General features: G+C 44.3%; 50 protein-coding genes and 2 tRNA genes (1 of these 52 running past the window's edge). 17 read left to right on the top strand and 35 right to left on the bottom strand.

The genetic code is table 11. The features are described from left to right. The 6 genes from parC to nudF all read right to left on the bottom strand — a co-directional run. Nucleotides 1-289, bottom strand: partial view of a DNA topoisomerase IV subunit A gene (gene parC, locus Q8W40_RS16615; protein WP_305398799.1) — the beginning only. It extends 1,994 nt beyond the left edge of the window; only the first 289 of its 2,283 coding nucleotides appear in the window; the start codon lies at nt 287-289; the stop codon falls past the left edge of the window. 3 nt (nt 290-292) lie between these two features. Beyond that, nucleotides 293-2,173: a DNA topoisomerase IV subunit B gene (gene parE, locus Q8W40_RS16610; RefSeq protein WP_126607490.1), complete on the bottom strand. Its 1,881-nt coding sequence runs from the start codon at nt 2,171-2,173 to the stop codon at nt 293-295. A gap of 258 nt (nt 2,174-2,431) precedes the next feature. Further along, the gene (gene yqiA, locus Q8W40_RS16605; protein WP_305398797.1) at nt 2,432-3,022 is read right to left on the bottom strand and encodes an esterase YqiA; all 591 of its coding nucleotides are present in this window, start codon (nt 3,020-3,022) and stop codon (nt 2,432-2,434) included. A 1-nt stretch (nt 3,023) separates the two neighbouring features. Continuing rightward, entirely contained in the window at nt 3,024-3,839 is an 816-nt protein-coding gene (cpdA, locus tag Q8W40_RS16600) for a 3',5'-cyclic-AMP phosphodiesterase (protein WP_305398795.1), read from the bottom strand. 65 nt (nt 3,840-3,904) lie between these two features. Further along, nucleotides 3,905-4,330: a DUF1249 family protein gene (locus Q8W40_RS16595; protein ID WP_101112449.1), complete on the bottom strand. Its 426-nt coding sequence runs from the start codon at nt 4,328-4,330 to the stop codon at nt 3,905-3,907. 3 nt (nt 4,331-4,333) lie between these two features. Beyond that, nucleotides 4,334-4,960 carry an ADP-ribose diphosphatase gene (nudF, locus tag Q8W40_RS16590; protein WP_305398793.1) on the bottom strand — a complete coding sequence of 209 codons (627 nt, stop codon included), beginning with the start codon at nt 4,958-4,960 and terminating at the stop codon, nt 4,334-4,336. A gap of 224 nt (nt 4,961-5,184) precedes the next feature. Between nudF and tolC the strand changes: the two genes are divergently transcribed. Continuing rightward, nucleotides 5,185-6,489 (top strand): outer membrane channel protein TolC, encoded by a 1,305-nt coding sequence (tolC, locus tag Q8W40_RS16585; RefSeq protein WP_305398791.1) that lies wholly within the window; start codon nt 5,185-5,187, stop codon nt 6,487-6,489. Between the two features lie 84 nt (nt 6,490-6,573). Here the strand turns inward: tolC and hldE are convergent, their stop codons facing one another. The 4 genes from hldE to Q8W40_RS16565 all read right to left on the bottom strand — a co-directional run bounded on the left by hldE (nt 6,574) and on the right by Q8W40_RS16565 (nt 14,567). Further along, complete coding sequence (gene hldE / locus Q8W40_RS16580; RefSeq protein ID WP_305398790.1) at nt 6,574-8,004, bottom strand: bifunctional D-glycero-beta-D-manno-heptose-7-phosphate kinase/D-glycero-beta-D-manno-heptose 1-phosphate adenylyltransferase HldE; 1,431 nt, start codon at nt 8,002-8,004, stop codon at nt 6,574-6,576. Nucleotides 8,005-8,136: 132 nt separating this feature from the next. Further along, complete coding sequence (gene glnE / locus Q8W40_RS16575) at nt 8,137-10,986, bottom strand: bifunctional [glutamate--ammonia ligase]-adenylyl-L-tyrosine phosphorylase/[glutamate--ammonia-ligase] adenylyltransferase (protein WP_305398789.1); 2,850 nt, start codon at nt 10,984-10,986, stop codon at nt 8,137-8,139. 112 nt (nt 10,987-11,098) lie between these two features. Continuing rightward, entirely contained in the window at nt 11,099-12,703 is a 1,605-nt protein-coding gene (locus tag Q8W40_RS16570; RefSeq protein WP_305398788.1) for a methyl-accepting chemotaxis protein, read from the bottom strand. A gap of 349 nt (nt 12,704-13,052) precedes the next feature. Next, entirely contained in the window at nt 13,053-14,567 is a 1,515-nt protein-coding gene (locus Q8W40_RS16565) for a CYTH and CHAD domain-containing protein (protein ID WP_305398786.1), read from the bottom strand. 203 nt (nt 14,568-14,770) lie between these two features. Here Q8W40_RS16565 and Q8W40_RS16560 point away from each other — a divergent pair, with 203 nt between their 5' ends. From Q8W40_RS16560 to Q8W40_RS16550, 3 genes are all read left to right on the top strand, one after another. Continuing rightward, on the top strand, nt 14,771-15,451 hold the full coding sequence (locus tag Q8W40_RS16560; RefSeq protein WP_101112456.1) for a TIGR00153 family protein: 681 nt from the start codon (nt 14,771-14,773) through the stop codon (nt 15,449-15,451). 122 nt (nt 15,452-15,573) lie between these two features. After that, nucleotides 15,574-16,833 (top strand): inorganic phosphate transporter, encoded by a 1,260-nt coding sequence (locus Q8W40_RS16555; protein WP_305398784.1) that lies wholly within the window; start codon nt 15,574-15,576, stop codon nt 16,831-16,833. Nucleotides 16,834-16,998: 165 nt separating this feature from the next. Continuing rightward, nucleotides 16,999-17,610 carry a TIGR04211 family SH3 domain-containing protein gene (locus Q8W40_RS16550; protein ID WP_305398782.1) on the top strand — a complete coding sequence of 204 codons (612 nt, stop codon included), beginning with the start codon at nt 16,999-17,001 and terminating at the stop codon, nt 17,608-17,610. An 81-nt stretch (nt 17,611-17,691) separates the two neighbouring features. Here Q8W40_RS16550 and Q8W40_RS16545 read toward each other — a convergent pair whose 3' ends face one another. Further along, nucleotides 17,692-18,402 carry a general secretion pathway protein GspB gene (locus Q8W40_RS16545; protein ID WP_305398781.1) on the bottom strand — a complete coding sequence of 237 codons (711 nt, stop codon included), beginning with the start codon at nt 18,400-18,402 and terminating at the stop codon, nt 17,692-17,694. 63 nt (nt 18,403-18,465) lie between these two features. Then, entirely contained in the window at nt 18,466-20,073 is a 1,608-nt protein-coding gene (locus Q8W40_RS16540; RefSeq protein ID WP_305398779.1) for an ExeA family protein, read from the bottom strand. An 84-nt stretch (nt 20,074-20,157) separates the two neighbouring features. Between Q8W40_RS16540 and Q8W40_RS16535 the strand changes: the two genes are divergently transcribed. Beyond that, nucleotides 20,158-21,369, top strand: a complete 1,212-nt coding sequence (locus Q8W40_RS16535) for a multifunctional CCA addition/repair protein (RefSeq protein WP_305398777.1) — start codon at nt 20,158-20,160, stop codon at nt 21,367-21,369. A 90-nt stretch (nt 21,370-21,459) separates the two neighbouring features. On the opposite strand, the gene hpt is transcribed toward Q8W40_RS16535, so the two are convergent. Then, on the bottom strand, nt 21,460-21,993 hold the full coding sequence (gene hpt / locus Q8W40_RS16530) for a hypoxanthine phosphoribosyltransferase (RefSeq protein ID WP_305398775.1): 534 nt from the start codon (nt 21,991-21,993) through the stop codon (nt 21,460-21,462). A gap of 254 nt (nt 21,994-22,247) precedes the next feature. On the opposite strand from hpt, the gene Q8W40_RS16525 reads away from it, so the two are divergent. Then, nucleotides 22,248-22,859, top strand: coding sequence for a TetR/AcrR family transcriptional regulator (locus Q8W40_RS16525; protein WP_305398773.1), 612 nt, complete (start codon nt 22,248-22,250; stop codon nt 22,857-22,859). Nucleotides 22,860-23,013: 154 nt separating this feature from the next. On the opposite strand, the gene lpdA is transcribed toward Q8W40_RS16525, so the two are convergent. From lpdA to ampD, 5 genes are all read right to left on the bottom strand, one after another. After that, the gene (gene lpdA / locus Q8W40_RS16520) at nt 23,014-24,444 is read right to left on the bottom strand and encodes a dihydrolipoyl dehydrogenase (protein WP_101112464.1); all 1,431 of its coding nucleotides are present in this window, start codon (nt 24,442-24,444) and stop codon (nt 23,014-23,016) included. 247 nt (nt 24,445-24,691) lie between these two features. After that, complete coding sequence (gene aceF / locus Q8W40_RS16515; RefSeq protein WP_305398771.1) at nt 24,692-26,281, bottom strand: pyruvate dehydrogenase complex dihydrolipoyllysine-residue acetyltransferase; 1,590 nt, start codon at nt 26,279-26,281, stop codon at nt 24,692-24,694. A 31-nt stretch (nt 26,282-26,312) separates the two neighbouring features. Beyond that, on the bottom strand, nt 26,313-28,976 hold the full coding sequence (aceE, locus tag Q8W40_RS16510) for a pyruvate dehydrogenase (acetyl-transferring), homodimeric type (protein WP_305398769.1): 2,664 nt from the start codon (nt 28,974-28,976) through the stop codon (nt 26,313-26,315). Between the two features lie 54 nt (nt 28,977-29,030). Next, on the bottom strand, nt 29,031-29,798 hold the full coding sequence (gene pdhR, locus Q8W40_RS16505) for a pyruvate dehydrogenase complex transcriptional repressor PdhR (RefSeq protein ID WP_101112467.1): 768 nt from the start codon (nt 29,796-29,798) through the stop codon (nt 29,031-29,033). A 576-nt stretch (nt 29,799-30,374) separates the two neighbouring features. Then, nucleotides 30,375-30,932: a 1,6-anhydro-N-acetylmuramyl-L-alanine amidase AmpD gene (gene ampD / locus Q8W40_RS16500; RefSeq protein ID WP_305398767.1), complete on the bottom strand. Its 558-nt coding sequence runs from the start codon at nt 30,930-30,932 to the stop codon at nt 30,375-30,377. Nucleotides 30,933-31,139: 207 nt separating this feature from the next. Between ampD and nadC the strand changes: the two genes are divergently transcribed. From nadC to yacG, 8 genes are all read left to right on the top strand, one after another. Continuing rightward, on the top strand, nt 31,140-32,027 hold the full coding sequence (nadC, locus tag Q8W40_RS16495) for a carboxylating nicotinate-nucleotide diphosphorylase (protein ID WP_305398766.1): 888 nt from the start codon (nt 31,140-31,142) through the stop codon (nt 32,025-32,027). A gap of 294 nt (nt 32,028-32,321) precedes the next feature. Further along, a complete protein-coding gene (locus Q8W40_RS16490) occupies nt 32,322-32,744 on the top strand; it encodes a pilin (protein WP_305398765.1) in 423 nt (140 codons plus the stop codon). A 3-nt stretch (nt 32,745-32,747) separates the two neighbouring features. Beyond that, nucleotides 32,748-34,436 (top strand): type IV-A pilus assembly ATPase PilB, encoded by a 1,689-nt coding sequence (gene pilB, locus Q8W40_RS16485; RefSeq protein ID WP_305398764.1) that lies wholly within the window; start codon nt 32,748-32,750, stop codon nt 34,434-34,436. A 9-nt stretch (nt 34,437-34,445) separates the two neighbouring features. After that, on the top strand, nt 34,446-35,678 hold the full coding sequence (locus tag Q8W40_RS16480; protein WP_305398763.1) for a type II secretion system F family protein: 1,233 nt from the start codon (nt 34,446-34,448) through the stop codon (nt 35,676-35,678). Nucleotides 35,679-35,719: 41 nt separating this feature from the next. Continuing rightward, nucleotides 35,720-36,589 (top strand): prepilin peptidase, encoded by an 870-nt coding sequence (locus Q8W40_RS16475; RefSeq protein WP_305398762.1) that lies wholly within the window; start codon nt 35,720-35,722, stop codon nt 36,587-36,589. 51 nt (nt 36,590-36,640) lie between these two features. After that, nucleotides 36,641-37,240, top strand: a complete 600-nt coding sequence (gene coaE / locus Q8W40_RS16470) for a dephospho-CoA kinase (protein WP_305398760.1) — start codon at nt 36,641-36,643, stop codon at nt 37,238-37,240. A gap of 37 nt (nt 37,241-37,277) precedes the next feature. Continuing rightward, complete coding sequence (zapD, locus tag Q8W40_RS16465) at nt 37,278-38,018, top strand: cell division protein ZapD (RefSeq protein WP_305398758.1); 741 nt, start codon at nt 37,278-37,280, stop codon at nt 38,016-38,018. A 69-nt stretch (nt 38,019-38,087) separates the two neighbouring features. Beyond that, the gene (gene yacG, locus Q8W40_RS16460; RefSeq protein ID WP_305398756.1) at nt 38,088-38,282 is read left to right on the top strand and encodes a DNA gyrase inhibitor YacG; all 195 of its coding nucleotides are present in this window, start codon (nt 38,088-38,090) and stop codon (nt 38,280-38,282) included. A 92-nt stretch (nt 38,283-38,374) separates the two neighbouring features. Here yacG and mutT read toward each other — a convergent pair whose 3' ends face one another. From mutT to ffh, 6 genes are all read right to left on the bottom strand, one after another. After that, nucleotides 38,375-38,788, bottom strand: a complete 414-nt coding sequence (gene mutT, locus Q8W40_RS16455) for an 8-oxo-dGTP diphosphatase MutT (protein ID WP_305398754.1) — start codon at nt 38,786-38,788, stop codon at nt 38,375-38,377. 157 nt (nt 38,789-38,945) lie between these two features. Beyond that, nucleotides 38,946-39,299 (bottom strand): 50S ribosomal protein L19, encoded by a 354-nt coding sequence (gene rplS, locus Q8W40_RS16450; protein ID WP_101112478.1) that lies wholly within the window; start codon nt 39,297-39,299, stop codon nt 38,946-38,948. 41 nt (nt 39,300-39,340) lie between these two features. Next, nucleotides 39,341-40,084: a tRNA (guanosine(37)-N1)-methyltransferase TrmD gene (gene trmD, locus Q8W40_RS16445; RefSeq protein ID WP_305398752.1), complete on the bottom strand. Its 744-nt coding sequence runs from the start codon at nt 40,082-40,084 to the stop codon at nt 39,341-39,343. 26 nt (nt 40,085-40,110) lie between these two features. After that, nucleotides 40,111-40,665, bottom strand: a complete 555-nt coding sequence (gene rimM / locus Q8W40_RS16440; RefSeq protein WP_305398751.1) for a ribosome maturation factor RimM — start codon at nt 40,663-40,665, stop codon at nt 40,111-40,113. Between the two features lie 25 nt (nt 40,666-40,690). Beyond that, nucleotides 40,691-40,939, bottom strand: coding sequence for a 30S ribosomal protein S16 (gene rpsP / locus Q8W40_RS16435; protein WP_101112481.1), 249 nt, complete (start codon nt 40,937-40,939; stop codon nt 40,691-40,693). Between the two features lie 280 nt (nt 40,940-41,219). Continuing rightward, a complete protein-coding gene (ffh, locus tag Q8W40_RS16430; protein WP_101112482.1) occupies nt 41,220-42,605 on the bottom strand; it encodes a signal recognition particle protein in 1,386 nt (461 codons plus the stop codon). Between the two features lie 168 nt (nt 42,606-42,773). Here ffh and Q8W40_RS16425 point away from each other — a divergent pair, with 168 nt between their 5' ends. From Q8W40_RS16425 to Q8W40_RS16415, 3 genes are all read left to right on the top strand, one after another. Continuing rightward, nucleotides 42,774-43,568 carry a cytochrome C assembly family protein gene (locus tag Q8W40_RS16425; RefSeq protein WP_305398748.1) on the top strand — a complete coding sequence of 265 codons (795 nt, stop codon included), beginning with the start codon at nt 42,774-42,776 and terminating at the stop codon, nt 43,566-43,568. A gap of 99 nt (nt 43,569-43,667) precedes the next feature. Then, the gene (locus Q8W40_RS16420; protein WP_305398746.1) at nt 43,668-44,933 is read left to right on the top strand and encodes an HlyC/CorC family transporter; all 1,266 of its coding nucleotides are present in this window, start codon (nt 43,668-43,670) and stop codon (nt 44,931-44,933) included. Between the two features lie 214 nt (nt 44,934-45,147). Beyond that, nucleotides 45,148-46,383 carry a YbiU family protein gene (locus Q8W40_RS16415; RefSeq protein ID WP_305398745.1) on the top strand — a complete coding sequence of 412 codons (1,236 nt, stop codon included), beginning with the start codon at nt 45,148-45,150 and terminating at the stop codon, nt 46,381-46,383. An 89-nt stretch (nt 46,384-46,472) separates the two neighbouring features. Here Q8W40_RS16415 and luxS read toward each other — a convergent pair whose 3' ends face one another. The 11 genes from luxS to Q8W40_RS16360 form a co-directional block, all read right to left on the bottom strand. Then, complete coding sequence (gene luxS / locus Q8W40_RS16410; RefSeq protein ID WP_101112486.1) at nt 46,473-46,991, bottom strand: S-ribosylhomocysteine lyase; 519 nt, start codon at nt 46,989-46,991, stop codon at nt 46,473-46,475. 24 nt (nt 46,992-47,015) lie between these two features. Beyond that, on the bottom strand, nt 47,016-47,621 hold the full coding sequence (locus tag Q8W40_RS16405; protein WP_101112487.1) for a transglycosylase SLT domain-containing protein: 606 nt from the start codon (nt 47,619-47,621) through the stop codon (nt 47,016-47,018). 5 nt (nt 47,622-47,626) lie between these two features. Continuing rightward, on the bottom strand, nt 47,627-49,195 hold the full coding sequence (gshA, locus tag Q8W40_RS16400) for a glutamate--cysteine ligase (protein WP_305398743.1): 1,569 nt from the start codon (nt 49,193-49,195) through the stop codon (nt 47,627-47,629). A gap of 198 nt (nt 49,196-49,393) precedes the next feature. Continuing rightward, nucleotides 49,394-52,246 (bottom strand): M16 family metallopeptidase, encoded by a 2,853-nt coding sequence (locus Q8W40_RS16395; protein ID WP_305398742.1) that lies wholly within the window; start codon nt 52,244-52,246, stop codon nt 49,394-49,396. Between the two features lie 10 nt (nt 52,247-52,256). Continuing rightward, nucleotides 52,257-52,694 (bottom strand): YqaA family protein, encoded by a 438-nt coding sequence (locus Q8W40_RS16390; protein ID WP_305398741.1) that lies wholly within the window; start codon nt 52,692-52,694, stop codon nt 52,257-52,259. Then, complete coding sequence (locus Q8W40_RS16385; protein ID WP_305398740.1) at nt 52,688-53,641, bottom strand: NADP-dependent oxidoreductase; 954 nt, start codon at nt 53,639-53,641, stop codon at nt 52,688-52,690. Before Q8W40_RS16385 ends, Q8W40_RS16390 begins: the two co-directional genes overlap by 7 nt. Nucleotides 53,642-53,752: 111 nt before the next feature. Further along, nucleotides 53,753-54,883: a sodium ion-translocating decarboxylase subunit beta gene (locus Q8W40_RS16380; RefSeq protein ID WP_101112492.1), complete on the bottom strand. Its 1,131-nt coding sequence runs from the start codon at nt 54,881-54,883 to the stop codon at nt 53,753-53,755. A gap of 9 nt (nt 54,884-54,892) precedes the next feature. Beyond that, complete coding sequence (gene oadA, locus Q8W40_RS16375) at nt 54,893-56,689, bottom strand: sodium-extruding oxaloacetate decarboxylase subunit alpha (protein WP_305398738.1); 1,797 nt, start codon at nt 56,687-56,689, stop codon at nt 54,893-54,895. Nucleotides 56,690-56,721: 32 nt separating this feature from the next. Beyond that, entirely contained in the window at nt 56,722-56,979 is a 258-nt protein-coding gene (locus tag Q8W40_RS16370) for an oxaloacetate decarboxylase subunit gamma (protein WP_104401342.1), read from the bottom strand. A 378-nt stretch (nt 56,980-57,357) separates the two neighbouring features. Next, nucleotides 57,358-57,434, bottom strand: a tRNA-Arg gene (locus Q8W40_RS16365). A 51-nt stretch (nt 57,435-57,485) separates the two neighbouring features. Next, nucleotides 57,486-57,562 (bottom strand) — tRNA-Arg (locus tag Q8W40_RS16360). Nucleotides 57,563-57,671 lie beyond the last annotated feature (109 nt).

Genomic DNA, 57,671 nt, shown 5'->3' with positions numbered 1-57,671 from the left:
GCTGTGCCATCAATACCATAGCTTCATAACATGCAGAATCGCCGTGAGGGTGATACTTACCCAACACGTCACCCACAGTACGAGCCGATTTTTTGTATTTAGATGCTGCGGATAAACCGAGCTCCGACATAGCATAAATAATACGTCGCTGAACCGGTTTTAAGCCATCGCCTATGTAAGGCAGGGCACGATCCATGATGACGTACATTGAGTAATTCAGATACGCGTCTTCAGTAAACCTGCGCATTGGCAGCTGTTCAACGCCATCATATGTTATTTCTGTCGACATCTATTAAACCTCAGCCAAATCACCGTTGCTTTGTAACCAAGTACGGCGGTCATCCGCACGTTTCTTGCCAAGCAACATATCCATCATTTCCATGGTTGCATCGCTGTCATCTATGGTTAATTGAACCAAGCGACGCGTATTGGGATCCATGGTTGTTTCACGCAGCTGGAGTGGGTTCATTTCACCCAAACCTTTAAATCGCTGAACGTTGATTTTGGCTTTCTTCTTAGAAAGGCGCTCCAATACCCCTTCTTTTTCGTCATCGTCTAAGGCGTAGAAAACTTCTTTACCACAGTCGATTCGATACAAAGGAGGCATTGCAACGTAAATATGACCAGCTTCTACTAACGCACGGAAGTGGCGAGTAAACAGGGCACATAAAAGCGTTGCGATATGAAGACCATCAGAGTCCGCATCCGCAAGAATACAAATTTTACCGTAACGCAGACCGTCTAGGTTGTCGTTATCCGGATCAATACCTAAAGCAACTGAAATGTCGTGTACTTCTTGAGAAGCCAATACCTGATCTGCAGACACTTCCCATGTATTCAGTATTTTACCGCGAAGTGGCATCACAGCTTGAAACTCGCGATCTCGAGCTTGTTTCGCACTACCACCTGCAGAATCCCCTTCCACGAAGAAGATTTCAGTACGGCTTAAATCTTGAACGGAACAATCGGTTAACTTACCTGGGAGCGCTGGACCTGACGCAATTTTCTTACGTACGACTTTTTTGCTCGCTCGCATACGGCGGTGCGCATTAGCAATACACACTTCCGCTAGTTGCTCGGCCAATTGCGGCTTTTCATTTAACCACAGGCTAAAGGCATCTTTCACGACACCTGAGACAAATGCCGCGGTTTGACGAGAAGATAGGCGCTCTTTGGTTTGACCAGCAAATTGAGGGTCTTGCATTTTAATCGACAGAACATAAGAACAGCGGTCAAATACGTCATCCCCCGTCAGTTTGATACCGCGTGGTAATAAGTTTCGGAACTCACAGAATTCACGCATGGCATCCAAAAGACCTTGGCGAAGGCCATTAACGTGAGTACCACCCTGCTTGGTGGGAACCAAGTTCACGTAGCTCTCTGTGATCATTTCGCCGCCTTCAGGCTGCCAAATCACGGCCCATGTCGCCATTTCCGTTTCAGCAGAAAAGTCGCCGATATAAGGCTCTTCTGGAAGAACGGTATAGCCTTTCACACCTTCGGCAAGGTAGTCTTTTAGACCATCTTCATAGAACCATTTATGTTCTTCGTTATTTACCTTATCGCTAAATGTGATTTCTAGCCCAGGGCATAACACCGCTTTCGCACGCAGGTTATTGATCAACCTAATAACAGAGAATTTGGCGCTATCAAAATACTTGGCGTCAGGCCAGAAGTGAACGGAGGTTCCTGTATTGCGATGTCCACAAGTACCCGTCACAGTTAAATCACTGACTGTCGTGCCGCCCTCGAATGCAATTTCATGCACCTGACCATCACGTTTGACTGTTACTTCAACACGTTTGGATAGGGCGTTAACGACGGAAATACCTACGCCGTGTAATCCACCAGAAAATTTATAGTTGTCGTTGGAAAACTTACCGCCAGCATGGAGCTTGGTCATTATAAGTTCCACACCCGAAATGCCTTTCTCAGGGTGAATGTCGACGGGCATACCTCGACCATCATCGATCACTTCTAGTGATTGGTCGCTATGCAGAATGACTTTTATCTTCTTTGCATGCCCAGCAAGTGCTTCGTCGACTGAGTTATCGATAACCTCTTGTGCAAGATGGTTTGGACGCTCAGTTTCGGTATACATACCTGGACGGTGTCGTACTGGGTCGAGACCTTCAAGAACAGACAGGTCTTTCGCATTATATTGTTCAGTCATAATACGGATTAATACTCAAATGATTAGAATGCAATCAGCACTTTGATGCGTGATTGTTAAGTTTTTTGGTGACATTGTGGAAAGTTGCGCCTAGTTGTAGAAAAAGACATCAAAAGCACAATGATAAAACTATGATGGAACATACTCTGGAACAGACAAGGGGATGTCAAGAGACCAAGGTAAGTAAACCTCAAAATTATGACCCCATCCCAACTTGGGTTATCTGCCCCTCCGTGTTTGAATTTTTAGACTACTGCGTTAAATTCTTAAGAACTCAATAATTTGTTGAGGATATCTTTCAAAGCCAACAAAACTGTGGTCTCCACCTTTCTCGACCGTGTGTTTTGCGTCTTTATATCGTGTCACAGCTTGCCGATAATCCAATACTTCGTCACCTTCTTGTTGAAGTAACCAGAAATCTTGTGGATGTTTAATTGTGTCTACATCGAGAGCCTTAAGCTCAGCCATATGCTTTTCTTCTAGCACATATTCTTCTTGAGTATAGGGGTTAACTTGCTTCCCTAAGTAATCTGCAAGCAATTCATAAGGTTTCACTGCTGGGTTCACCAGAACCGCTCTAAAACCAAAATGCGCATTTAGCCAAGTCGATAAATATCCGCCTAGAGAACTGCCAATCAACCCTATTTGATAATCTGTCTGATATTTTTTTACCGTTTCTAGTAGAAACTCGGCGGCGAGTTGTGGATAGCAAGGAAGCTGTGGTGCGATAACTTTGATGTCTGGTCGGTTTTCACTGCACCACTCTAGTATTACATTCGCTTTGTGCGACTGAGGGGAACTGTTAAACCCATGTATATACAGCAACAATGAGGGCTTATTTTCACTCAAATTAGTAGCCTCCAGCAGAAAAATCGGGGAGAAACTCACCATCGGACAGCCGTCCGACTTCCAGTTTTAGTTCCCCCTCTCGAGTAAGAGTGAGCATACGCCAACCTGGTGATTCATTATCTAACGCAAAATCATCGGAGTTTGGTTTAAATTGCACACAGGTTGAAGGTGTCGCCACTACTCTTACTCCCTGATACATAACATCAAAGTCTTGGTGAACATGTCCACAAAGTACAGCTTCTACATTTTGGTGATGACTCAACACTGACCAAAAGTCATCGGCATCTTTTAAAGTGTGCTGATCAAGCCAGTGGCTGCCTACCAATACTGGATGGTGATGCAGAAGAACAACGGTACGGTGCTCAGGAAACTCAGTCAGTTTAGATTCAAGTAAATCTAGCTGTTCTTGACTCAGTCGCCCATGAGGAACCCCCTCAACTTGGCTATCCAGTAAAATGATCTGCCACTTGTTATTAAGCACCACATGCGAAGTTGTCTTAATTTGCGTAGACGGAAAAATACTGTGCATACCCGGTTTGAAATCGTGATTGCCGGGTAACCAAAAACATGGCTTCTTTAACGGAGCAATGCCTTCTCCAAATTTCTGATAAGAAGCTGCTGTATGATCTTGCGAAATATCACCTGTTGCCAGAATGGCTTCGAATTCCAGCTTCCGAGAAATAACCGTATTTACAACAGCATGAAAACTATCTTGGGTGTTAACACTCAACAAGCACCCGTCTTCAGGTTCAAACAAATGAGTGTCAGTAATCTGCAATAGTCTGATATCGCGATTTGAATCTAAGGACAATTTCAAAATAAAACCTGGCTAAATCTCTCTACACTATTTTTGGTAACGTTGGCTTTTGGTAACGTTGGTGCTTAATAAATGGGGCTACGGCTAATACCGTTCTTAAGACAGAATGTAAGCCACTCACCTAAAAATTGGTTAAGTTGAAACTTTTCATCCTTTTGCACCATTTTTGTATTGGGGTAATCATAACGAGCAAAGACACGAGAAATCTGCTCGCTTGCACACACTTCTGCAACACGAGCATCGTGATAAAGTCTTACTGTCATCTTTGGAAGTGGAAAAACGGGTTGTTCATCACACTGACACACATCAATGAGCGTGGTGTATTTGGTCACTTCACTCACTTCCAACTGATAAGCCATTGACGCTACCTGATAGGAGCGCACATCGCCGACATTGGGCTGCCCTGGCAGTAATGCATTCAATTTGGCGTAATTGGTCTCGTAGACTCTCATGAGAGCTGCAAGATCAACATGATATGGCTTATTCAACATTCTTTACTTCCATCGAGATTTTAGTTCTTCATGATGCAATTCCAACCATTGCAGTGCAATTATTGAGGCACCATTCTCAATAATTCCGTCCCTAACAAGCTGATAAGCTTCTTGGCGACTCATCACATGCACTTTTATGTCCTCATCTTCATAGTCTAAGCCATGAATGCCCTTAGCGCTTGATGCCGCTACCTGACCAATGAAAACATCCAACTTTTCAGAACAACCTCCTGAAGAGGGGTAATAACTCGTTATGGTTTCGATTTCCCCAATTTCAACTCCGGCCTCTTCAACGGCTTCGCGGCGGACAACTTCCTCAGAAGATTCATCAGTGTCGATTACGCCAGCCACAATTTCGAGTTGCCATGGGCTATTATGTTCAAGCGCCCCAACTCGAATTTGCTCAATCAAAACAACTTTGTCTTCGATAGGGTCATAGGGCAGCATCGCGGCGGCATGACCTCTTTCAAACATTTCGCGTTCAACGGGGTTACTCCAACCACCAGCAAACAATTTGTGCTGGAATGTGTATTTCACCATCGAGAAAAAGCCTCGATAAAGCGATTTTCTTGAGATGATTTTTACATCTTGTGGAGTAAACTGTTGATGTTTGTTGTCTGATTGCTGCATTGCGTGTCTCCGGAGATGAGAATTCTAATCATTGTATCCTGATATCTCCAATGATTGCGCTCAACTTTTTTGATAATGATTGCAAAAATATTTAAATGAATAATTTATTTGCTGTGCATCTCAGCGATAAATTGCTAAAAATGCAAAGATAGGCATAAAAATCAAGCGAGTTGCGTTACACTCGCATGGCTTCAATTTTTATATTACAAGGCAGGAAAGGCAAAATGAAAAAGCTGCTTCCACTATTGATTACCGCTGCACTGGGCAGTAATGCAGCCTGGGCAGATAACCTAGCTGAAATTTACGATTTAGCAAAACAAAACGATCCTCAATTACTGAGCGCCGCCGCACAACGCGAAGCAGCATTTGAAGCCGTGAATAGCTCTCGCAGTACTTTGCTTCCTCAAATTGATCTAACGGCAGGTTACAACATTCAACAAAGTAGTAAAAGTGATCGCGAAGGCAATACACTGACAGCTGGTGTAGGCTTAAAGCAAGAACTGTATAACCGTAACAGTTGGATAAACCTAGATAAAGCGGAAAAGTCTGCTCGACAAGTTGATTCGGCCTATGCCGCAGAGCAACAAGGTCTGATATTGCGTGTTGCAACTGCGTATTTCGAGGTATTGCGAGCTCAAGACAGCCTCGACTTTGTACGCGCCGAAAAAGCAGCGGTTGCTCGCCAGTTGGAGCAAACTAAACAGCGATTTGAAGTCGGTTTATCTGCAATAACAGATGTACACGATGCACAAGCACAATACGACAGTGTACTGGCGTCTGAAGTATTGCAGGAAAATGCATTAGCGAATAGCTATGAAGCTTTACGTGAAATTACAGGTGAAGAACACCAGAAGCTAGCCACTCTCGATACTCGGCGCTTTGCTGCTAGCCGACCTGAATCTACAACAGAATCTTTGATAGAGAAAGCACAGCAAGAAAACCTGTCATTGTTAGCAACACGTATCAAACGTGATATTGCCAAAAACGATATTTCCCTTGCAGAGTCAGGGCACCTTCCAACTCTCACCCTTAACAGTGGTTACAAATATACGGACAACTCCAATACCTTGAATGGTGCGGGTGATAGCAGTTTCAATGATTTTAATATTGGAGTAAATCTGTCTGTCCCACTTTACACTGGTGGTAACACCACATCGCTGGTTAAACAAGCGGAAGCAAACTATGTTGAAGCGAGCCAGAGGCTAGAGCAGACATATCGCACGGTCGTAAAAGATGTGCGCGCCCACTACAACAACATCAATGCTAATATCGGTGCTATTCGTGCGTACAACCAATCTGTGGTTTCTGCGCAGTCTGCGCTTGAAGCAACCGAAGCTGGATTTGATGTGGGTACTCGTACCATAGTCGATGTGTTGGATTCTACTCGCCGTTTGTACGATGCAAACCGTAACCTGTCTGATGCTCGTTATAACTATATTTTGAGTGTACTGCAGTTACGTCAAGCCGTGGGCACATTGAATGAGCAAGATGTTTTGGACATTAACACTGGGCTTAAACCTGTAAGTTAACCAATACCAAACGTTGAAAGGCTAATAAAAAACGACGCTTTTGCGTCGTTTTTTTGATTGTACATGAACAAAAGTAGTCAGTGCTTAACCACGCCCACCTTTGATTGCTTCAATAATCTCAGTAGTCGAGCATCCATCTTCGAAGTTCAACACTCGCACTTCACCGCCAGCATCAATGACTTCTTTACCACCAGCAATCTCTTCTGGTTTGTAGTCTCCACCCTTTACCAACAAACTCGGAAGAACTTCAGAAATCAGACGCTGTGGCGTTTCTTCACTGAATGGCACAACCCAATCTACAGCACCCAAACCGGCCAATACAGCCATTCGGCGATCTGTTGAGTTAACGGGTCTACCCGGTCCTTTCAACGCTTTCACAGAGGCATCTGTATTTACAGCAACAATTAGCCTGTCGCCGAGCTCTGCGGCATGATTAAGATAGGACACGTGACCAGCATGCAAAATGTCGAAGCAGCCGTTGGTCATTACCACTTTTTCGCCTTTCGCGCGCGCTTGTTTAACCGCTGTAATCAGCTCATGCTCACCAATTACACCGTAGTCGGTGTCTTGGCTGCCATGTACCGCCTCTGCTAATTCGATGGTTGATAGTGTGGAAGTACCAAGCTTTCCAACAACAACCCCTGCGGCAGCATTAGCTAACGCACAAGCTTCATCTATCGCTTTACCTGCAGCGACAGAGGCGGCAAGCACAGAAATAACCGTGTCGCCTGCACCTGTGACATCAAACACTTCTTTCGCTTGAGTTGGAAGATGGAAAGGTTCCTGACCTTTACGGAGCAAAGTCATGCCATGCTCACTTCGAGTCACCAGCAGCGCCTCGAAATCAAATTCTTCTATCAGAGCCAGCCCTTTTTCTACAAGCTCTTCTTCATTTTTAACTTTGCCAGCAACTAACTCAAATTCTGTCATGTTAGGCGTCAGTAATGTTGCCCCACGATAGCGTTCAAAATCAGCCCCTTTCGGGTCGATAAAGACAGGTACATTGGCTGAACGTGCTTTCTGGATGAACTGCTGAACGTGTTCTAACGCCCCTTTTGCATAATCAGATAGAATGACCGATTTCACGCTTGGTAACGCTTTTTCCATTCGATCCAGTACGTACTGCGCGTCAGTATTTTCAAAACTGTCTTCAAAATCTAATCGGATAAGCTGCTGACCACGGCTCATCACTCGAAGCTTGGTAATTGTTGGGAAATCTGGAAGTGAAACGAAGTCGCACTTCACTTTTAGAGACGTTAATTGTTCACTCAGCACCTGAGCAGGTTCATCTTGTCCCGTTAAACCAACTAGATGGGCATGGCCACCAAGACTAGCAATATTCATTGCCACGTTTGCCGCACCGCCCGGACGCTCCTCGTTGTCTTCAACTTTAACAACAGGTACTGGTGCTTCTGGTGAGATGCGACCTGTTGGTCCGTACCAGTAACGATCAAGCATTACATCGCCAACAATCAGCACTCCAGATTGAGTGTAGTCCGGCAAAATTGGTTTCATGTTTGTCTCCAAAAATACAAATCCGGCGGAATAGTAACATAGCCGCCAGACGCAAAAAAACCGTAAGGTCAGAGTCTATACCCAAGTAACCTCAAGATACTTGGGTATATCTCTAACTACTTCAATGGCTATTCAATCGATCAGCCATTCATTCCATGAATACACAACGCATTCTCTTTCATCTTGGAACCGCGATTCCGCTACATCAGCGTCTTGATTTAATAAGTTCCGGTGATGAATTTCGTCTCTTAATGCGGTGTAGGCAGAAGTCAGCTTGGCTGCTTGTTGCGCTGGCAACAACGATAAATTTGCTGCCGCTTCAAGAATCCGAACGTTATCAGAATACGTCAATAGCGACGGGAATTCTGAACTGAAATTTAAGACCAAATATTGAACCAAAAATTCAATATCAGTAATGCCACCGGGATCTTGCTTCAGCATGAATCGTCCTGCCTTTTTTCCCCCAAGATGACTGCGCATTTTTTCACGCATATCTGCCACGTCTTTTTTGAGTTTGCTGTGATCTCGTTTTGCAGATAATACTTTTGCTCTCGTTGCTTCAAAAGCCGACTTTAACGGCACATCACTGTATATAGCGCGAGCTCTAACTAAGGCTTGGTGTTCCCACGTCCATGCGTCTTGCAGTTGATATTCTTCAAATGCATCGGTTGGGCTAACCAACATGCCAGATGCTCCTGAAGGTCGGAGCCTTGTGTCTGCTTCATACAAAATGCCAGAAGCTGTACGAACTGAAAAAATGTGGATGATTCGCTGGGCTAAGCGTAGGTAGAACTGCCTGCCATCGATTTCTTTTTTCCCATCTGTATTCACATGTACAGGGCAGTCGTGCATGAATACAATATCCAGATCAGAATTATACCCGAGCTCCCAACCACCGACTTTACCGTAACCGATAACGGCAAAACCTTTACCTTCACGCTCTTTCAGGTGAGTTGGCTCGCCATATTTTTCTGTCACTTGGAGCCATGCTTGCCCTACTACCGCTTCTACTATGGCTTCAGCCAAATAGGTTAAGTGGTCACTCACTTTCATTACAGGTAACACACCCGCGATATCCGCCGCCGCAATACGCAGTATGCAAATTTGCTTAAACTGTCGAAGCGCCTCCATTTGCTGCTCCATATCGTCTTCTGGGATACGCGCTAGGTAATCTCGCAACTCAGATCTGTACTCGGTTGGCGGCGTTGGATTGTAGAGGTGCTGCGGATCCAAAAGCTCATCAAGCAGTATAGGGTAACGGGAAAGCTGCTCCGATATCATAGGGCTTGCCGTACACAACCTCACTAGCTGCGTAAGGGCTGCCGGATGCTCATCAAGAAGTTCTAGATAGGTCGTGCGAGTACAAATATTGTGAAGCAGATGTAACACCCGAGACAAACCAAACTGAGCATCTTTGTGATTAAAGAGTGCGTGGAAAACCTTAGGCATTAATCGATTCAATACTTCGCGACCACGCGGACCCAACGTTTTTTTCGCCAAGTCCTTTTTAAAGCCCATGATGGTCTTCACCAACGGCTCTGGGGATTCGACTTTGAGGTCGTCTTCGAAAATGTGCATCAATACATCTTCTGTATTGGCAAGATCCCACATTTCCTTGAAGTGCTTAGACACTGTTTGAGCTTCTTCTTCATCATCGCCAATAAGTTGCTCAAAAACTGCGTGGATGTTAGACATATGCCCGTCAATCGAGTCGCGCAGTATATCCCAACTTGATGATTTCATCGCGACAACCAAACGCTGTTGATCCAGCTCTTTATCTGGCAACGTTTGAGTTTGCTGATCGCCAATGGCTTGAATTAAATTTTCGAGTTTTCGAAGGAATAGATACCCTTCTCTCAAATGCTGAACTTCCGCTTCAGATAATAGTGTTTTGGCTTCAATTGCGTCGAGTGTTTCCAGCAAACCCCGCCCTCTTAGGCTAGGTTCACGACCTCCACGGATCAATTGAAAGACTTGAGCGATAAACTCCACTTCACGTATGCCACCAGCACCAAGCTTTATATTGTCCGACAATCCGCGGCGGCGCACTTCGGTGCTGATCATGGACTTCATGCGACGGAGAGATTGAATGGCACTGAAGTCGATATAGCGTCTAAATACGAATGGGCGAAGCATGCCCCGCAGTTCCTGATACTCTGGGTACATTTCGCGACCCATAACCCGAGCTTTAATCATGGCGTATCGTTCCCAATCTCGCCCTTGCTCCTGGTAATAGTCTTCTAGCGCGGCATAACTCATCACCAACGGTCCACTTTCGCCAAAGGGTCTCAATCGCATATCAACACGATAACAAAAGCCATCAAACGTTTGCTGATCGAGAGCTTTGATCATTCGCTGCCCTAAGCGAGTAAAGAATTGTGCATTGGCAATACTGCGGCGCGCACCCTGAGTTTCTCCATTTTCGGGATAGGTAAAAATAAGATCGATATCTGAAGAAAAGTTGAGTTCACCACCACCTAACTTGCCCATGCCAATGATCAGCATCGGCTGTGCTTCACCATTTTCATTACATGGTGTTCCCCACTCTTTACAGCTGGTTTGATAAAGGTGCCTATAAGTCTCAAAGATCAGTGCTTCGGCTAGTGAAGATAAATGAAGGAGGCTATTTTCCAATGACCAAGATCCCGTAAAATCTCGCCAAGCTATATACACCATTTCTCGACGCCTAAACTCGCGCAGCTTTTTCATCATGGTGTTTTCATCAACACATTTAGCTAGCTGTTTTTTCAACCTATCACGGTAATCGTCTGCTCGGTTTTGTGTTGAAAGCATTTCAGGCAAACGCTGACAAAGCTTCTCGTCTCGCTGCATGCTGTCGGCAATAAAATCACTCAATCCTAATACGCGCTCAAGATCCGACAATTTGGCTTGAGGCCAAGTGTCAAAAACTGAAGGATACTGTTCTTCTATTTTCTGGCGTGAGAATTGGGCTTGTTCAGCAATGGGCGTCGGTAAGGTCATTGTTCATCCCTGTCAACGAGTTAGGTGGTTTGTTCGATTTACCATATCACATAAAAAAACGCCCACATATGAAATGTGAGCGCTATTTGCATTCTATGAGTTTAAAAACAGATTAAACATTAAATGACTGTATTTTCCCGTCCAATTCTTCAGCGTTAGCTTGCATGATCTCTGAGGTTTCTAACAGCTCACCAACCACAACAACAGAGGCCTCAACCAACTCGCGAACATTGTCTAGATTTTGGTTCATCTCTTCCGCGACCGTACTTTGTTGCCCTGCCGCCGTCGCAATTTGGAAGTTCATGTCGTTGATTTGGCTCACTTGAGCAACAATGCCATCCAGCTCGGTGCCAGCATTGGTAACCAGCTCCACACCTTCTGCTGCTTCAACCACACTTTTTTCCATTAACTCAACCGCCGAATTTGCACTGGTTTGAAGTTGAGTAATCATTTCTTGAATCTCAATCGTTGCACCTTGCGTTCTTTGCGCGAGGTTTCGAACTTCATCTGCAACCACCGCAAAACCACGCCCGGCTTCACCTGCGCGCGCTGCTTCAATTGCCGCATTCAACGCCAAAAGATTGGTCTGTTCAGAGATGCCTTGAATCGTCCCAACAACGCTACCAATGGCTTCTACGCGTTCTTCCACTTGGTTCACAGCCTGAGCAGACTCAGAGATGTCACCTGAGAGCTCACTCATCTTACCTACGGTATCTTGCACAAATCGCTGACCTTGCTGAGCCTGGCTCGATGCATTTTCTGTAACAGATGAAGCACTTTGAGCGTGTTCTGCGACTGTCTGAACGGTTGTGGTCATTTCACTCATTGCCGTTGCGAGTTGGTCAATCTCATTAAATTCTTCTTGAGCAGAGTCTTTGGTTTCCGACATGCTGATCGTCATCACTTCCGTCAGAGCAGATAGCTCTTGAGAAGAATCGACTTGAAGTTTGATCACCTCTTGCAACTGAGAGCGTGTTCGCTCTAGCTCACGAGCAAGATCGCCGTACTCGTCTTTGCATTCTAGGTTGATTGGTGTAGATAGGTCTTTATCTGCCATTCTTTGTATGCTTGAAGCGATGTACTGAGTCTGACGCAACATAATTCGCGCAGCGCCAAGTAATAGAGCAACAAACACAATGATCATCACCAAGGTTTGCCAAAAGATTTGCGATAGATAATCGTCATAGCGAGCCTGAGCAACATCTCCGCTTTGAGAGGCAATAACAAACCAATCTGCACTGCTTAATTTGGATGCATACTCAAATCGGTTACCGCCTTCCAATTCAAAACCAAAGCCAGCCGATGCACTATTAATAAGACCAGATAAAAGCTGTCCGCTTTCCGTTGACTGAGTAAGATCAGAAATGGTTCTTGCAGAAGGGTGACCTAGGACTTTACCAGTATCGCGCTCAACCAAATAGATGTAATGGTTGTTGTCGCGGCTTTTAACCAAAGCGGTAATGGCTTTTTCCGCCAGCGATGTCGCGTCTTCCCCATTACTTCTTAAAACACTGTCAATAAAAGAGGCTTGTGCATGGGAAACTTCTTGCGCTTGGTCTTTTTGGACAAGAACCACAGAGTCGTAAAAAGTATTCGCATCCCAAAGTTGCTTAACAATGATTAGGACGGTACTGAATACCATCAACATCACTAATTTTGGTACCAACCGAATATCTGTAATGACTCTTTCCCACGGCTTGAACTTCATGCTCGCCATAGTACGTACTCCATATAGTGTTCATTTACCTGCGAACAAATATTGCCGCACTCTTTGTGAGACGTGCATTTTTTGTAGTTGTAGATTTATTTTACGCCTCGTATGAAAAAACGATGATAACAAAGACACTTCGTTGCCATTGAGTTACCAGTCACTTTTCGCTGATGGATTTCCCTAATTGTGATCCAATACTTGTTGTTCACTCATATTGTTGGAAATCTCGTCAATTGTGTATCGGCGGTGGCACAGGAATCTGTAGTAACTTTTTGAGTTTGGTAAAGAAATGAGCTCGTAATGAGCCAAAAAATAAAGCGCACTTATTCAACAAAGCGCACTTTAAAGGAAAGATTTACTGCCAATAAGGTGTGGTATCAATACTCATTTGGCGGGTTTGTTCCATAGCATGCAAAATTGAATTTTCTTGTCGGTTCAACCAACGCTCCAACTGCATTTGATTTTCACCTTCTAATCTTGGAAGCAATTTATGCAGCGGCTCTAACATCAATAAATCGTCAATACCTTGCTTGAGATCTTCCCAAGGTAAGCGGAATGCATTTCTATCTTCTGTATCATAGAGAGACGCAAAACAGATCCCAGTGTACAGATTTCTGGATAAACGGTATTGCTGATCAATGTATTCTTGGCGGTTCAATTGACGCTCTGCTGGAAATGCTTCAACCAATTCAGCCCACGTTCTATCGAGTTGCTTGACCGAAAAGCTGCGTATATCTTGTGCCATTTTCTCACGCGCTTTGTCATCGAGGAACGGCTGCCAACCACGAGTAAGTATCCAACGGCTCAAATCAAGCAACAATCGAGTATAGCGCGAGGATTTGAGAAGTTTTAACGAATGCTCTCTACTCGGTAACGCTTGGAATTGAGTGCCAAGCTGTTCGACAAGCCACTTTCGCGCATCCAGCTTTCGCAACGCATGCCCTTTATCATCCATCAGCTCATCAAGATAGTCAGCCTCTTTGAGCCAAGTCAGCTCGTCTTCTAACCACATCAATTCTTGTCGTAAAATAGCGCTTGCTCGCCTTGGGACTATGCCCCCAAATACCGACAGTGTTTGGCGAATGAATCCAATTGAGTGTGCAATTTCGTGTAAAGCATCGAACTCGTCACGCTCTACATAGATTTGCTCGTGGTAATGCCAGTGACCCAATGCATGCTCTAAAGACTGAATAAGGCAATACTCTGCATTGTGAGAACTTTCCGTCGCCACTAACGCTAAAGGCGTAACCTCATCACCTTGATGACCGTAAGCCAATCGGTATCCGCGAGCCGCTTTACTCAAGTTGCCCAAACGCATACCACCATCTTCACACAATACCCGAGCAAGGTTGAACAGTGCATCGGTTTGTCCGGACTTTAACTCCAACTCGACTTCGCAAATTTCGTCTTTGTTGTCACCCGCCGTCACCCAACCTTGATCAAACGCCACTTCGACTTGGCTGCCATCCGTCATGCTGATCAGCCATTGCTCACGCTTGAAATCGGTAGAGAAAATAGGAGTAAGTTCTTGTTGCAACGCGTCTATTGCTTTGCCATTAGGCCAAATGTCGCTAGGATGAAGGTGTAGGTCGGGAATATTGTTGGTATGTTCGGCGTTATATTCAGGTCGTTGATGCAAACCGGCGACAACACGCCCCGCAGTTTTAACTGTTTGCACAAAGACATCATCATAACGACGAATTCGCAGACCTATGTCATGTTGTCTTAACCAATTTTCTGGCGTATCGAAATAGGTATTACCCAGCTCTCGACAACTGTGCTGAAGAACTTTCTCTTCAGCTATTTTAGCTACCAAAGTCGTTGAAAATTCAGGTGAAACGAAAAACTTCAGTTCTATCTCAGTTTCCATATTTATACCTTTAACGGATGACCCTGAAAGCATATTGCTTAATCCCATCATCGACAAGTGGCAATTAACGCCCAAATGATGATCTAAAACAGTTTTAATGATGGATTGATTAGGTTAACATGCGCGACTTTATAGCCATCGTTCAAGATTTCGCCTTTATGGTTGAAGTTTCTTATAGGTTATATTTTTTAGGTTGAATAGCCATGCCAGTGAATACAATTATGGGGTTATTTGCAAAGTCCCCAATTAAACCTTTGCAACGCCACGTTGTGTGTGTGAACGAGTGCTGCTCTCACTTAGTGAATTTCTTTGAAGTTAGTGCTAAGGGTGACTGGGAAAAAGCAGGCGAAATTCGTGCACAAATCTCTCACTTGGAGAGAGAAGCAGACGTCTTAAAACGTGAGATTCGTCTGAAACTGCCACGTGGCTTATTCATGCCTGTAGATCGTACCGATATGCTTGATTTGCTGACACAGCAAGACAAGCTAGCCAACCTTGCAAAAGACATTGCAGGTAGGGTGATTGGTCGTCAATTGCAAATCCCAGAACCACTTCAGGAAAACTTCATTTTATACGTTAAGCGTTGTCTTGATGCCGCCGATCAGGCTCAGAAAGTCATCAGCGAATTAGACGAATTATTGGAAACTGGCTTTAAAGGTCGAGAAGTCACTTTGGTGGCCGAGATGATCAATCAATTGGATGCCATCGAAGACGATACCGATGCCATGCAAATTGTATTACGCCAGCAACTAATGGCGATCGAATCGAAGTACAATCCGATCGACATCATGTTCTTATACAAGATTTTAGAATGGGTAGGTGGCATCGCCGATCAAGCTCAGCGCGTTGGCGCTCGTCTTGAACTGATGCTATCTCGTTCATAAACGAAAACTGAAACACATAACATGAGACTGGATTGTATCAAGGCACACGGAAGGCTTGTGTGCTTTTGTTGCGCGCTTGTTCAGAAATCCTCTCATAAGTTATCCAACAACTAGGTATTACGATGGATATCCTCGCGAACTACGGCACTACCATTATTATAGTGGCTGCACTATTTGGCTTCTTAATGGCAATCGGTATCGGTGCCAATGATGTTGCAAACGCCATGGGTACGTCAGTTGGCTCTAAAGCGCTGACGGTAAAACAAGCGATCATCATCGCAATGATTTTCGAATTTGCTGGTGCTTACTTAGCTGGCGGTGAAGTAACCGATACTATCCGTAAAGGTGTTATCGAGACATCCTACTTTGCTCATCAGCCTGACGTTCTTGTTTACGGCATGATGTCTGCACTTCTTGCTGCGGGCACATGGCTATTGCTTGCGTCGTACATGGGCTGGCCGGTTTCTACTACTCACTCCATTATTGGCGCTATTATAGGATTCGCGTGCGTTTCCGTAGGTACTGAAGCTGTTGATTGGCAATCAGTTCAAGGCATTGTTGGGAGTTGGATTGTAACGCCGTTGATATCGGGGATATTTGCATACCTGATATTCGTCAGCGCGCAACGCCTGATTTTCGACACCGAAAACCCACTGTTTAATGCTAAACGTTTTGTACCAGTATACATGTTCATTACCACCATGGTAATTGCATTGGTTACCATTAAGAAAGGTTTGAAACACGTTGGATTACATTTAACCAACACTGAAGCATGGCTATGGTCTGCTGGCGTATCTGGCTTAATCATGATCGGTGGCTACCTCTACATTCAGAAGAAATTTGCTCACCGTGAAGACGACCACAGTTTTGCTGGCGTTGAGAGTATCTTCAGTGTGCTAATGGTGATTACAGCATGTGCGATGGCATTTGCTCACGGTTCGAACGACGTTGCGAACGCGATTGGTCCTCTATCAGCTGTAGTATCGACTGTAGAAAACCTCGGTGAAATCGTGACTAAAACGTCCATTGCATGGTGGATTTTACCACTAGGTGGTATTGGTATCGTGGTTGGTTTGGCGACCATGGGTCACAAAGTGATGGCAACCGTGGGAACGGGTATTACAGAACTCACACCAAGCCGTGGTTTTGCTGCTCAGCTTGCTACCGCTTCAACGGTTGTTTTGGCTTCTGGTACTGGCTTACCCATTTCCACAACGCAAACGTTAGTGGGTGCCGTGTTAGGTGTGGGTTTTGCGCGTGGTATTGCAGCACTAAACCTCGGTGTTGTGCGTAACATTGTTGCGTCTTGGGTTGTTACCTTACCAGCAGGGGCTCTGCTGGCCGTCATCTTCTTCTATGCAATTCAAGGCTTATTTTTGTAAGCCTTTTGTTAGACACATGTCATTATTGACTCAAACGCACAGAAAGGGAGGTTTTGCCTCCCTCTTTTGTTGCACCACCGCCTGAAAATTCATACTATCTCTGTCTAATTAAGAATAAATGAATGGCGTAAACGTTGTTCAACTCCATCAGTTAAGGGACGTACCGTGAAAAAACTTATTTGTCTGACCCTCTTTAGCCTGCTTGTCGCGCCTGTCAGCTTCGCAAAAGATCGTTACATCTCAGACAACTTATTCACTTATATGCACGCAGGACCAAGTAATCAGTTTCGAATCATCGGTAGCGTTAATGCAGGTGACAAAATTACACTGGTTGCGACAAATCGAGATTCCGGATTTAGCCAAGTTGTCGACTCCAAAGGCAGAAAAGGCTGGGTCGAAAGTAAATACGTGTCCACTCGTCCAAGTATGGCTGAACGATTACCTGCACTTGAAAAAGAGCTAGGTGAAGTGAAAGAGAAACTCGCCAATGCGCGTAGAAGCTCTGACGACGAGAAATCGGGGCTGGTTGACTCTCTTGAAGCTCGTAACGAACAAATCAAAGAGCTTGAGAAGAACTACGCCGATATGAATAAGCAACTTACCGCTTCTCAAAGCGAAGTACGCGAACTACGCGCTAAGCTAGATACACAGAAAGAAGACCTGCTATTGAAGTACTTCATGTACGGTGGTGGTGTTGCGGGAATTGGACTTATCTTTGGACTGGTTCTTCCCCATCTAATTCCTCGTAGGAAAAAGGCGCCATCTGGTTGGGCTTAATACTTCATACAAATAGAAATTAAAACAAGAAGGGCACATTATGTGCCCTTTTTTGATCGCCGAATTTCTTGAAAACATCAGCTAACGCCACTCATGCAATGCTGGTAATTCAATTTTCTGACCAGCAAACTCCACAACAACCGTTCTAGGGGTAATGCTATTGATCATCACTTTATCGTCTACCCAGTCTCCCTCTTTTAACTCCTTGCCATTCACTTTAACCCAGCGTCGATCTTTATTTGATGCGTACATATGAGTTTGTAAGTTAAGTGAGGGAAGCTTACCCTGGAATTGGCGCTCATTGCCCACTAAGGGCGTCGCTTCAACGGGTTCATCATAGCGACGCGAACCCGGATTAGCCGTATCGTCAATGGCAGATTGAACGGCTTGTGCCAACTCAGGAGACAAAGAGGAAAGATCTAAGTTATCCAGCGTTTCTTTCTTTTTTTCTTTTGGCTTTTGCTCTGTTAGCTTTTGATCCGTTTGAGATCTTAGCCCAGTTTGAGATTTTTCCTGAGTTTGGGGGCTCAGTACCCGCGCAGTTTCCGTTGTCGAGTCATACAACACCTCAGTAGGTAAGCCATCCACCGTTGGCATATCCTTGAGTGGCTTAGCTTCGGGGTAATCCATTACTTTAGCAAGCTGTGTTTTTACCGTTTCAACTTGGATTATCGGATCGCTATCTGGTTGATAATTTAAATAATGCCATGAAGAAACCAAAACAGCGGGAATGACAAACACCACCGTTTTAAACAGACTCGAACCCGTTGAAGGTGTATTTAAATAGCTCACTGAATACCCCTACATAACGCGAAGTGACAGAACACCCCTAATTCTTTTATTTCAATTGAGACATTAAGCATCCGATGGTACCTCTGTCGTTTTAGTCAGTGAAGGGGCCGAGTCATTCACTATTAAATCCAGATACTGCAAGGTTTTCGCTCCTACAATTCCATCAACAAATAGCCCTTGCCAACGCTGAAAAGCCTCCACTTTCTCTTTCAATATTTCATCAAAAACATTGCTGCCCTGTGACGCTTCACCAAGCGCTTTAGCAAGCATCGCCTCTAACTTAGCAACGGACTCGCCTTGATGACCAAGCTTAAGAGTTTCTGCTATTGGATCGTGCCAAATAGCGCGGTATTCGCCAGCCCAATGTAGCTCTAGCCACCCAACGGGCACTTCTACTCGTCCATCACCAACCAGAATTTGGGCAGCCTCATCAGACACTGCATACAGCAACGCATAATGACGTTCATCGCCTACATTCAGTGCAAAAACAACAGGACGATTTTGTTGTATCACATCATCTAGCCCTCCAGATTCAATGGAGCAATAGTAGGATGAACGTGACCTTTCGCAATCTGTATCACGAACCGAGGCTTTCAGCCCCCAAAATTCAAATAGTTTTAGTGTTGCTTTTGTTTCACCTTCACTGCGCTTTAAATATGGCGATAAAGTGTCAGCAACGGGGATTTGTATCGTCTGGGTCGTAACTTGAATTTCCGGAGTATGAGCAGGAATCCACTTCTGTAATGCAAGAGGAGTGGCAAAGTAAGTAAACGTTGCGAGTGCTGCACTCCCCGTTAATAGCAATATATTTGGCCAAACAGAAGAGGATGTTGAGGATGGAGACACAGTGCCTTGAACGGGAGCTTGAAACGCCATAACATCCTGACAAGCTTGTTCGGCTCGCGCTTTACTCACCACTTTGATACCACTTTGGCTGGCGTATTGTAGGCTTTTATCGCAGATCAGATTGATAAGACGAGGGATGCCCTGAGTATATTTTGCGATGACTTTAATTGCAGCCGGTTCAAAAGTGCTTTGAGCACCATTTGCTAACCCAAGTCGAAACTCGATGTACTCGCTCACTTCAGCAGGGTTAAGCGGCAGCAAGTGATAGCGACCAGTAATTCGCTGCGCAAGCTGTCTTAATTCGGTTGTCTGCAACTTTGCTTGTAGTTCAGGCTGCCCAATCAACAATACTTTTAAAAGTTTTTGGCTATCGGTTTCTAAATTAGTGAGAAGCCGCAATTGCTCAAGCACATCTGGCAGTAGATGCTGTGCTTCATCAATGATTAAAAGCGTTTGAAACCCACCAGCATAGTTATCAAGCAAGAAGCGTTGAATGGATTGTGTCAGTACCTTTAGGCTTGCTGATTCTGGGTATTCAATACCAAACTCATCGCAAATCGCTTCCAACAAATCTTGGTTTGAATAGGTTGGATTTAAAATGAGCGCCGCTTTGGTTTCTTCTCCAAGCGCGGAAAGCATGGCTTTCGAAACGGTTGTTTTGCCTGTTCCAACTTCACCAGTAAGCATTGCAAACCCACCACCTTCACCCAAACCAGATTGAAGATGGTTCATTGCTTCTCTGTGACGCGCACTCAAATACAAATACCGAGAACTCGGTACTATTGAGAATGGCATTTCCGTGAAACCGAAAAAATCCTTATACATGCTTATCTCTCTTCGCTAAGATTCTGGCAAATTACCATTGTGACGAGGTTTGTAAAGCCTCGAGGCATAATTAGGAGGTCAAACTTGGACGTATATTTAGTCGGTGGCGCTGTGCGAGACCAATTACTGGGTATTCCGGTACACGACAAGGATTGGGTTGTAGTGGGTAGCTCACCAGAAAAAATGCTCGCCAATAGGTACCAAGCCGTCGGCAAAGACTTTCCTGTATTCTTACATCCAGAAAGTCATGAGGAATATGCATTAGCGCGTACGGAGCGAAAGTCAGGGCATGGTTACACTGGTTTTGAATGTCACTTTGCACCTGACGTGACCATTGAGGACGACCTCCTTCGAAGAGACTTAACCATCAACGCCATGGCTCAACACAAGGATGGACGTATTGTCGATCCTTACGGTGGGCAACATGACCTCAATAACAAAATCTTGCGCCACGTTTCTGATGCATTTGTCGAAGACCCTCTTCGCGTTCTTCGCGTGGCCCGGTTCGCAGCCAAGTTGGCTTCATTAGGTTTTACTGTCGCAGATGAAACCCTGAAATTGATGTCCAAGATAGCGCAATCCGGCGAGCTTGAACACTTGACGCCTGAACGGGTTTGGCAGGAATGGCATAAATCTCTCAATACAGACAGACCTGACGTATTTCTAGAGGTACTCAGACAATGTGGCGCTCTGGAAGTCGTCCTCCCAGAATTGGACGCTTTATTTGGTGTCCCACAACCGGAGCAGTGGCACCCAGAAATCGATACTGGTATTCATACGTTAATGGTTGCAAGGCAAGCCGCTGATTTGAGCCAAGACCTCGTCATAAGATTTGCGGCACAAGTTCACGACTTAGGGAAGGGTGTTACACCGAAAGAAGAATGGCCGAGCCACAAAATGCACTGCCAAACAGGGCTTAATATCATAAAAAAATTATGTGAGCGCGTTAAAATTCCAAACGAGTTCAGAGAAACTGCCTTGGTCGTATGCGAACATCACACAAATGTGCACCGAGCTGAAGAACTCAGAGCAAAAACAAAACTTAAAATACTGAATAAATTGGATGTGTGGCGTAAACCTGAACGCTTGGCTCAACTCTTAATCTGCTGTGAAGCAGATCATCGCGGGCGGCTGGGTTTAGAAGACAACCCCTACCCTCAATCGGAACTCTTCAACCAATCTTATCAGGCTGCTTTGCAAGCGGATGTACAAAAGGTTATTCAGGATGGATTTCAGGGAAAAGAAATACGTGAAGAGTTAGACAAGCGGCGATTGCGCTTTATTCAAGAACTGTAAAACCAAAAGACCCAAACACAAACGTCATTACACAAACGCCACTATCGCAATAGTGGCGTTTTTCTGCTCGCTTACATACAGGTCGAGTGTTTACTCTTGAGGAACCACTTTCCCAATGTAAGGTAAATTACGGTATTTTTGAGCGTAATCGATACCGACACCAACAACAAACTCATCGGGAATTTCAAAACCAATGAATTTTGCATCGACTGCAATTTCTCGACGAGAAGGTTTGTCTAAAAGAGTACAAATCTCGATAGAAGCAGGCTCGCGAATTTCTAAAATTTCGCATACTTTACTCAACGTGTTGCCCGTATCGATGATGTCTTCCACCAACAAAACGTCTTTGTTTTTGATGTCATCATCCAGATCTTTCAAAATACGCACATCGCGTGAGCTTTCCATCGCATTGCCATAGCTAGACGCGGTCATGAAATCGACAGTATGATTCTTACCAATGACTCGCGTCAGATCAGCCATAAAAACAAATGAACCACGAAGCAGTCCCACCAACACCAACTCTTTGTCTGAATCTTGGTAGCGCTCGGTGATTTTTTGACCCAATTCGATAACTCGATCCTGAACATCTTGCTCAGAAATCATTACTTCAACTGTATGTTTCATACTGCTCTCAATTAGTTAGTGGCTGATTTTGCAGGTAAAGTCACATTATCAATAATTTGAATTTTCGTTAATGTGCACCCAATAACACATTTTACCACTGCAAACGACTCAGGGTAAATTTTTAACTTGGTCATGAAATTGAGTACTTTTTAACATTTCTTGATTGACACTTTTATATGCACCATTACACTCATATGGCAAATCTAATTATAAAATAATCATTAAACTTCATATGTTGGCAAGGAAAATCAATTATGGATACTGTAAAAAAACGTCCAAGAACAAGGCTATCTCCACAAAAACGTAAAGAACAACTGCATGATATTGCGATAGAAGTATTCGCAAAACGCGGTATCGGTCGCGGTGGTCACGCTGATATTGCTGAGATCGCTCAGGTATCAGTTGCAACTGTTTTCAACTACTTCCAGACCCGCGAAGATTTGGTTGATGAAGTACTGAGCCAGGTTGAAAAACAATACGCTCTGTTCATCAATGAAAGCATTCTTCCGGAAGCAACTGCCGAAGAAAACTTAACGAGCCTAACCAAGAACATCATCAAATTTGCCCTCGATGGCACGCACTGGATGAAAGTTTGGTTCGAGTGGAGCACATCTACTCGTGAAGAAGTATGGCCTTTGTTCCTATCCAGTAACGAAGAATCTCAGAAGCGTGTTGAAGACATGTTCCTGACAGCAATGCAACGTGGCGAAGTATGCGACGAGCACAAAGCAGAAGACTTAGCCAAGCTATTACACGGCATTTGCTACTCTCTTTATGTTCAAGCTAACCGCAACCCAGATTCAGAGTACTTAGAAGGGCTTGTAGCTAGCTTCCTGGGTATGCTTTGCATTTACAAGCAAGATTAAAACGCGCTTTTGTAAAACGGTAAAATAGATAAGCGGAGGGATTTTCCCCTCCGTTTTTTGTTTTGGTCCGTTGTTTACTCGAAAACGCCACGAGAACCAGAAACAAAAAAACCGCTGACTGGCAGCGGTTTTTATCATTCAGCTTTTAGAAAAATTACTTTTTCTTCTTCACGGCTTTCTTGTTTGGAAGGTCAGTGATAGAACCTTCAAACACTTCAGCAGCCAAACCTACAGATTCGTGTAGAGTCGGGTGAGCGTGGATGGTTAGAGCGATGTCTTCTGCATCACAGCCCATCTCGATAGCCAAACCAATTTCACCTAGTAGCTCACCACCGTTAGTACCTACGATAGCGCCACCGATTACGCGGTGTGTTTCTTTATCGAAAATAAGCTTAGTCATACCATCAGCACAGTCAGACGCGATTGCACGTCCAGACGCAGCCCATGGGAAAGTCGCTGTTTCGTAGTTGATACCTTCAGCTTTTGCTTCTTTCTCTGTCTTACCAACCCACGCCACTTCTGGCTCAGTGTAAGCAATTGAAGGAATAACTTTAGGATCGAAGTAGTGTTTCTTACCAGAAATCACTTCTGCTGCAACATGACCTTCATGCACACCTTTGTGTGCCAGCATTGGCTGACCGACAACATCACCAATCGCAAAGATATGAGGAATGTTAGTACGCATTTGCTTATCAACATTGATAAAACCACGCTCATCAATCTCGATACCGGCTTTTTCACCATCGATTAGAAGACCGTTTGGTACACGACCAATAGCAACAAGAACAGCATCGTAGCGCTCAGCTTCTGCTGGTGCTTTTTTGCCTTCCATTGAAACGTAGATACCATCTTCTTTGGCTTCAACAGCCGTCACTTTGGTTTCTAGCATCAAGTTGAACTTGTCTTTAACTCGCTTGGTGTAAACCTTAACGATGTCTTTATCAGCTGCAGGAATCACTTGGTCAAACATCTCAACAACGTCAACCTGAGAACCTAGAGACTGGTAAACCGTACCCATTTCAAGACCGATGATACCACCGCCCATAATAAGCAGTTTGCCCGGAACTTCTTTAAGCTCTAGTGCATCAGTAGAATCCCAAATACGTGGGTCTTCATGCGGGATAAACGGAAGTTTAATTGGGCGAGAACCTGCCGCAATGATAGCGTTGTCGAAGTTAACAGTTGTTGCTTCGCCTTCACCTTCTACAAGAATAGAATTAGGGCCAGTGAACTTACCGTAACCGTTAACCACTGTTACGTTACGCATCTTAGCCATACCGCCAAGACCGCCCGTCAGTTGGTTAACCACTTTTTCTTTCCAGATTCGGATTTTGTTGATGTCCGTTTGCGGCTCACCAAATACCACACCGTGATCAGCCATTGCTTTCGCTTCTTCGATCACTTTAGATACGTGTAGCAGTGCTTTAGATGGGATACAACCCACGTTTAGACACACTCCACCTAGGGTGGTGTAACGCTCGATAAGTACCGTTTCTAGACCTAGATCCGCACAACGGAACGCAGCAGAATAACCAGCAGGACCAGAACCAAGTACAACAACTTGGGCTTTAATTTCTTTGCTCATTTTGACCTCTTGTAGTCATTATCCCTAACAGGCTGAGTGGGTGTTCAATGAATTCTTTTTTAGAACGTTTTATTTTCAGACCGAAACAGTTTACAGAGTTGTTAAAGGTGTGAAAAGTAAATCCATTTAGCCTGTGAGCCAGACAACAGTTCGATTGAGATTCTCTTGTTATCAACAAGGTTAAATCAAACCGTTAGCTTGTAATTTAAGGGCGGCTTATAGCCGCCCTGATTTTACGTATCTTGACTTATAGCACCAAGCGACGGATATCGCTCAGACAACCATTCAAGTAAGTGATGAAGCGCGCACCTTCTGCACCATCAATCACACGGTGGTCGTATGAAAGAGATAGTGGCAGCTGTAGGCGAGGTGTGAAATCTTTACCATTCCATACCGGCTTCATTTCAGACTTGGATACACCTAGGATTCCAACTTCTGGCGCATTTACGATAGGAGTAAACGCTGTTCCGCCGATACCGCCTAGGCTAGAAATTGTGAAACATCCGCCTTGCATATCACCAGCCGTCAGTTTGCCTGCACGTGCTTTCTTAGACACAGCCATTAGCTCTTCTGATAGCTCGTAAATGCCTTTCTTGTTCACATCTTTGAATACAGGAACAACTAGGCCATTTGGCGTATCAACCGCGATACCGACGTTCACGTATTTCTTAAGAATGATGCTTTCACCATCTTCAGAAAGAGAAGAGTTGAATGCAGGGAACGCTTCTAGCGCTTTCGCAACTGCTTTCATGATGAACACAAGTGGCGTGATCTTCATGCCTGAATCTTTCTTAGCTTCGATTGCATTCTGCTCTTTACGGAATGCTTCTAGCTCAGTGATGTCTGCGTTGTCCCACTGTGTAACGTGAGGGATCATCACCCAGTTACGGTGTAGGTTTGCACCAGAAATCTTCTTAATCTTAGAAAGTTTCTGAACTTCAGTTTCACCAAACTTGCTGAAATCAACTTTTGGCCAAGGAAGCAGACCTAACGCAGAACCATCGCCACTGCCTGAAGCAGCAGAGCCAGACTCTAGACGCTTAAGGGCATCTTTAACGTAAGACTGAACATCTTCTTTCAAGATGCGGCTCTTACGGCCAGAACCTTTAACCTTAGATAGATTTACGCCAAACTCACGAGCAAGACGACGAACAACTGGAGAAGCGTGAGCGTACTCGTTGTTCTCTTGGAAATCACCCGTAGATGCAGCTGGAGCTGCTTTTGGTGCTTCCGTTTTTGCTGGTGCCGCCGTAGGTGCAGCTGCTTGAGCTGGAGCTGCTGAAGGTGCTGGCGCAGCGCATTCTACAACAAACGTCATGATTAGAGAGCCAGTCGACACTTTGTCGCCAGCATTAATCTTGATCTCTTTTACTGTACCAGCGAACGGTGCAGGAACTTCCATTGACGCTTTGTCGCCTTCAACAGTGATAAGAGATTGCTCTTCTTCTACTGCATCGCCAACTGCAACCATAATTTCAGTAACTTCAACTTCGTCGCCACCGATATCTGGAACATTAATTTCTTTCTCTGCAGACGCAACAGGTGCTGCCGGCGCTGCTTCAGCGACAGGAGCCGCTTCTGCTGCAGGCGCAGCTTCAGCCGCACCTTCTGCTTCAAAGATCATGATCAAAGTACCTGTGGTGACTGAATCACCTTCAGTAACTTTTATCTCTTTCACTACACCCGCTTGAGATGCAGGAACTTCCATAGAGGCTTTGTCGCCTTCTACAGTAATAAGGGATTGTTCTTCTTCGACCTTGTCGCCAACGCTTACAAGAATCTCAGTAACTTCAACCTCATCTGCACCAATGTCAGGTACATTAATTTCGATTGCCATTGCTTATCTACCTTCTAAATTAAGCGTTGTCTTATGCGTATAGCGGGTTGGTTTTTTCAGTATCGATGTCGAATTTTTTAATTGCTTCAACGACCACTGATTTCTCAACATCACCGCGCTTCGCTAGTTCAGTTAATGCCGCAACTACTACGTAACCTGCGTTCACTTCGAAGTGACGACGTAGGTTTTCACGGCTGTCTGAGCGACCGAAGCCGTCAGTACCAAGAACCTTGAAAGATTCAGCTGGAATGAACGCTCGAACTTGCTCAGAGTAGTTCTTCATGTAATCCGTCGCTGCAATAGTTGGCTCATCACCAAGTACTGTTGTGATGTATGGAACTTTCGCTTCTGCTTCAGGGTGAAGCATGTTGTAACGCTCTGCATTCTGACCGTCACGAGTTAGTTCGTTGAAAGAGGTTACAGAGAACACATCTGAAGCCACACCGTACTCTTCACTTAGGATAGTCGCCGCTTTACGAACTTCGTTCATGATTGTGCCAGAGCTCAATAGTTGAACTTTAGACTTATCACCCGCGTAAGATTCAAGCTTGTAGATACCCTTACGAATGCCTTCTTCAGCGCCTTCAGGCATTGCTGGCATTGCGTAGTTTTCGTTCATTACGGTTAGGTAGTAGAACACGTTTTCTTGATCAGTCCCGTACATGCGACGGATACCGTCTTGCATGATTACAGCAACTTCATAAGCAAACGTTGGGTCGTAAGAAATACAGTTAGGGATGGTGTTCGCCAATACGTGAGAATGACCATCTTCGTGCTGTAGACCTTCGCCATTCAATGTTGTACGACCAGCCGTTGCACCCAGTAGGAAGCCACGCGCTTGTTGGTCACCTGCCATCCACGCCATGTCACCAACACGTTGGAAACCGAACATAGAGTAGTAGATGTAGAATGGAATCATTGGTAGGTCGTTGGTGCTGTATGACGTTGCAGCCGCAACCCAAGATGCCATTGAACCTAGCTCGTTGATACCTTCCTGCAGAACCTGACCAGAAGTTGCTTCTTTGTAGTAAGAAACAATACCTTTATCTTCAGGCGTGTATTCTTGACCGTGTGGGTTGTAGATACCGATTTGGCGGAATAGACCTTCCATACCAAACGTACGAGCTTCATCACAAATAATAGGTACAACGTTTTTGCCGATGCCTTTATTCTTAAGAAGAATATTTAGCGTACGAACGTAAGCCATCGTTGTTGAGATTTCACGCTTTTGCTCGCTCAATAATGGAGCAAATTCTTCTAGCTCAGGAACCTTTAGCTCTTGAGTGAAGTTAGGTAGACGCTGTGGCGTGTAACCTTTTAGATCTTTACGACGTGCGTGAAGGTATTCGTACTCAGCTGAACCTTCTTCAAGCTTCAGGTACGGAAGTTCTTTCACTGCGTCATCAGTTAGGATGTCTTGAAGACCTAGACGATCACGTAAATGAAGTACGTGAGTCATATCCATTTTCTTAACTTGGTGTGCGATGTTTTTACCTTCAGCCGCTTCACCCATGCCGTAACCTTTTACAGTCTTAGCTAGGATAACCGTTGGACGACCGCTAGTTTCTGCTGCATTCTTGTATGCTGCGTAAAGCTTAGATGACTCATGACCACCACGCTTAAGAGCGAAGATTTCGTCATCGGTCATATCTGCAACAAGTGCTGCTGTTTCTGGGTATTTGCCGAAGAAGTGCTCGCGTACGTACGCGCCATCTTTCGACTTAAATGTTTGGTAGTCACCATCTACAGTCTCATTCATAAGCTGCAGTAGTTTACCTGTCGTATCTTTAGCAAGTAGAGCATCCCAGTTGCTACCCCAGATAACTTTAACAACGTTCCAGCCAGCGCCCTTGAATAGACCTTCTAGCTCTTGGATGATGCTACCGTTACCCATTACAGGACCATCTAGGCGCTGAAGGTTACAGTTGATTAGGAAGCATAGGTTGTCTAGCTTCTCACGTGCTGCAAACGATAGAGAACCACGTGATTCTGGCTCATCCATCTCACCGTCGCCAAGGAAAGCGTATACACGTTGAGCAGAAGTATCTTTCAAGCCACGACCATCAAGGTACTTAAGGAAGCGCGCTTGATAGATTGCTGAGATTGGACCTAAGCCCATAGATACCGTTGGGAACTGCCAGAACTCAGGCATAAGTTTAGGGTGCGGGTATGATGGAATACCTTTGCCGTCTACTTCTTGGCGGAAGTTATCTAGCTGATCTTCAGTTAGACGACCTTCAACAAATGCGCGAGAGTAGATACCTGGAGAGATATGACCTTGGTAGTAAACCAAATCGCCACCGTCCGTCTCATTAGGAGCACGGAAGAAGTGGTTGAAACATACTTCGTAGAATGCCGCCGCTGACTGGTAAGAAGCCATGTGACCACCTAGGTCTAGGTCTTTCTTAGAAGCACGTAATACGATCATTACCGAGTTCCAACGAATAATGGCACGAATACGGCGCTCTAACGTTGTGTCACCAGGGTAAGCTGGTTCTTGATCGGCTGGAATCGTGTTGATGTAGTTAGTTGTGATGCCTGTTGGCATATCAACACCATCAAGGCGTGCTTTATCTAGAACTTGCTCTAACAAGAATTGTGCACGTTCTACACCTTCTTCACGAACGACTGACTCAAGTGCCTGAAGCCATTCTTGAGTTTCAAGTGCGTCTACGTCATGCTTCGTATCAGACATGGCGATCTATCCTTCTGTTGGTTGGATCTACTTTAAACTTGTGACAAGCCGTGATTACGACTCGTTACCTCGCTGAATTCTACGCAAAGAGCGTTCTCTTCTTGACTCTTCACGAGTTAAATCCAGCAATGTTTCTTCGATATAAGCTAAATGTGAGTGAGACATTTCACGCGCCTGTTCAGGCTGACCAGAAACAATCGCATCCACAATGTTAGCTCGATGTTTACTGACTCTATCCACCACTTCTTCGCGGCGATGCAATAGCTTTAAATTTTGTAAGACATTTTGCTCAAGCAAAGGCGACAAGCTACGCACGATATGCAGTAACACCACATTATGTGCCGCTTCCGTTAAGGCAATAAGAAATGCCATAACCGCTGAAGCTTCTACTTCTACGTCTTTTTTGTCTTGAGCTTCGCGAATTTGCTCTAAGCAGCGTTGAATTCGCTCAAAGTCTTCATCGGTACCGCGCAATGCAGCAAAGTAAGCAGATAACCCTTCCATCGCGTGTCGCGCTTCCAGCAAATCTAGCTGGGTTTCGGAATGGGTCGACAATAAGTTCAACAAAGGATCGGAAAAGCTCTTCCATAGGGATTCACTAACGAATGTCCCACCGCCTTGGCGTCGGGTTAACAATCGCTTTGCTTCCAGCCTCTGAATCGCTTCTCGGACCGAAGGACGCGAAACATCAAACTGCTTCGCTAGCTCTCGTTCCGGTGGTAATTGTTCCCCCGGTGAGAGTGTTCCTTCCAGTATCAACCGCTCCAACTCCTGCTCAATAACATCAGAGAGTTTCGGCTGACGAATCCTTTGATAAGCCATATTTATTGTTCTTCTACTCTTGCAGTCAATTGGTAATACCAATTTCAAATTGGGCGAAAAAATAACATAATTAAAACGTTTCTGTCCAGATAAAACTTGACGCACATCATTGAACGAAGAACAAATTAACCCAGACGTAACAAGAGTGTATTAAAACGGCAATAAAATTGGTCTTACCAATTAATATGTCATTCTGTGTGACATAAATTAAAGTTATGAAAAATTGTTTGTGGCAGTAGATATACCCAAGTAACCTCAAGGTGCAGGATTCAGAGCCTCATAGTCTGTTCCAGTTCAAGGAGAAGAACGCAGTGGAATGACGAGTCCTTTCCAAGTTCTTTGACGACGAAATGGGACAGAATATGGGCTCCCAAGGGCGAGTTTAACTGGCTTTCACACTGCGTTACTGATTCTTGATTTAGAATGACTAGATCTTCATATCAGTGCCTTGTCTGAAAGCCAGTTAATTCTCGCTGAACCAAGCATCTTGAGGTTACTTGGGTATAGAGCTTAGTCACATCTTGATGTTTGACACGTTAAACAACATGACTATCCAGCTAACACGCTGAAAATGTGCTAGTTCGATCCAGTTTTGAGAAGTTTGCGAAAATATCGCCAATCAAATGTGAGACCGGGATCAGATTTGCGCAGAGGCGCGATGTATTGATGCCCAGTAATTCGGTGATCACTCATCTTTGGGTATTGAGATTGTAGCAATTTCGTTAACTCTACCAATGAACCATATTGCTCAAGCGTATAGCTGTCGAACTCACACCCTTCCAATTCGATGCCAATAGAATAATCATTGCAGCGTTTGCGACCCGCAAAACTGGACACACCAGCATGCCACGCTCGCTTATCAAACGGAACAAATTGCACGATTTCACCAGTTCGCCGAATCAAACAGTGAGCGGACACTTTAAGGTTTTTAATGACTTCAAAAAACGGGTGAAGGGTAGGGTCCAGATTTCCTGCAAAAAAATCATCAACAAATGTGCCACCATACTGACGAGGAGGCAAGCTAATATGATGTACAACCAATAAAGAGATATCCTCACCTTCGGGTCGCTCATCGTAATAAGGGGACGCCACTTTATTTATATCAGTAAGCCAATGAGATTCATCGATTTTCATGTTGTCTGATTCTTACAAAACCGTTTAGTGGACAGAGTATATACCCAAGTAACCTCAATATGCAGGCATAGTTCACGCTAGAAAAGGGGGAACGAATTTTGGTTAATAATAGACGTAACTAAGTTAGATACCGATAAATAGCTGAATTATCCTCCAAGCCAGAGTATGATGCAGACAATTTCAACCTCTGGTATTTACTGAATTGCGATGAAAAACACACACAACAGCCAAGAACGTCTTGACTACCTAAAACAGCAACTTCCATTGGAAATTACACGCGCGGTCGAAGACACCTTAAAAGAAGATTTAGGGGGCACTCTTGATCCCGCGGCAGACATAACCGCAGCGTTAATCCCAGAGGATGCCACCAATACCGCAACGATTATTACGCGAGAGCATGGGATCTTTTGCGGTCAAGCATGGGCAGACGAAGTGTTCAAGCAACTTGGTGGCGAAGTAAAGATAGAGTGGCATGTTCAAGATGGCGATAAAGTAGAGCCAAATCAAACCCTATGCACACTTTCAGGTCCCGCTCGTGCTCTTTTAACGGGTGAACGCAATGCCATGAACTTTATTCAAACGCTTTCAGGCTGCGCTACGTTGGTTGCAGAATACGCTGAAAAGCTACAAGGCACAGATTGCCGCCTGCTCGATACACGCAAAACCATCCCTGGTTTACGAAGTGCGCTAAAGTATGCGGTCGCTTGTGGCGGCGGATTCAATCATCGTATTGGCGTCTTTGATGCTTACTTAATAAAAGAGAATCATATTGTTGCTTGTGGTGGCATCCGTAAAGCCATTGAAACAGCGAAAACCCTAAACCCAGGGAAGCCCGTTGAAGTTGAAACTGAAAACCTAGACGAGCTAAAAGAAGCGATAGAAGCAGGTGCTGACATTATCATGCTCGATAACTTCTCCACTGACATGATGCGAGAAGCCGTCAAAATTAACTCAGGCAAAGCGGCGCTGGAAAACTCTGGAAACGTTACTCTAGAGACGATTCGCGAATACGCAGACACTGGCGTCGACTATATTTCGGTTGGTGCACTGACTAAGCATTTGAAAGCAATGGATCTTTCCATGCGCTTTAAGTAACGCAAGTTCGAAATAAAAACCAGATTTGAGCATTGTCACAAATCTGCAATAATTTATAAATATAAACTTAAGATTGAAAAGGGAGCACTGCTTCCTTTTTTTAGCCTTATCATAAGGTTGCGACTGACATCACCCACCCCATTTGAACTCACTCGCACTCAGCCAGTAACCTACTGAAACAAAGGTGAAAATTCTAGAATCCTCCTCCAGCAATCTTTTATTTACAGTTTCTTTACTCTTGGCACGCTCCTATCCTCGCTCTGTTTTTATACGACCTTATAAACGGAGTTATTTATGAAAAATAAGAAACAACAGGGCTTTACGCTGATAGAGCTGATGATTGTGGTAGCAATTATTGGTGTGTTATCTGCTGTAGCTATTCCAGCCTATAAAAACCATGTTAAAAAATCAGAAGCGGCAACAGGTTTAGCTACTGCACGAGCTTTAGTAACCAATGTTGATATGTATATACAAGAGATAGGCGCTTTTCCTTCCGATCTTGCTAAAGTTGGAGCAACTTCAGGAATGAACAAATTAGGAACTCTTTCTCTCGCAGCTAGCGGAGCTGGAGGCACTATAAAATTTTTGTTTGGGTCCAACTCATCTATTGATACAGCATATGTTGAACTGGGTAAGTCCACGACTGGATGGGCTTGTGTTTTCACCGATTCTGGTAAAATTGATAACACAGAGATTCCAAAAAGCTGTAAGCCGTAGCCAATGCACACCAATTTAGCTAGTATTCTTCGCCAGGCCGATATCATTAGTGAAGAACATGAACTGGCTATTATTGAGCGCATAGGTAGCACTGGGGGCACCGTCCCCAGTGCTATCGCTACGCTTGGTATTATTCCTGCTTTTGAACTGACTCAGCATATTGCTGAGATTTTTGGTTTGTCGGTTATAGAAACCAATCAATACGACTACCTTCCGTTATGTGAGCAACTTGGTCTACGAGATCTGATTACTCGCTACAACGCGCTGCCCGTTGAATCCACCAACAATACCCTTTTTATTGCGCTATCCGACCCAACGATCGTCGAAGCAGAAGAGGAATTTCGCTTTGCCACCAATCAACAAGTCGAAATCTTGCTTTGTGATGAAAGAGAATTAACCAGCTGCATTCGTAGAATGTACGGCAAAAATAAGGTCGATAGCAGCACTGGCGCGAAAGAAATCACGCAAGAAGAACTCGCAGATTTGGTTCAAGTGGGTGACGATGAATTTGAATCAGCAGAAGACCTCAGCTTAGACGACGCTCCTGTTAGTCGCTTTATTCATCAAGTCTTGTTCGATGCAGTACGTAAAGGTGCTTCAGACATTCATTTTGAGCCCTATGAAGAGACGTACCGTATTCGAATGCGATGCGATGGTATTCTTATTCAAGCCAATAGCCCAGCTCCACAGTTAGGGCGAAGGTTAGCCGCACGATTAAAAATACTCTCAAAACTGGATATTGCCGAACGTCGTTTACCTCAAGATGGGCGCATTAAGCTAAAACTCAGCGACACAACTGCGATTGATCTTCGGGTATCCACTCTGCCCACACTTTGGGGAGAGAAAATTGTTCTGCGTTTACTGGACAGCAGCAGTGCGAATTTGAACATCGATATGCTCGGCTACAGTGAAGAACAAAAAGCCTTATATGTTGAAGCCCTACGTCGCCCTCAGGGTATGATCCTGATGACAGGGCCAACAGGGAGCGGTAAAACCGTTTCACTGTACACAGGGCTTAGCATTCTCAATACGGTTGAACGCAATATTTCAACCGCTGAAGATCCGGTCGAAATCAACCTAGCGGGCATCAACCAAGTCCAAATTCGCCCTAAAATCGGTTTCACTTTTGCAGCCGCGCTCAAGTCTTTTTTACGCCAAGATCCTGACATCGTGATGCTAGGTGAGATACGAGATTTTGAAACAGCTGAAATCGCCATCAAGGCAGCTCAAACGGGGCACTTGGTTCTATCGACCTTACATACCAACTCCGCGGCAGAAACGGTTATTCGGCTAGGTAATATGGGGGTTGAACCCTATAACCTCTCGTCCTCACTGAGTTTGATCATCGCTCAACGTTTAGCAAGGCGTTTATGCCCACACTGCAAAGTACCGCACCAACTATCCCCTGCACTGTTAGACAAGTACCGAATTGAATCTGACACATCCCTTTTTCAAGCGTCAAGTGAAGGCTGCGCTGATTGCAACGCTGGGTACAGCGGCCGAATTGGTATTTATGAAGTCATGCCTTTTGACACTGAGCTGCAGCAAGCTGTTTCTCATAAAGCCAGTATTGCTGAAATTGAAATGCTGGCGGTAAAAAACGGCATGAAAACACTCAGTCAATCGGGTATTGAGATATTGAAACAAGGCATCACGAGCTACCAAGAGCTTCAACGCGTTTTGTATTTGTAAGGAGACATTTTGGATCGTTCAGTTACCCCTCGCCTCAAACTTTACAACTTTCGTTGGAAAGGCATTAACAGCTCTGGGAAAAAAGCCTCAGGGCAATTTCTGGCCTACACCGAAGTTGAAGTACGCGATAAGCTTCGAAGCCAACAAGTTCAAATTAAAAAAGTCAGGAAATCGGGTATTTCGTTGCTCGATAAACTGAGTCACAAAGTTAAAAAGAAAGACATCATGGTGTTCACTCGCCAAATGGCAACCATGCTAGGAACCGGCGTTCCCATTGTGCAATCCTTAAAAATGGTGTCGGATAACCATAACAAAGCAGAGATGAAATCCATCCTATCTCAGGTGAGTAAAGCTGTTGAGGCTGGTACACCAATCTCCAAAGCACTTAGCACATCCAACAGCCTATTTGACAGCTTTTACACCGACTTGATTGAAACTGGTGAGCAGACTGGTAATTTATCTGATGTTTTTGAGCGTATCGCCACCTATCAAGAAAAAAGCGAGCAGCTCCGTTCTAAAGTCATTAAAGCGATGATCTACCCTGTCATGGTTCTTTTGACTGCGATTGGAGTGTCTGTTCTGATGCTCAAGTTCGTCATACCCGAGTTTGAAACAATGTTTTCGGGGTTTGGTGCTGAATTACCATGGTTTACTCAACAAGTACTCAAACTCTCGCACATAGTGCAAAACGACTTGTGGAAAATGATGTTAGCAATCGCTACGCTGTCTGTCGCTTTTAAATTTATACGCAAGCGTTCATTTAAATTTCGCTTAAGAAGTTCAAGGTGGGGGCTTAAATTCCCTATCATTGGTGGCGTTTTTAGTAAAGCAGCCATTGCCAAGTTCAGCCGAACACTGGCCACCAGCTTTAATGCGGGCATCCCTATCCTTAACGGGCTCAAAACCAGCTCTAAGACCACCAGTAATTTGCATTACCAAGTCGCTATCGAACAAGTTTATAAAGATACGGCAGCAGGTATGCCTATTTATATCGCCATGAGAAACACGGAAGCTTTTCCGGAAATGGTATTGCAAATGGTCATGATTGGAGAAGAAACAGGTTCACTCGACGATATGCTGAATAAAGTCGCAAACGTCTATGAGTTTGAAGTCGATAACACCGTTGATAACCTCGGAAAATTACTCGAACCGCTCATTATCATCTTTCTTGGTGTCGTCATTGGGGGGTTAGTCGTCTCTATGTACTTACCAGTGTTTAACTTAATGAGTGTATTGGGCTAATATTCCCCTTCGCTATGCACACTTCACCTTAGAGATCATATATGGACGCTTTTCACTACTACCCTTGGCTGTTTCCGTTGATGGCTGCTGTATTTGGGTTGGTCATTGGTAGTTTTTTGAATGTCGTGATTTACCGCCTTCCAAGAATGATGGAAAACGAATGGCGACAAGAGTGTGCTGACTCTTTTCCTGAGTACAACATTGAGCCTCCAACAGAGAAGCTTACCTTAAGCGTCCCACGTTCTACTTGTCAGAAGTGCAGCACACAAATCAGAATTCGGGATAATGTCCCTGTGATCAGCTGGTTACTTCTACGCGGAAAATGCCACGCTTGCGGCACTTCGATCTCTGCACGTTATCCCCTTATTGAACTGCTTACAGCTGGTCTCAGTTTTGCTGTTGCAAACCATTTCGGGTTCAGTTATTTCTCTATTGCCCTGCTATTTTTTACTTTTGTACTAATCGCTGCCACTTTCATTGATTTCGACACTTTACTTCTCCCCGACCAACTCACACTACCGCTTATGTGGGCAGGGATAGCGCTTTCACTCTTTGAAATCAGCCCTGTATCACTCACTGATGCCGTGATCGGTGCAATGGCGGGTTACTTGTGTTTATGGAGTGTTTATTACCTGTTTAAGCTGCTTACTGGCAAAGAAGGTATGGGATTTGGCGATTTCAAATTACTTGCAGCACTCGGGGCTTGGCTGGGTTGGCAAAGTTTACCCATCATTATCCTGATGTCATCACTAGTGGGTGTTGTGTTTGGCGTGATTCAGCTAAGATTGCAGAAAAAAGGCATCGAACAAGCCTTCCCTTTTGGTCCTTACCTTGCCATCGCAGGTTGGGTTACCTTATTGTTTGGAAAAGACATCACAACTTGGTATTTTTCACATTTCCTTGGCATTTAGTTGTGAATCAAAGATAGACTGTTTCACCACTGCAGACTTAAAAGGCAAAGAATGGCATTTGTTGTTGGTTTAACTGGAGGGATTGCTAGCGGGAAAACAACCGTAGCGAATCTTTTTCAGAAACACTTCAATATCGATATTGTCGACGCCGATGTTATCGCTAGGCAAGTCGTGGAACCTCACTCGGAAGGTTTAGGTAAAATTGCAGAGTATTTTGGCGCTGATATATTAAATTCAGATGGTTCATTGAATCGTGTAGAACTTAGAGCAAGAGTTTTTGAGAACGAAAATGAAAAACTTTGGCTTAATAACTTGCTTCATCCCATGATTCGCCAGAAAATGAAACAAAGCTTAATGCAGATACAATCACCTTATGGTCTATTGGTTGTGCCTCTGCTTGTGGAAAACCAGTTACAATCGATGGCAGATACCGTGCTGGTTGTCGATGTGTCACGAGATACACAAATTCAGCGCACCATGAATAGGGATAATGTCCCACAAGTGCAAGTCGAGTCTATTTTAAATGCACAAGCAACTCGTGAAGAGCGCTTGAGCCATGCAAATGATGTAATAGACAATGATTCACCAAAGAGTGACCTATTGTCGCAAGTTACAGCGCTACATCAAAAATTTTTATCAATGAGCCACTAGCCCACAACACTGCGAAAGGAGCACAAAGGCGTTTTTCATGACCACTCATAAATTTGAACATCCATTAAATGAAAAAACTCGAATTTACCTTAGAGTGGAGTCGCTGTTGCGACAAATGAGTCACGCGGCAGCAAAAGTGGACACCGTTCAATACCCGCTGTTCTTTCGCCCTATCTTTGATTTGCTTGAAATATTTGAGCAAATTCAAATGAAATCTGAGCTTGCCAAAGATCTAGAAAAGCAACGTTTGTCCTATAAATCTTGGCTCAATGTGGATGGCGTTAATCAAGATATGCTGCAAGCCGTTCTCTCCAACATCGATGATGTTCATAGAGATCTGATGGCAGCGGAACGTTTTGGTCAATCTTTGAAAGAAGATCGCTTCTTAAGTACCATTCGTCAACGATTCAATCTGCCAGGCGGTTCTTGTTGTTTTGATTTACCTTCTCTGCACTTTTGGCTACATCAGCCTGATGAAAATAGAAAGAGAGACATTGAAGGCTGGCTTGGAACGCTACAACCTTTGACTTCCGCATTGCACCTTTGGTTGCAACTGACACGAGAAACAGGGCATGAAAAGCCAATCATTGCTCGTGCAGGATTTTTCCAAAGTGATGCAGAAGAAGCCAACATTCTACGCTTAAATATCCCGTTGGAATACGGTGTTTACCCGATGATTTCAGGTCACAAGAATCGCTTTGCGATAAAATTTATGAGCTTTGAATCAGGGCAAGCCTACCCACACGATGTCGAATTTGACTTAGCTATTTGTAGCTAGACTCTGTACTTCTTATCTTGGAAAACATGCTAGAATCAACGCTCATCGGAACTTAATCAAAAGCACACTATGAATAACGTTACTATCGTAAAATGTCCAACTTGCCAAGCTGATGTTCAATGGGTAGAAAAAAGCACTTTTCGCCCTTTTTGTAGCAAGAAATGTCAACTTATTGATTTTGGTGAATGGGCAGAGGAAGAAAAGTCGATTGCAGGTGCTCCGGACATGTCTGACTCTGATGGCTGGTCAGAAGAAACTCACTAGATTTCAGTAAATACAAAGAGACGCCAAATACGTCTCTTTGAGCAATTCAACAGGGTCTTTTAACGCCCCTAATCTCATCTATTACTGGTCAGTTATTTCGAGGTTACCGCGCCGTAAATATTCATAACCTTTTCCAAGATGGGGACGTTGGCTTCAGGGAAATCATACTCTTGAAGGTCGACTATATTCACCCAGCCTCCTTGTTGCCCCTCTTTACCGTAAGGCTCTTCTTCAAAATCCGTCACCACGAAGAAATCAAACTCTAAAGACTTATCTGGGTAATCGTGTTTCAGTGACTCCAAATGACTCAACGTGGTCACCTTTATCCCAATCTCTTCAAAAAGCTCTCTAATGGTTGCATCCTGAGCCGTTTCACCTTCTTCTACCTTGCCGCCAGGAAACTCCCATAAACCACCTTTGTGGGCTTTGTCAGCCCTCTTAGTGATGAAGACTTGGTCTTTACCCGGATTCAATATGACAGCCGCGGCAATATGAAGACGTTTCATTTAGTTTCCTTTTTTATGACAAGACAAAGAGCTCAACAAAGCTCTAAAAGATGACTGAGAGTGTATACCCAATTGACACCCTAACACTATTCTCCACCTCAAAAAAAACGGGCTCCCAAATTGGGAACCCGTTTTTACTATGAGAATGCAATCAGCATTACTTCTTAGCAAGTTTCTCTTTAATACGAGCTGACTTACCAGAACGCTCACGTAGGTAGTACAGTTTGGCACGACGTACTGCACCACGGCGCTTAACTTCAATGCTGTCAACAATTGGAGAGTGAGTTTGGAACGTACGCTCAACACCTTCACCGTTCGAGATCTTACGAACTGTGAATGCAGAGTGTAGACCACGGTTACGAATAGCGATTACAACGCCTTCGAATGCCTGTAGACGCTCACGGTCACCTTCTTTTACTTTAACCTGAATTACAACAGTGTCACCTGGTGCAAACTTAGGTAGATCTGATTTCATTTGCTCTTGCTCAAGAGCTTTGATGATGTTGCTCATTTTGTAAATTCCTAGAATAAACTGATACTAAATTCAATAGGTTACTTGCTTCGATGTTCTCTAATGAACTCGGCAAGTAATAATTCCTGTTCGTCAGTCAGAGCTAGGTTTTCCAGAAGCTCTGGTCTTCTAATCCAGGTGCGACCTAGCGATTGCTTTAACCGCCAGCGACGAATGTCCTTGTGATTTCCAGACTTGAGTACACTTGGCACTTCAATACCGTCCAACACTTCAGGGCGCGTATAGTGCGGGCAATCTAACAAGCCATTAGCAAAAGAATCTTCCTCTGCCGATGCAAAATCTCCCAATACCCCAGGTACAAACCTAGAGACGGAATCAATTAGCGTCATGGCTGGTATTTCACCACCCGTCATCACAAAATCCCCGATTGACCATTCTTCATCAATCTCAGATTGTATGATGCGCTCATCTACCCCTTCGTAACGACCACAAATAAGAAGTAAATTCTCATTCGTTGCCAATTCTTCTACTCCTTTTTGGTCGAGTTTTCGACCTTGGGGAGAAAGGTAAATGACTTTCGCCTTTCCCGGTGAGGCTTGTTTGGCTGTTTGAATGGCATCGCGCAAAGGCTGAACCATCATCAACATACCAGGACCACCACCGTAAGGTCTATCATCAACAGTGCGATGTTTGTCGTGAGTGAAATCTCTAGGATTCCATGTCTCTACCGACAAGAGACCTTTTTTAACCGCTTGACCTGTTACTCCAAAATCCGTAATAGAACGGAACATTTCAGGAAAAAGGCTAATTACGCCAACCCACATGTGTTCTCTCGCTCTAAATTCTGAAGCTAGAATCCAGGATCCCAGTCAACTTCGATCCGTTGAGCTTCGCGATCAACTTGAATGATCACTTGCTCTTCAAGGAACGGAATTAATCGTTCCTTTTGGCCAAAAGCATCTTTTAGATTCGCTTTTACAACCAAAACATCGTTCGAGCCAGTTTCTAATAGGTCAACGACCTCACCAAGGTTATACCCTTTAGTGGTAATAACTTGCATACCGAACAATTCACGCCAGTAGAACTCATCTTCTGACAATTCAGGTAGAGAAGCGGGGTTTATTGCAATTTCAAAATTGGTTAGTAGGTGAGCTTCCTCGCGGATCTCTAGACCTTCTAATTTACACACCATCCCTTTGTTATGGCGCTTCCAACTTTCAACTTTGCATTCCACCCAATCACCCTTTTGTTTAATAAACCAAGGGCTAAAGTCAAAAATACTCTCAGCATTGTCTGTGTAGGAGAAAACCTTAAGCCAGCCACGAATGCCGTAAGAAGCACCAAACTTACCTACAACAATTTTCTCGACTTGCTCGCTCATTGTTTCTTTATCCTTCATCGACATAAACTAATTATCTTCTTTAAAAGAATTAAGCCGCTTTTTGAGCGTCTTTAACTAGCTTAGCTACGCGGTCAGAAACAGTCGCGCCTTGACCAACCCAATGGTTAACGCGATCTAGGTCTAGACGTAGACCTTCTTCTTGACCTTGAGCAGTAGGGTTAAAGAAACCCACTTTCTCGATGAAACGGCCAGTTGCAGCTTTGCGGCTGTCCGCTACTACGATTTGATAGAATGGACGCTTCTTCGCGCCGTGACGTGCCAAACGAATGGTTACCATGTCGTCCTCTTTGCTTTCTCAAAAATAAATATAACCCCATCAACTCCTCCTATTACCGAGGAATTTGGGGTCTCGTGCCAAAATAAAGCTCCGGAATTTTACTCTTATTACTAGTCATTGCAAGGCTTTTAGCTATTTTTTCACCACATGAATACGCGACATTTTTATGTGAGCGCGATAACAACTTGAAAAAATACTGACCTCGCATTGATTTTGTTTAGCATAAAAGTAAAAAAAGGAAGCAAATTCATTCGCTTCCTTTTTCATATAACGGCTGTTGCTATCGACCAAACGGATTAAACCCTCCGCCCGCGCCTCCCATTCCACCCATCATACCTTGCATATTTCTCATCATGCCTTTCATACCACCCTTCTGCATTTTCTTCATCATTTTCTGCATTTGAGTGAATTGCTTCAGCATGCGATTAACGTCTTGCACTTGGGTACCTGAACCCGAAGCGATACGCTTTTTGCGTGAACCTTTAATGATTTCTGGGCGCTGACGTTCTTTCATGGTCATGGAATTAATGATGGCTTCCATTTGCTTGAACATCTTGTCGTCTACTTTATCTTTTACGTTATCTGGTAGTTGGGACATACCTGGCAACTTGTCCATCATTCCCATCATGCCGCCCATGTTCTGCATCTGACCAAGCTGCTCACGGAAATCTTCCAAATCAAAGCCTTTTTTCTCTTTGAATTTCTTTGCCAGCTTTTCCGCTTTGTCTTGATCAACATTGCGCTGCAGATCTTCGATAAGTGACAGTACGTCACCCATGCCCAAAATACGCGATGCGACACGATCAGGATGGAATGCTTCTAGAGCATCGGTTTTTTCACCCACACCCAAGAATTTAATCGGCTTACCTGTGATATGGCGAACAGATAATGCCGCACCACCGCGTGCATCACCATCCACTTTAGTTAGGATAACGCCCGTCAATGGAAGCGCGTCGCCAAAAGCTTTTGCTGTATTCGCCGCATCTTGACCTGTCATCGCATCAACAACAAACAAGGTTTCAACTGGTGTGATGGCCGAATGAAGCTCTTGGATTTCTTCCATCATTTCATGATCGACAGCAAGGCGACCCGCGGTATCGACGACAAGAACGTCATAGAATTTTTTCTTCGCATGATCGATAGCAGCATTAGCAATATCGATAGGCTTTTGGTCTGCCGAAGATGGGAAGAAATCAACGCCAACATCACTGGCTAACGTTTCAAGCTGCTTTATCGCGGCTGGGCGATAAACATCCGCAGAAACAACCAATACTTTCTTCTTGTCTCGCTCGGTCAGTAGCTTAGAGAGTTTACCGACACTGGTGGTTTTACCTGCACCTTGTAAACCCGCCATCAAGATTACAGCAGGTGGTTGAGCCGCAAGGTTTAGAGCCTCGTTCGACTCTCCCATCACGGCTTCAAGTTCGCTTTGAACTATCTTGATGAACTCTTGACCTGGGGTCAGAGATTTAGAGACTTCAACACCGACCGCGCCTTCTTTAACGCGTTTTACGAAATCTCGAACGACGGGAAGCGCAACATCGGCCTCAAGCAGCGCCATCCGCACTTCACGTAGTGTGTCTTTGATATTGTCTTCGGTCAGTCGACCTTTACCGCTGATATTTTTCAGCGTACTGGATAGTCTATCAGTTAAATTCTCAAACATTACTTATTCGCCTAATCAATGCGATACTTTGCCGCGAGTATACAATATACGCACACGAGTGTCTGTCTTCTGTGTTATGAATCCTTGAAGTGACTTCAGTATCTATGCTATGAACTTGCAGGTCACTTGGGTATAATCCCTTATTCTGACAGTAAAATTGTGGAAACCATGGAAAATTTGATTGCGGTTATAGCTGTTATTCTTTATTTCTTGGCCGTCGCGACCATCGTTCCAGGCCTTGCTAATCAAACAGGTATAAAAACGCGTACCGTATTTGTCAGCGCTCTTTTAGCTTTGGTTTTCCATGCTTGGCTTCTTAGTGATCTTATCTTTGATGGTTCAGGGCAAAACCTGAGTATTCTCAACGTCGCTTCTCTCATCAGCTTCATAATTTCACTGGTGATGAGCGCCTCTATGTTCAAAACACGTTTATGGTTTTTGCTCCCCGTTGTTTACGGGTTTTCAGCAATAAACTTATCTGCTGCCACATTTTTGCCAAGTGCCTACATTACACATTTAGAAAATGACCCTAAACTATTGATCCATATTTCTTTAGCGTTGTTTTCATACTCAACGTTAACTATCGCAGCGCTTTATGCACTGCAGCTAGCATGGCTGGATCACAAACTCAAAGCAAAAAAAGCTCTAGCCATTAACCCTAACCTGCCTCCATTAATGATGGTGGAAAGGCAACTTTTCAAGATCATTTTGATTGGAACTGTACTCTTATCGGCAACACTGCTGACAGGCTACGTATTTGTTCAAGACATGTTCATACAAGGCAAAGCCCATAAGGCTATTTTGTCTTTTATCGCTTGGATTATCTATACCGTGCTTTTGTGGGGACACTATCAGCAAGGCTGGCGTGGAAAAAAAGTGACTTGGTTTGCAGTAAGTGGTGCGACACTGCTCACTCTTGCGTACTTTGGAAGCCGCTTTGTGCGAGAGATCATTCTTAGCTGATTTATACTTGCTTTTCTTTTTCAACCACTCTAAAAAGTTGGAGAAGACCGCTTTTGCTCATTACTTCACCAATTCAGTAATATAAGGACAGTTACAACTTTGGATGATATATCAACGGGCGTCTTATTTGCCCTGCTGGCGGTACTGATCGTCATTTCCGGTTATTTTTCTGGTTCTGAAACTGGAATGATGTCGCTCAACAGATACCGTCTTAAACACCTGTCTAAAGAAGGACATAAAGGTGCTCGCCGAGTTGAGAAACTACTGGATCGTCCAGATCGATTGATCGGTCTGATTCTGATTGGTAACAACCTAGTCAATATCCTCGCGTCTGCAATCGCAACTATCTTAGGAATGCGCTTATATGGTGATTTAGGGGTTGCGATAGCCACTGGTGCCCTAACTCTAGTCGTCCTTGTCTTTGCAGAAGTCACGCCAAAGACTCTTGCTTCTCTTTACCCTGAAAAAGTCTCCTACGCCAGTTCTGTCGTGCTGACTTTACTGATGAAAGTACTGTCTCCGTTAGTATTACTCGTTAACTTCATTACTAACGGGTTCTTGCGCATCCTTGGCATAAAAGCCAAACACGGTGACGACGATCATTTGAGTTCTGAAGAGCTCCGAACCGTGGTGAATGAAGCTGGTGGCCTGATTCCTCGTCGACACCAAGACATGCTGATTTCGATTCTAGATTTGGAACACGTTACAGTAAATGACATCATGGTGCCTCGTAATGAGATTACTGGTATCGACATTAACGACGATTGGAAATCTATCGTTCGCCAGTTAACGCATTCGCCTCATGGCAGAGTTGTTCTCTACCGCGACCAAATTGATGAAGTCGTCGGAATGCTAAGGTTAAGAGAATCTTACCGTCTGATGCTAGACAAGAATGAATTCACTAAAGAAACCCTATTAAGGGCAGCGGATGAAGTGTATTTCATTCCTGAAGCGACACCATTGAATGTTCAGTTACTCAAATTCCAACGAAACAAAGAGCGTATTGGTCTGATTGTAAATGAGTACGGTGACATCATCGGCTTAATTACCCTTGAAGATATTCTAGAAGAGATCGTTGGCGAATTTACCACCTCAATGGCACCGAGCCTTTCTGAAGAAATTACGCCACAAAACGACGGAAGTTTCTTAATTGAAGGTAGCGCCAATATCAGGGATATCAACAAAGGGTTGAGTTGGGAGCTTCCAACCGATGGTCCAAGAACATTAAACGGACTGATCTTGGAGCACCTTGAGGATATTCCTGAAAGCCAGTTGAGTATCCAAGTGGCGAGCCATCCAATGGAAATTATTGATTTTACTGAGAACAAAATAAAGCTAGTTAAAGTTTACCCTTCTCATCAGTAACAAACAATATTCGCCCTGATAAGTCAGGGCGTTTCTCTCGTACAAAGCTCTTCTTTCTTACCTTAGCGACCCTCACCTCAGGTTCAAAAGTGAGAATTACGCTCCTTTAATTTTCCATGATTACGAATAGCGTGAACGAACACTCAATTCAAAGTCGTCTTTCGAGCTAGCTTTTCTAGACACGTGTCGCTTTATTGCAAAGGAGAAGCTTAACATGGCACTATCGACGGACAACATCTCAGCTCAAATTAAAGCCCTTAAGAAGCAGTTTCAAATCGAACTCCCTGATTATAAGGCAAAATTCGAAGAAATTGCAGAAGCATTAAAGTCAGAAGTGGCTCGAATTAAAGATGAAGAAATGAATGGTCACTCCGTACCTATATATCAGTATTCAGACATTAAGACTGGCCTCAATGAACAGCAATGTTTCAAGATCCAACGAGCTGGCTGTGTTGTCATCCGAGGTGTTTTGCCGAGAAGCGAAGTGGACGAACATAATACTGCTTTGGAGCGTTATATCATTGAAAATGGTTACTACGACCATATCCCAAAGGTTGAAGATAATTATTTCAGCCAGTTGAAGTCAGATAAGCCTCAAATTTTTGGTCTCTATTGGTCTAAAGCTCAAGTTTGGGCTCGTCAGCATCAAAATATGGCGAAACTGCGCAGCCATCTCAATCGCTTATGGGAGTTTGAACATGACGGGCAGAAAGAGTTTAACCCGGATTTGGAGGTGAGCTATGCTGACCGAGTTAGACGTAGGAGCCCAGGGGATACCTCGTTAGGTTTATCCCCTCATGTCGATTCCGGTTCCATCGAACGTTGGTTAGAGCCCAATTATCGTCAGGTTTATCGCAACGTTTTCAATGGTCAATGGAAAGAGTATCAGGCATTTGATGCTAGACATCGCATCGCTGTTGAAGAATTTAATTCATCGGCTGTTTGTAGCGTATTCAGAACTTTTCAAGGATGGGTAGCCTTAACACCACAAGGTGCCGGAGACGGTACATTGCAGCTCATACCTACAACCCTTTCTATGCCTTACATGCTGCTAAGAGCACTGCAAGATGATATTGAAGAAGATGATCTATGTGGGGCACAGCCAGGTAGAGCGCTAACCGTAAACAAGAAATGGCATGATTTATTGCTTCAAGGTTTAGTCAGTATTCCAAAGATGGAGCCTGGTGATACTGTGTGGTGGCACCCAGATACAGTGCACGCTGTAGAAGATAAGCACTCTGGAAATGGCTACAGCAATGTCATGTTTATCGGTGCCGCACCAGATTGTGAGAAAAACCGACGATTTCAATCAAAACAAAAAAGCGCATTTCTTGCCGGTAGAAGTTGCCCCGATTTTTCACCGGAAGATCATGAAGTCAGTTATCAAAATCGAGCCACTATGGATGACTTAACGGATCTCGGAAAACGTCAGATGGGGTTCGAAAAGTAAAAATGCATGGCACTAAAAAGCCCGCGACATCCGCGGGCTTAAACGTCTACTTAACGCTATTAATCTTCAATGTACAAAGAACGAAGCCCTTACTTGATGCTAAGTTCTTTTAACATTGACTCTGGCAATGCCAGTTCATCATTTTTATTTACAGCAATGCCAGCATCGATAATCGCAGTCGCAATCGCTTTTGCTTCATCAAGAGAGTGCATGTCTGCAGTCCCACACTGATACTCATTCAATTCTGGAATTTGATTTTGACTCTCTACCTTCAGCACATCTTTCATTGCTGCTAGCCAAGCTTCTGCTACTTGAGATTCTGTTGGCGTGCCAATGAGACTCATGTAGAAACCTGTACGACAGCCCATCGGAGAAATATCGATAATTTCCACATTAGAACCATTCAAATGCGCACGCATGAAACCCGCATAAAGGTGCTCTAACGTATGTATGCCTCTTTCTGAAAGGATGTCTTTGTTAGGCGCGGTGAATCGCAAATCAAACACAGTGATCGTGTCCCCTTTTGGCGTCTGCATGGTTTTCGCCACGCGAACCGCAGGAGCGTTCATCTTTGTGTGATCAACGGTGAAACTATCTAGTAATGGCATCGGATAAATTCCTTGTTATATCGGTCAAAAAAACCAGCTCCTGCTGCTTTCCAACTCGTCTTTGCATTGTTTAAGTTGCCAGCCATAGTTTTTTGCTTGCTGCTCGACTTTTCGGGCAACTTTTTTAAGCGATGGTTTGCTGGCATAGGTCTTACGCTTATAACCGCCGCGACCTTCGTGATAAGCTAAATATTGATTATAGGCATCCCATTTTGAAACGCCCAATTGTCGCTGGGTTTCGTGAGTATACCAACCTACGAACATAATGGAATCATCGAAATTCGTTCTTGACCCACCATGATTGGTCGCTTTTTGAAAGTCACTCCATGCAGGATCTTGAGCTTGCGCGTAACCGTACGCACTACTCACTCTGCCCCAAGGAATAAACCCTAATAAATAGTCTTTTGGTGGTCTGGCATCATGGATAAAACTGCTTTCTTGCTTAATAAAGGCCATGGCAACATGAACAGGGGTTCCCCATTCATCTTCCATATCTTTAGCGTCATCATACCAGCTTGGTTTCTCTTTGAAGATATCGCACAAGTTGTGCTGTTTCTTGGGAGGTGCGGTAGCGCACCCCATGAGTACAGAGCTGGTCAATACAACCAATAGCAGCGGTTTTATCTTCATTTGTTCTATTGCTTCAAGTAGGCAAAGTAGTCATCAAGAAAAGCATCAAAAGGCTGTGTTTCGTTAGCTTCTATTCGAGATTGTGCTTCTCGAGAATCCAGAACTTCTTGTTCCATCATCTCTTCGTTGTAGACTTGGTACTCGTGATTCAGGTGTGCTTCTTTATACGCTTTTCCTAAATGCATCCCAATGCCAACAATACCGCCGTGTTCTTTAGTTTGAGCGAGAAGCTGACCAGAAATCGTTAAATCAGGCTGATCTATCCAAGTTTCCAGTTCATCGCATACTTTTTGGTAATCTGTCGAGCCATGTTGCTCATCCATAATTTCTGCAATTAAGCGAAGCTCTTTGAATACTCGATGCCCCCAATCCTGAAGCGTAAGTCGTTCACCTTTACAACCGATTTGGAGCTCTAAACCAACTTTTCGCCCTTCTAGGATCACTTTGCTCCAGTTATCTCGCCAACATTCGAGCTCACAGTTATCCATTTCTTCGGATTCGGACAGAACACACCAAGTAAGGAATAAGTCGAGGAATCGGATCTGCTGTTCATCGACCCCTACAGGACTGAATGGGTTAACATCAAGTGAACGTACTTCAATGTATTCAACCCCACCACGATGAAGCGCTTCAGATGGCTTTTCACCGGAATGAGTAACACGCTTTGGACGTATTGGAGCATAAAGCTCATTTTCGATTTGCAGGACATTCGAGTTTAACTGGCGATATTCTCCATCCACTTTTACACCGAGCTGCGCAAACTCTGCCGATGGTGTATGGATAGCTGCATTTAAACCCTCAAGATACTGATTCAAACTGTTGAACCCAATTTTTAACTCACTTTGAGCGCTATTGGTGTAACCGAGGTCGCTTAAACGAAGGGAGGTAGCTTCAGGTAAATAGAGCGTTTCACCTATATTTTCAAAGGGCAGTTTTGAATCTCTACCTTGAATAAAGGATGGACATAATGCTGGAGATGCTCCGTAAAAGAATGGGATCATCCAACCAAATCGATAGTAGTTTCGAATTAAGCCAAAGTACGCATCCGACTTCGCATCTTCACGACTCTTTTGGTCTTGCTCACCGTATAACGCATCCCAAAAGCTTTCAGGAAAAGAAAAATTAAAGTGAACACCTGAAATTACCTGCATCAAGCTACCGTATCGACGCTTTAAGCCTTCACGGTATAAGGTTTTCATTTTACCTGTGTTTGATTCACCATACTGAGCCAGCGCGATATCGTCTTCATTCTTAATGAAGCATGGCATTGACAGCGGCCAAAACTTTTCGCCATCCAACTTCTTTTGCGTAAAGTGATGCACATCCGACAGCTGGCTTATTACGTCATTTACCGAGTGGGAAACAGGAGTAATAAATTCCAACAACGATTCAGAAAAATCAGTTGTTACCCAGCGGTTAGTGAGTGCTGACCCTAGCGCTTTAGGATGAGGTGTCAGTGCTAGATGACCATCTGAAGTGTAACGTAACGACTCTCTTTCCACGCCACGTCCATACTGCTCAAAAATAGAAGGGTCTTTTGCGACTTTCTGAAGTCGCTTGGAGAATACAGTCAAAACTCAGTTCACTTATCTGTTTAGTATCAGGCTAGAATAATCATTCTGGTCTTTGATTACTATGAAATTGAGACAAATACTAATAAATGAGAAAGTGAGTTTCCCGTCTACTGGTATTCATGTTGGAGATGCATATCAAACTCACGTTTTGTATGCATCTCTAGGATCTGTTAACCCTAAACAACAGTTATGTGTGCTCTATTGCTCGATTTCAAGTTTTTCGATAGGCAGTCCAAACTTTTTCAACTTTGGTGCAAGTTTTTCCGCGTCACCCACGACTATGATTTGGAAATCAGATGGGTTAAACCATTTTGCAGCCACTTTGTTCAATGTGCCAAGCTCGACAGATTGCAATAGGTTATCGCGTTGCTCTAGATAATCCTCTTCTAAAGAGTAAGTAAGAATTCTTGATAGCAGCTGAGATTTCTTCGATGGGGTTTCATACTTCAGTGCATCTGCCTGACCACGCGCTAATCGCATAAACTGCAGCTCTTCTTCTGTTAAGCCACTCGTTGAAACCTCATTAAGCTCATTGATGATTTCATCCAATGACTCTACCGTAACATCAGCTCGTACTTCGGCTGAGAATACAATCAATCCCGTTTCTTTCATCCCATACACATAGCCATATGCACCGTATGTGTAACCTTTGTCTTCACGGAGGTTTTGGTTAATTCGACTGTTGAAGTTCCCCGACAAATTGTAGTTTGCTAGCTGCCCTAGGTGCATTTCACCCGTCGTATCGAAAGGCAGTCCTTGTTTGACCAATCGAATAGCACTTTGTGGTGCTCCGGGTTTATCTACTAGAAAGATTTTTTGTCCTTCAAGTGGTTGAATCACTTGGGGCGTATACAGTGGTGCTGAATTGCCTTTCCAGTCGTTCAAGAATGACAGTGATGTCTTCGCATCGCGCTTTTTAATATCGCCAACAATGACAACTTGCGCGCCTTGCGGCGTGTAATGCTCACTGTAGAATGCTTTGACATCTTCTAGCGTCAAACCATTGATTGACGTTCTCGTGCCATCGCTCGAACGACCAAAACGACTACCGTTGAATAACACTTGGCGAGTCGCCTGAGAAGCTAACCAACTTGGCTTTTGATGTTCATAGACAATGCCTTGAATCGCTTGCTGCTTAACTCGCTCAAAATCACTCTCACGAAACGCCGGTTCACGGATCATTTCTTCTACCAATGCCAAGGTTTCAGCAAGGTTCTTCTCTAACCCAGACACACTAATAACCGTCGAATAAGAGCCGGCATCAAATGAAACATAACTCCCTAAACGGTCTAGCTCTGTTTGAATTTCTTTGGCAGAGCGTTTCAGCGTACCTTCTGTCATCATGGTTGCTGTTAAGCCAGCCAACCCTTCTTGCCCTTCTGCAACGTAACGATTTCCGGCAGGCAGTTTAATATCAAGCTGAACGGTTGGCGTTTCATCACTGACTGTCCCTAGAATTTCAACACCACTGTCTAAATAGATTCGGTATAAATCGGGCATCGTCCCTTTAACGGCACCTGAGACTTTTGGCACGACCGAACGATCAAACGTATCGACCGCTTTGCGATAAGCAAGATCAGACTCTTTTACTTTTTGATATTCAGGTAAGGTGCGCTTCGGCGTAACAAAAGTCGCTGACTTAACTGCCCAGTCGGCTTTGTTTTTCGGTACAACACTCAAGACCACTTTGTGATTGTTTACTAGGTACTGCTGATAAGCAGATTGAACACTGTCTGGAGTAACCGTTCTAAGCTGTTCCAACTGCTCTTCAATGCGATCCGGTTGACCAAAAAAGGTCTCATTCGACGCCAGTTGAGTCACCTTACCTCGAACACTTTCAAGCCCAAAGATAGCGTTTGCTTCAGCGCGGCCAATCATCGTCTCAAGCTGATATTCAGACACGCCTTTTTCCGACCACGTTTTCAGGCTATCCATTAGCTCATTGTAAATGGGCTTAAGGCTCCCTGATTCCCCCGCCTTTGCCATAACATAAACGCTGAAAGTACAGGCGAGCTCTGCACAATCTTGGAAAGCACCGACATCTACCGCTTTTCCAGATTGAACAAACTGCTGATAAAGCATGCTGTTTTTGCCATCACCCAGTGCGGTCGAGAGCATTCCTAACGAGGCATTAGAGTCGTGCCCTTGGAACGTTGTCGGCCACGAAACCATAACCATAGGCTGTTGGATTCTATCTTCCAAAGTGATGTAGCGATCTTCTGTTAATGTTGCCGGCTGCTTCTCTGCTTTTTTCACTTCAGGTCCAACAGGAATGGAACCGAAATATTGGTTTATCCAATTTAATGTTTCTTCGGTATCAAAGTCACCACCGATGGTCAGGGTCGCGTTGTTTGGTCCGTACCACTGGAGGAAAAAGGCTTTCAAGTCATTCACATCGACTCGGTCGAGATCTTCGACATAGCCAATCGGCTGCCAAGAATATGGATGGCCTTCAGGGTACATGGCTTCGCCAATGCGTTCCCACATCAACCCATACGGTCGATTTTCGTAGTTTTGCGCACGTTCGTTTTTAACAGTATCTCTTTGGATTTCAAACTTTCGTTGAGAAACGGCATCAAGTAAAAAGCCCATACGGTCTGACTCTAACCAAAGCATTTTTTCCAATTGATTTGCAGGAACCGTTTCAAAATAATTGGTTCGGTCTCTGTTAGTGGTTCCGTTTAATGTTCCACCCGCTTCTGTGATGATTCTAAAATGCTCTTGATCACCAACATTTTCGCTTCCTTGAAACATCATGTGCTCAAAGAAATGCGCAAAGCCAGATTTTCCTATTTCTTCACGTGCACTACCCACATGATAAGTCACATCGACATGCACAAGAGGGTCTGAGTCGTCTGGGGCAAGGATGACCGTTAGTCCATTATCGAGTTGGTATTTTTTGTAGGGAATCACAACCTTGTCAGATTGTGGCTTAACCTCTTCAACAAGGGTGATCCCTTCAGGTACTGAAGAGAAAAAAGAGACGGGTGCAAGAGAAGAGCAACCCGCGACAAAAAGTGACGCAGTTGCACCAAACCAAACTTTTCTCATGAAGACTCCTTTAAAAACCGACGAATGCTGCCGCGATCACGCAATAACGTATCGCTTTGCCTATGGCGATGAGAATTAGACAAGGTATAAATTTCATTCTGAGCCAGCCTGCCGCTAAACAAAGCGGATCACCCACAATAGGCAGCCAACTGAATAGAAGAGTGATATAGCCATATTGCTTTATCCACTGTAAAGCTTTATGACCATATTTTTCCGAATGGGTTCGATTTGGAAGAAAAAGTCCAATCCAATAATTGGTCAAACCTCCCAATGTGTTACCAAGGGTGGCGACCAATACAAGTTGATATACGGGGTATTGATTAAGTTTTAGGGCAACCAACAAGCTGGCTTCAGATCCGCCAGGCAATAATGTTGCACTTAAAAAGCCGGTTGAAAAGAGGACCCATAAAGCAGACTGGCTAAACCATTCAGTAAAGCCATCTAACATTTCATATCGAGCAGCACTTTGCCTCGGGTGTGGCCACCTTCAACATGTTCATGCGCCTTAGCAACATCGGTATAAGAGAATATTTTTTGTACTTCCGTTTTTACAATGCCAACACTTACCATATACAGCATTGTATCTAGCTGCTCAGTATCAGGCTCTACCAACATACCACTTGCTTCAAAGCCCAACATTTTGGCTTTATCACATATAAGCTCAGCGGTGATCGTCGGAACCGTGACGACTCGCGCGTTGTCTTTCAAGCACTTCAAAGCATCTAATGCAGCATCACCACCAACTAAATCAATCAATACATCGACATCTTCAACACGCTCAGATACAGGAGCAAACTGATAGTTGATCGCATGCGCACCAAGTGTTGCTAAGTAATCTAGATTATCTTCACTGCATGTTGTAAAAACTTCTGCTTGAGCGGCTACTGCGAATTGAATCGCTAAATGCCCAACACCGCCAGCACCCGCGAGAATCAACACGCGATCGTTTCCGGTAACTTTGGCTTTATTAAGTGCTTGAGCTGCGGTTTGCCCCGCAACAGGCAAAACAGCAGCGGCTTCAAGTGTCACGCTATCTGGCACGAGGCTAAGCTGATCTTCCTTCACACAAACATATTGACTATAACCGCCTGCCTGAGCTGGAAAGCCAATAAGACCAGCAACAAAGCTGCCTGCTTTAAATTCTTCAGCGCCTTCACCACATTTTTCCACGACGCCCGAAATATCGTACCCAGGTGTCCAAGGGAGGTTGTCTTTGTTGGCTTCAGCCGCCCAACCTAGTCCTTTTCTTGTTTTAACGTCAATCGGGTTTACCCCAGCAAAATGCACTTTAACCAATACTTCGCCCGCTTCAGGCTCTGGTATTGCTTCACTTTGAATGGCTAACACGTCAGGCTCACCAAACTGGGTAATCACCACTTTTTTGTTGTCCGTCATACACAAGTTCCCTTGATACTCAAAAAAATGAAAGGGATGCAGAAGCATCCCTTTGACTATAAACCATTTTACAATGTTTGGTTAATCATCAGATCTCAATTTCGTTGAACGTTATCCCACTAATGCCAACAAAATACCTGCTGCAACCGCACTTCCCAATACTCCCGCTACGTTAGGTCCCATCGCATGCATAAGAAGGAAGTTTTGCGGATTTGCTTCTAAACCCACTTTGTTAACTACCCTAGCAGCCATAGGAACAGCGGATACACCAGCAGCACCAATAAGCGGGTTGATGTCTTCTTTAGAAAACTTATTCAGTAGCTTAGCCATTAGAACACCTGCTCCAGTACCAATACTGAATGCGACAGCACCAAGAGCCAAAATACCCAACGTTTCAAAGTTTAAGAACTGTTCAGCTTGAAGCTTAGAACCAACACCAAGACCTAAGAAAATAGTCACAATGTTGATAAGCTCGTTCTGTGCAGTGCTGGAAAGTCGATCTACCACGCCAGCTTCACGCATCAAGTTACCAAGACAAAACATCCCTACTAAAGGCGTCGCCGAAGGTAAGAAAAGAATCGTCATGAGTAATACAGCTAATGGGAACAGTACTTTCTCACCTTTACTTACGTGGCGAAGCTGAGCCATCTGAATTTTACGTTCTTCAGGGTTGGTCAGCGCCTTCATAATCGGCGGCTGAATAATTGGGACTAATGCCATGTAGCTGTAGGCAGCAACCGCTATTGCACCTAATAAGTCTGGCGATAATTGGCTGGCTAAGAAAATAGCTGTTGGTCCGTCTGCACCGCCAATAATAGCGATGGATGACGCGTCAGCCATGTTGAATTCCATACCAGGCACATAGTTGAGTAAAATTGCACCAAATAAAGTGGCAAATATACCAAACTGTGCCGCAGCACCTAACCAAAGAGTTTTAGGGTTGGCAATAAGCGCCCCAAAGTCGGTCATTGCCCCAACTCCCATAAAGATAAGGAGTGGGAACACACCAGATTCAATACCGATGTAATAGACCAAATAGAGCAAACCACCTTCGTCGGTAAACCCAGCATTTGGGATATTTGCTAAAACAGCACCAAAACCTATCGGTAGTAATAGAAGAGGTTCAAAACCTTTTGCTATTGCAAGGTACAAAAGCCCACAGCCCACAAGGATCATACAAATTTGACCAAACTCGAAGTTGGCGATCCCTGTTTCAGCCCAAAGGGTCAACAATCCTTCCATGATGCTCCCTTACGCTAGGCTTAATAGTGGTGCACCTACCGTCACGGCATCACCTTCTTTCACGTGAATATCTTGGACAACACCGCCACGTGCAGCACGAACTTCTGTTTCCATCTTCATCGCTTCAAGAATAAGTAAAACATCACCTTCTGCTACTTCTGAGCCAGGTAGAACGTTCACCTTAAAGATGTTTCCTGCCAATGGAGCCGGAACCGCTTCCGCATCATTTGATGCCTGTGCTGCTGGAGCAGCAGCGGGTTGAGGTGTCGATGTTGGTGTAACAGAGGTTAGCTGCCCCTGAGGTCCTACTTCCACATTGTAAACCTGCCCGTCTACTTTAACGCTATAAGCTTCCACACCACCTGGAGATGAAGTGGCAGCAACTGGGGCTGGTGCCGCTCCCGTTGCAACAGGCTCTTTACCTGGGGCGGGTTCAAATGCGTCTGGGTTGTTTCGGTTTTTAAGGAATTTAAGACCCACTTGTGGGAACAGGGCATACGTTAGAACATCATCGACTGTATCTTCTGCTAATGATATTCCATCCTCTTTCGCTTTCGCGATAAGATCATCTGTCAACGTATGCAACTCTGCATTCAAAAGATCCGCTGGGCGACAGGTGATAGGCTCTGCACCTTCAAGGACTTTGGCTTGAAGTTCGGCATTTAGCTCTGCTGGTGCAGCCCCGTATTCGCCTTTCAATAAACCTGCCGTTTCTTTAGTGATGCTCTTGTAGCGCTCACCTGTTAAGACATTGATCACGGCTTGTGTACCTACGATCTGAGATGTAGGGGTAACAAGTGGGATGTAACCAAGATCTTTGCGTACTTTTGGGATCTCTTCTAATACTTCATCCAAACGATCCGCCGCACCTTGTTCTTTTAGCTGACCTTCCATATTCGTCAGCATACCGCCTGGTACTTGCGCAATCAGAATGCGAGAATCCACGCCTTTTAGCTGTCCTTCCCACTTGGCGTACTTCTTACGAACCTCTCGGAAGTAAGCAGCAATAGGCTCTATTTGATCAAGCTTTAGGTTGGTATCGCGCTCAATACCTTGCAGCATTGCAACCACTGTTTCAGTTGGCGTATGACCGTAAGTACAACTCATGGATGAAATAGCTGTATCAAGAATATCGATACCTGCTTCTACTGCCTTTACTGCCGTTGCCGTCGAAAGCCCCGTAGTTGCGTGGCAGTGCAACGCTAAAGGCACATCACATGAAGATTTAATTCGGGTAATCAGTTCCTCTGCTTCATAAGGCTTAAGAAGACCTGACATGTCTTTAATACAGAGAGAATGGCAACCAAGGTCCTCTAGGCGTTTAGCCAAATCGACCCATGTATCGGTGTTATGAACAGGACTGGTGGTATAAGACAATGTACCTTGAGCGTGCGCGCCAACATCAACAGCAGCTTTCACTGCTTTTTGGAAATTTCGCACATCATTCATCGCATCAAATATTCGGAACACATCCATGCCATTCGCATGAGCACGCTCCACAAATGTCTCTACTACATCATCTGCATAATGACGATAGCCAAGAAGGTTTTGACCACGCAATAGCATTTGCATTGGTGTGTTTGGCATCGCTTTTTTAAGCTCACGTAAGCGCTCCCACGGATCTTCTCCTAAGAAACGAATACATGCATCAAATGTTGCGCCACCCCAAGTTTCTAAAGACCAGTATCCGACTTTATCTAACTCCGCCGCGATAGGTAACATATCTTCAATACGCATACGCGTGGCAAACAGTGACTGGTGTGCGTCGCGCAACACCACGTCGGTAAGAGCAAGTGGTTTAGACATGCTGATTAACTCCTTTTAATTTTTATCCGACATTACTTCACAGCAGACGCACGGTGTTGATGTATAGCAGCAGAAATTGCCGCAACCACCTGAGGCTGAACTCCAGAAGTACTGGATTGAATTTTTTTTGCTTGTACTGGTGCAATGCTCGGTTGGGGTGCTTCTTCTGGCACCAACTTAGACAGTAACCGAACAAGATAAACGAGAATGGTTAGGAATACGAAAACAACGGCCATGCCAGTAAGCATAAGGACCGCTGCATCTCCTAGCAGGCTTCCAATATTAGTCATGTTGCTTCCTTTCTATGTCATCCTGACAATAACTTATGCACACACTCCCTCAATATAGTGGGCATAAGTGGTCTAGGATTATCTCGATTGGTAAAATTTTGTCAATTTTGTTTAATAAGCTATTTAATATTCTGCACAAACATGCGACTTTTTTGACTAGTTATTACATACAAATACGCCACACAAACCCGATTTCACCATAGTTACTGTGGCTTTTACCAAACATAATGAAATTCTGTATCGAATACTGAGAGGAACTTAAAAAAATAATTTTTATTCTTTAAAAACAATAGGATGTAAAAATAAAGATAATAAAATGATAATGAGATGTTAACGGGCATAAAAAAAGCCTCGCAAATGCGAGGCTTTTTCTTGAAATGGCGCGCTCGGAAGGATTCGAACCTTCGACCGCCTGGTTCGTAGCCAGGTACTCTATCCAGCTGAGCTACGAGCGCGCTGTTTTCGATATTACATGAGTAACATCAGGATCTAATGACCCTTAATAGTGGCGCGTCCTGGAGGATTCGAACCTCCGACCGCCTGGTTCGTAGCCAGGTACTCTATCCAGCTGAGCTAAGGACGCGAAGCCTGTAAGGCTGATGCCTAACAATTTTAAATAATGGCGCGCTCGGAAGGATTCGAACCTTCGACCGCCTGGTTCGTAGCCAGGTACTCTATCCAGCTGAGCTACG

Source organism: Vibrio penaeicida, assembly GCF_030689305.1.
Classification (GTDB): Bacteria; Pseudomonadota; Gammaproteobacteria; order Enterobacterales; family Vibrionaceae; genus Vibrio; species Vibrio penaeicida_B.
The sequence above is the reverse complement of the archived record's forward strand: the minus strand, read 5'-3'. Positions and strand labels throughout refer to the sequence as shown.

Coding starts and splice junctions, on each gene's coding strand:
- parE (WP_126607490.1), bottom strand. CDS start 2,173: ATGACTGAACAATATAATGCGAAAGACCTGTCTGTTCTTGAAGGTCTC.
- Q8W40_RS16595 (WP_101112449.1), bottom strand. CDS start 4,330: ATGTTGAATAAGCCATATCATGTTGATCTTGCAGCTCTCATGAGAGTC.
- nudF (WP_305398793.1), bottom strand. CDS start 4,960: ATGCAGCAATCAGACAACAAACATCAACAGTTTACTCCACAAGATGTA.
- tolC (WP_305398791.1), top strand. CDS start 5,185: ATGAAAAAGCTGCTTCCACTATTGATTACCGCTGCACTGGGCAGTAAT.
- hldE (WP_305398790.1), bottom strand. CDS start 8,004: ATGAAACCAATTTTGCCGGACTACACTCAATCTGGAGTGCTGATTGTT.
- glnE (WP_305398789.1), bottom strand. CDS start 10,986: ATGACCTTACCGACGCCCATTGCTGAACAAGCCCAATTCTCACGCCAG.
- Q8W40_RS16570 (WP_305398788.1), bottom strand. CDS start 12,703: ATGGCGAGCATGAAGTTCAAGCCGTGGGAAAGAGTCATTACAGATATT.
- Q8W40_RS16565 (WP_305398786.1), bottom strand. CDS start 14,567: ATGGAAACTGAGATAGAACTGAAGTTTTTCGTTTCACCTGAATTTTCA.
- Q8W40_RS16560 (WP_101112456.1), top strand. CDS start 14,771: ATGCCAGTGAATACAATTATGGGGTTATTTGCAAAGTCCCCAATTAAA.
- Q8W40_RS16555 (WP_305398784.1), top strand. CDS start 15,574: ATGGATATCCTCGCGAACTACGGCACTACCATTATTATAGTGGCTGCA.
- Q8W40_RS16540 (WP_305398779.1), bottom strand. CDS start 20,073: ATGTATAAGGATTTTTTCGGTTTCACGGAAATGCCATTCTCAATAGTA.
- hpt (WP_305398775.1), bottom strand. CDS start 21,993: ATGAAACATACAGTTGAAGTAATGATTTCTGAGCAAGATGTTCAGGAT.
- Q8W40_RS16525 (WP_305398773.1), top strand. CDS start 22,248: ATGGATACTGTAAAAAAACGTCCAAGAACAAGGCTATCTCCACAAAAA.
- lpdA (WP_101112464.1), bottom strand. CDS start 24,444: ATGAGCAAAGAAATTAAAGCCCAAGTTGTTGTACTTGGTTCTGGTCCT.
- aceF (WP_305398771.1), bottom strand. CDS start 26,281: ATGGCAATCGAAATTAATGTACCTGACATTGGTGCAGATGAGGTTGAA.
- aceE (WP_305398769.1), bottom strand. CDS start 28,976: ATGTCTGATACGAAGCATGACGTAGACGCACTTGAAACTCAAGAATGG.
- pdhR (WP_101112467.1), bottom strand. CDS start 29,798: ATGGCTTATCAAAGGATTCGTCAGCCGAAACTCTCTGATGTTATTGAG.
- ampD (WP_305398767.1), bottom strand. CDS start 30,932: ATGAAAATCGATGAATCTCATTGGCTTACTGATATAAATAAAGTGGCG.
- nadC (WP_305398766.1), top strand. CDS start 31,140: ATGAAAAACACACACAACAGCCAAGAACGTCTTGACTACCTAAAACAG.
- Q8W40_RS16490 (WP_305398765.1), top strand. CDS start 32,322: ATGAAAAATAAGAAACAACAGGGCTTTACGCTGATAGAGCTGATGATT.
- pilB (WP_305398764.1), top strand. CDS start 32,748: ATGCACACCAATTTAGCTAGTATTCTTCGCCAGGCCGATATCATTAGT.
- Q8W40_RS16475 (WP_305398762.1), top strand. CDS start 35,720: ATGGACGCTTTTCACTACTACCCTTGGCTGTTTCCGTTGATGGCTGCT.
- coaE (WP_305398760.1), top strand. CDS start 36,641: ATGGCATTTGTTGTTGGTTTAACTGGAGGGATTGCTAGCGGGAAAACA.
- zapD (WP_305398758.1), top strand. CDS start 37,278: ATGACCACTCATAAATTTGAACATCCATTAAATGAAAAAACTCGAATT.
- yacG (WP_305398756.1), top strand. CDS start 38,088: ATGAATAACGTTACTATCGTAAAATGTCCAACTTGCCAAGCTGATGTT.
- mutT (WP_305398754.1), bottom strand. CDS start 38,788: ATGAAACGTCTTCATATTGCCGCGGCTGTCATATTGAATCCGGGTAAA.
- rplS (WP_101112478.1), bottom strand. CDS start 39,299: ATGAGCAACATCATCAAAGCTCTTGAGCAAGAGCAAATGAAATCAGAT.
- trmD (WP_305398752.1), bottom strand. CDS start 40,084: ATGTGGGTTGGCGTAATTAGCCTTTTTCCTGAAATGTTCCGTTCTATT.
- rimM (WP_305398751.1), bottom strand. CDS start 40,665: ATGTCGATGAAGGATAAAGAAACAATGAGCGAGCAAGTCGAGAAAATT.
- rpsP (WP_101112481.1), bottom strand. CDS start 40,939: ATGGTAACCATTCGTTTGGCACGTCACGGCGCGAAGAAGCGTCCATTC.
- ffh (WP_101112482.1), bottom strand. CDS start 42,605: ATGTTTGAGAATTTAACTGATAGACTATCCAGTACGCTGAAAAATATC.
- Q8W40_RS16425 (WP_305398748.1), top strand. CDS start 42,774: ATGGAAAATTTGATTGCGGTTATAGCTGTTATTCTTTATTTCTTGGCC.
- Q8W40_RS16415 (WP_305398745.1), top strand. CDS start 45,148: ATGGCACTATCGACGGACAACATCTCAGCTCAAATTAAAGCCCTTAAG.
- luxS (WP_101112486.1), bottom strand. CDS start 46,991: ATGCCATTACTAGATAGTTTCACCGTTGATCACACAAAGATGAACGCT.
- Q8W40_RS16405 (WP_101112487.1), bottom strand. CDS start 47,621: ATGAAGATAAAACCGCTGCTATTGGTTGTATTGACCAGCTCTGTACTC.
- Q8W40_RS16395 (WP_305398742.1), bottom strand. CDS start 52,246: ATGAGAAAAGTTTGGTTTGGTGCAACTGCGTCACTTTTTGTCGCGGGT.
- Q8W40_RS16390 (WP_305398741.1), bottom strand. CDS start 52,694: ATGTTAGATGGCTTTACTGAATGGTTTAGCCAGTCTGCTTTATGGGTC.
- Q8W40_RS16385 (WP_305398740.1), bottom strand. CDS start 53,641: ATGACGGACAACAAAAAAGTGGTGATTACCCAGTTTGGTGAGCCTGAC.
- Q8W40_RS16380 (WP_101112492.1), bottom strand. CDS start 54,883: ATGGAAGGATTGTTGACCCTTTGGGCTGAAACAGGGATCGCCAACTTC.
- oadA (WP_305398738.1), bottom strand. CDS start 56,689: ATGTCTAAACCACTTGCTCTTACCGACGTGGTGTTGCGCGACGCACAC.
- Q8W40_RS16370 (WP_104401342.1), bottom strand. CDS start 56,979: ATGACTAATATTGGAAGCCTGCTAGGAGATGCAGCGGTCCTTATGCTT.